Genomic DNA, 57,671 nt, shown 5'->3' with positions numbered 1-57,671 from the left:
AATATCTGTTTGACATACTGGTTGTTTTGTTCAGTTTTCAAAGAGCAAATTCATTTGTTGCGTTAAATTAGCAACTTTTTAATTATATCATACTCACCCCCTGAAAGTCAATAGCTTTTTTGGCTTTTCTTTTAAGAAGATGATATTTCGTTCGCCTTCAAAATGGCGACTTTCTTAATATAACACACTGACTCGTTTAAGTCAATAGATTATTTATTATATGGTGGAGCCTAGCGGGATCGAACCGCTGACCTCCTGCGTGCAAGGCAGGCGCTCTCCCAGCTGAGCTAAGGCCCCTTATTCAATGGTCGGGAAGACAGGATTCGAACCTGCGACCCCTTGGTCCCAAACCAAGTGCTCTACCAAGCTGAGCTACTTCCCGTATAATGGTGCGCCCGAGAGGAGTCGAACCCCTAACCTCTTGATCCGTAGTCAAGCGCTCTATCCAATTGAGCTACGGGCGCTTATGGTGCCGAGGGCCGGACTCGAACCGGCACGGTAGTAACCTACCGCAGGATTTTAAGTCCTGTGCGTCTGCCAATTCCGCCACCCCGGCAGGACTTGGAGCGGAAGACGGGATTCGAACCCGCGACCCCCACCTTGGCAAGGTGATGTTCTACCACTGAACTACTTCCGCTCGGTATTTAATTAATGGTGCGGGTGAAGGGACTTGAACCCCCACGTCCGAAGACACTAGATCCTAAATCTAGCGCGTCTGCCAATTCCGCCACACCCGCAAGTGATGAGCCATGGAGGATTCGAACCTCCGACCCTCTGATTAAAAGTCAGATGCTCTGCCAACTGAGCTAATGGCTCATGTTTGTTACTTATAAGATAATTCATGGTTAATAACTCGTACCTTAATACGCATTATTTGTGAAAAGTAAAAAATTTTTATTCGTTTTAAAAATGGTGCCGGCCAGAGGACTTGAACCCCCAACCTACTGATTACAAGTCAGTTGCTCTACCAGTTGAGCTAGGCCGGCAAATGGTGGAGGATGCAGGGCTCGAACCTGCGACCCCCTGCTTGTAAGGCAGGTGCTCTCCCAGCTGAGCTAATCCTCCAATGAGACAGGATGTAAAATGTATGCGCTATAAGAGATTCTTAAGTAATAATCTCTTTAGGTTGTGAATTACGCTGATAATCAATCAGAGATAGCGCGTCGCGATCCTAGTATGTTTTTTAACATATGTAAAGCCTGGCGGCGTCCTACTCTTGCAGGGGCAAAGCCCCAACTACCATCGGCGCTGGAGAGCTTAACTTCTGTGTTCGGCATGGGAACAGGTGTGACCTCTCCGCTATTACTACCAGACCTAACGGTGTTAGGTCGTTCTGTGTTGATCAATCAGAACTTCCTTCTTTAAAATGAAGACAAGATATATTATATGCATTTCTAATAGAAAATGCAAGGGTTTTTTTCATTTATACCCTAAAAACTAAATAAGAGTTTCATGAACGACCATCAAAAAAGAAATTAGTTAAGTCCTCGATCGATTAGTATTCGTCAGCTGCACGTGTCACCACGCTTCCACCTCGAACCTATCTACCTCATCGTCTCTGAGGGATCTTACTCACTCGAAGTGATGGGAAGTCTCATCTAGAGGGGGCTTCATGCTTAGATGCTTTCAGCACTTATCCTTGCCACACGTAGCTACCCAGCCATGCTCCTGGCGGAACAACTGGTACACCAGCGGTGTGTCCATCCCGGTCCTCTCGTACTAAGGACAGCTCCTCTCAAACTTCCAGCGCCCACGACGGATAGGGACCGAACTGTCTCACGACGTTCTGAACCCAGCTCGCGTACCGCTTTAATGGGCGAACAGCCCAACCCTTGGGACCGACTACAGCCCCAGGATGCGATGAGCCGACATCGAGGTGCCAAACCTCCCCGTCGATGTGAACTCTTGGGGGAGATAAGCCTGTTATCCCCGGGGTAGCTTTTATCCGTTGAGCGATGGCCCTTCCATGCGGTACCACCGGATCACTAAGCCCGACTTTCGTCCCTGCTCGACTTGTAGGTCTCGCAGTCAAGCTCCCTTCTGCCTTTACACGCTACGAATGATTTCCAACCATTCTGAGGGAACCTTTGGGCGCCTCCGTTACTCTTTGGGAGGCGACCGCCCCAGTCAAACTGCCTACCTGACACTGTCTCCGAACCGGATCACGGTTCTGGGTTAGAAGGTGCGTGCAGCCAGGGTGGTATCCCACGGGTGCCTCCTCGTAAGCTAGCGCTCACGATTCTAAGGCTCCCACCTATCCTGTACAAGCTGCACGAACATTCAATATCAGGCTACAGTAAAGCTCCACGGGGTCTTTCCGTCCTGTCGCGGGTAATGCGCATCTTCACGCATAGTATAATTTCACCGGGTCTCTCGTTGAGACAGTGCCCAAGTCGTTGCACCTTTCGTGCGGGTCGGAACTTACCCGACAAGGAATTTCGCTACCTTAGGACCGTTATAGTTACGGCCGCCGTTTACTGGGGCTTCGGTTCTACGCTTCGCTCGGAAGCTAACGTTTCCCCTTAACCTTCCAGCACCGGGCAGGTGTCAGCCCCTATACTTCGCCTTGCGGCTTCGCAGAGACCTGTGTTTTTGATAAACAGTCGCTTGGGCCTATTCACTGCGGCTCCTCCTGAAGAGGAGCACCCCTTCTCCCGAAGTTACGGGGTCATTTTGCCGAGTTCCTTAACGAGAGTTCTCCCGATCACCTTAGGATTCTCTCCTCGCCTACCTGTGTCGGTTTGCGGTACGGGCACCTATGACCTCACTAGAGGCTTTTCTTGGCAGTGTGAAATCAGGAACTTCGGTACTCTATTTCCCTCCCCATCACAGCTCGCAATTGTTGGACGGATTTGCCTATCCAACTCGCTCACTGCTTGGGCGCACCATTCCATCGGTGCGCTTTCCTTATCCTCCTGCGTCCCCCCGTCATTCAAACAGTCATGAGGTGGTACAGGAATATCTACCTGTTGGCCATCGCCTACGCCTTTCGGCCTCGGCTTAGGTCCCGACTAACCCTGAGAGGACGAGCCTTCCTCAGGAAACCTTAGGCTTTCGGTGAAAGAGATTCTCACTCTTTTTTCGCTACTCATACCGGCATTCTCACTTCCAAGCGCTCCACCAGTCCTCACGGTCTGACTTCACTGCACTTGGAACGCTCTCCTACCATTGTTCGAAGAACAATCCGCAGCTTCGGTGATACGTTTAGCCCCGGTACATTTTCGGCGCAGCGTCACTCGACCAGTGAGCTATTACGCACTCTTTAAATGATGGCTGCTTCTAAGCCAACATCCTGGTTGTCTGAGCAACGCCACATCCTTTTCCACTTAACGTATACTTAGGGACCTTAGCTGGCGGTCTGGGCTGTTTCCCTTTCGACTATGAACCTTATCACCCATAGTCTGACTCCCAGGGTTAAGTAGCTGGCATTCGGAGTTTGACTGAATTCGGTAACCCGGTGAGGGCCCCTCGTCCAATCAGTGCTCTACCTCCAGTACTCATTCCCCTGAGGCTAGCCCTAAAGCTATTTCGGAGAGAACCAGCTATCTCCGTGTTCGATTGGCATTTCACCCCTACCCACACCTCATCCCCGCATTTTTCAACATACGTGGGTTCGGGCCTCCAGTCAGTGTTACCTGACCTTCACCCTGGACATGGGTAGATCACACGGTTTCGGGTCTACGACCACATACTAATTCGCCCTATTCAGACTCGCTTTCGCTGCGGCTCCGTGTCTTCCACTTAACCTTGCATGGGATCGTAACTCGCCGGTCCATTCTACAAAAGGTACGCCGTTACCCATTAACGGGCTTCGACTACTTGTAAGCGCACGGTTTCAGGTTCTCTTTCACTCCCCTTCCGGGGTGCTTTTCACCTTTCCCTCACGGTACTGGTTCACTATCGGTCACGAGGGAGTATTTAGCCTTGGGAGATGGTCCTCCCGGATTCCGACGGAATTTCTCGTGTTCCGCCGTACTCAGGATACACTCCGGAGAAAACGCTCTTTCAATTACAGGGCTCTTACCTTCTATGGCTGATCGTTCCAGATCGATTCATCTAAAGCATTTCTTTGTAACTCCTAATGGAGTGTCCTACAACCCCGAAAAGCAAGCTTTTCGGTTTGGGCTCCTTTCCGTTTCGCTCGCCGCTACTTGGGAAATCGCATTTGCTTTCTATTCCTCCGGGTACTGAGATGTTTCAGTTCCCCGGGTCTGCCTCATCTACCCTATGTATTCAGATAGATGTCCTGTTCCATTACGAACAGTGGGTTCCCCCATTCGGAAATTCCCGGATCAACGTTTACTTACAACTCCCCGAGACATATCGGTGTTAGTCCCGTCCTTCTTCGGCTCCTCGTACCTAGGCATTCACCGTGCGCCCTTCTTCACTTAACTAAATTACTAGTTAATGGTTCCAAAGAACTTACATTTTTTGATGTCGTTATTACTCTTATTTAGTTTTCAAGGTACAAAAAGAGAGATTTACTCTCTCAAAACTGAACCAAACAACCATGTATGTCCTCGACCGGAGGTCTAAGACCTCCAGCGTTCCTTCTAAATATCCTTAGAAAGGAGGTGATCCAGCCGCACCTTCCGATACGGCTACCTTGTTACGACTTCACCCCAATCATTGGCCCCACCTTCGGCGGCTGGCTCACGTAAACGTGTTACCTCACCGACTTCGGGTGTTGCTAACTCTCGTGGTGTGACGGGCGGTGTGTACAAGGCCCGGGAACGTATTCACCGCGGCATGCTGATCCGCGATTACTAGCGATTCCGGCTTCATACAGGCGAGTTGCAGCCTGCAATCCGAACTGAGAATGGTTTTATGGGATTTGCTGAGCGTTACCGCTTCGCTGCCCTTTGTTCCATCCATTGTAGCACGTGTGTAGCCCAGGTCATAAGGGGCATGATGATTTGACGTCATCCCCACCTTCCTCCGGTTTGTCACCGGCAGTCAGATTAGAGTGCCCAACTTAATGCTGGCAACTAATCTCAAGGGTTGCGCTCGTTACGGGACTTAACCCAACATCTCACGACACGAGCTGACGACAACCATGCACCACCTGTCACTCTGTCCCCGAAGGGAACTCGGTATCTCTACCGATTGCAGAGGATGTCAAGACCTGGTAAGGTTCTTCGCGTTGCTTCGAATTAAACCACATGCTCCACCGCTTGTGCGGGCCCCCGTCAATTCTTTTGAGTTTCAGCCTTGCGGCCGTACTCCCCAGGCGGAGTGCTTAATGCGTTAACTTCAGCACTAAGGGGCGGAAACCCCCTAACACCTAGCACTCATCGTTTACGGCGTGGACTACCAGGGTATCTAATCCTGTTCGCTCCCCACGCTTTCGCTCCTCAGCGTCAGTTACAGACCAGAGAGTCGCCTTCGCCACTGGTGTTCCTCCACATCTCTACGCATTTCACCGCTACACGTGGAATTCCACTCTCCTCTTCTGTACTCAAGTCCTCCAGTTTCCAATGACCGCTCACGGTTGAGCCGCAAGATTTCACATCAGACTTAAAAGACCGCCTGCGAGCGCTTTACGCCCAATAATTCCGGACAACGCTTGCCCCCTACGTATTACCGCGGCTGCTGGCACGTAGTTAGCCGGGGCTTTCTGGTTAGGTACCGTCAAGGTACTGCCTTATTCAAACAGTACTTGTTCTTCCCTAACAACAGAGTTTTACGATCCGAAAACCTTCATCACTCACGCGGCGTTGCACCGTCAGACTTTCGTCCATTGCGGATGATTCCCTACTGCTGCCTCCCGTAGGAGTCTGGGCCGTGTCTCAGTCCCAGTGTGGCCGATCACCCTCTCAGGTCGGCTACGCATCGTCGCCTTGGTGAGCTCTTATCTCACCAACTAGCTAATGCGCCGCGGGCCCATCTGTAAGTGACAGCTCAGAAAGCCGCCTTTCAACTTCTCATCAGGAGATGAAAAGTGTTATCCGGTATTAGCTCGCGTTTCCAAGAGTTATCCCAGTCTTACAGGCAGGTTGCCCACGTGTTACTCACCCGTCCGCCGCTCGTTCCACAGGCGCACACCCCGAAGGGTGATTGCCTGCTTCCCGCGCTCGACTTGCATGTATTAGGCACGCCGCCAGCGTTCGTCCTGAGCCAAGATCAAACTCTCCATAAAAGTTTGAATATAATTGACACCAATCAATCATATAATGTCTTAGCTTAAAAATTGATTTAGGGTTTGAAATCTTCCATTCAGATTATAATAATCTGATCTTCGATGTCTTACCACTAATATCTGTTTGACATACTGGTTGTTTTGTTCAGTTTTCAAAGAGCAAATTCATTTGTTGCGTTAAATTAGCAACTTTTTAATTATATCATACTCATCCTCTAAAAGTCAATAGCTTTTTTGGCTTTTCTTTTAAGAAGATGATGTTTCGTTCGCCCTCAAAATGGCGACTTTCTTAATATAACACATTGACTCGTTTAAGTCAATAGATTATTTAAATCCATTTTGTCGTGTTTTTTGTCGTCTTTTGTTTAAGCAACGATAATAAATTTACCATGATTATTTACGAAAATCAAGAGTCTTTTAAAAAGAAATAAATGGTAATTTATATTTTACTATTTGTTAATCCAAGATTAAACGTTCATAAATACTGGACAACACTAGTTTAACGCCTGTTCGTATAGTTTACCCGAATCCTAAATAATAAACCCCTCATACTTTGGAATCCACGTCTTTTTAGTGACATGTCAAAGCCAACACTCACAACCAATGAGCATCTGCATGATAAAAGAAAGAGCCCATTAGAAAACTAATCCTTTTGCCGTGAAGGCAAAAGGATTAGTTGCACTTATGCAGATATGAAACTTTTTACTTCTTATCTGACAAACAAAGATCCCCTATCAACTTAAGATTCATTCCTTGTGAGCTCATTTTCAGGGTCTGCTTATTTTTCACGCATTAATGGAAATAGCAATACATCACGAATCGATTGTGCGTTTGTTAACAGCATAACAAGTCGGTCAATACCAATTCCCAGACCGCCTGTTGGAGGCATGCCATATTCCAGCGCTTCCAGGAAGTCATCATCCATTAGTTGCGCTTCATCATTTCCTGCTTCTCTTTCTTTCACTTGTGCTTCAAAACGTTTTCTTTGATCAATAGGGTCGTTTAATTCACTAAATGCATTTGCGTGTTCACGGCCGACAATAAATAATTCGAATCGATCCGTAAAACGCTCGTCCTCTGTATTTTTCTTTGCTAATGGAGAAATTTCCAAGGGATGCCCATAAATAAATGTAGGCTGAACTAATGTCTCTTCCACCTTTTGTTCAAAGAACTCATTAACAATATGCCCAAAAGTCATGGATTCTGTAATTTGGACGCCATGCTCTTTCGCAAGATCCCTAGCTTTTTCGTCACTCATGTTCTCCCAGAAGTCTACACCCGTTTGCTCTTTTATCGCATCAACGATATGAAGTTTCGTCCATTCCGGTTCCAGATCGATTTCAAGATCACCATACGTGATTTTCGTTGATCCCAACACTTCCTTCGCGATATGAGCGATGAGATTTTCCGTTAATGCCATGATATCGCGGTAATCTGCATAGGCCTCATATAATTCAATCATCGTAAACTCTGGATTATGTCTAGTTGAAACGCCTTCGTTGCGGAAGACACGTCCAATTTCATAAACCTTCTCCAGACCACCAATTATCAGACGTTTTAAGTGTAGTTCAATGGCGATACGCATATATAATGGCATGTCTAGCGCGTTATGATGTGTTAGGAAAGGACGTGCAGATGCGCCGCCCGGGATCGCGTGCATCATTGGAGTTTCCACCTCTAGGAAACCTTCCCCATTCAAGTATTTACGCATCGATTGGATGATTTTGCTTCGTAGTATAAAGGTTTCCTTGCTGTCCATATTTGTAATCAAATCCAAATAACGCTGGCGATAACGTTGCTCAACATCTTTTAAACCATGGTATTTTTCCGGTAATGGACGGAGTGATTTTGTTAACAGTTGGAACTGTGTTGCCTTAACAGATAGCTCCCCAACTTTTGTTTTGAACATCACTCCTGTAACACCAATAATATCTCCTATATCCGCTGTTTTAAAAATTTCATAAGCGTCCTCACCAATCGAATCCTGACGTACATAAATTTGTATTTGACCACTTATATCCTGCAAATGTGCGAATCCGGCCTTACCTTTTCCACGCTTTGTCATCATTCTTCCGGCGATGGTAACCTCATCTTCCTTTTCCTGCAATTCCTCTTTGGAAAATTCATTATACAACTCAATCAATTCTTCTGCTCTATGTGTTCTGGAAAATTTCTCGCCGAATGGGTTCAGTCCCTGTTCGAAATAAGCGTTTAATTTTTCCAGGCGAACTTGCATTTGTTCATTTATTTCCTCTGACACGATTCATCACTCCAGTCATTTATATATGTAAGTATATAGAAAAAAGCCTGTTTTTTCACGTTAAAGCAGGAGAAACTGCCAATGTATAACCACCGGCAGTCGCTTTGCGTATTAATAAGCCCTTCCTGCCACCTCTAACTCATTCGTATACGTGAATAAAATATCTACTAATTCCTCGCGGGCTTCGTCGGCATGGTTAGTTTGTTTTCTTACTTTCCCATTCCTTTTGAGTCCTTTTAGGTACCAAGCAGCATGTTTGCGCACTTCCATGATCGCTATTTTCACACCCTTTATGGGCCTCTTCATTATCCTTCCGCCGATTCATTTTGCATCCATTTTGTTACATCCCTTATATCAGATGCCGGAAGCTCCTTTAAAAAGTCCCGCACGCGCTTCCCCCATGTTGGTATGATTAACCCTGGTGCAATTTCATCTAATGGAATAAGTACGAATGCTCGCTCATGCATTCTTGGGTGTGGAATAATTAAACTTTCTATTTCACTATTCTCTTGATTATATATCAAAATGTCAAGATCTATTGTTCTGGGCCCAAACCGAATTTTGCGATCCCGGCCCAATTTTTGCTCCAGCTTCTGACAAAACCGCAATAAATCATAAGAGGTGCGTGATGTATCTATCTCAATAACCATATTTAAAAAATCCGACTGGTCTGTATAGCCTACTGGCGCAGTTTCATAGATTGATGACTTTTTGCGGATAAAAATGGAATCATCCTCTGAGAGTGTATCTATAGCTACTTTCAGGTATTCTTTTCTTGGCTCAATATTAGATCCTAAAGCGATAAATGCGTTATTCATACAGTTTTCTCCCGGAAGATTTCTACAGCTACGGATTGGTAATGTCCCGGGATAGGTGGGTCAGGCTTTGTAACCTTTACCGTGCAGGCTGTTAATAATTCAAAGGAAGTAAGTAAAGCCTCAGCAATAGTCTCTGCTACTGCTTCAATTAGATGCTTCGCCTCACCTTCTGCAATTTCCTTTATAAGCTCATAGACCTGTCCATAATGGATAGAGTCGTTCATATCATCTGTCTTGCCGGGTCTTTTTAAATCCATGAAAAGTTCCACATCTACGTTAAACCGTTGTCCAAGCTTATTTTCTTCCGGCAACAAACCATGGAAGCCATAAAATTGCATCGTATTTAACATAATTTTATCCAACTGTCTTCCCTCCTTCAGCGAGCATGGCATCCATCATTTTTGCCATTTCTGCATTTGCTTTTACATTGTGTACACGAATGATTTGAGCACCCTTTGTGATACCTAAACAAGTTGTTGCTCCAGTTCCGTTATCCCGTTCTTCTGCAGGAAGGTCCAATACCCCACCGATAAATCGTTTGCGTGAAGTTCCTAATAATAATGGGTAGCCTAAATTAGCGAATTGCTCCAGGTTGTTCATGACAACTAAATTATCTTCCGCTGTTTTGGCAAATCCTACACCCGGATCCAGCACAATATTTTCTCTAGTAACACCAGCTTTTAAAGCAATCGTAATACTTTCCGCTAAATCTTTTTTCATGTCATCAATCAGGAAAGTGTAATCCTTAGTTGTACGGTTATGCATTAGAATAATCGGAACTTGATAATCCGCAGCTACATGAGCAATTTCGGGATCCATTTTCGCGCCCCACACGTCATTAATGATTTCAGCACCTGCTTCAACCGCCTGGCGAGCTGTTTCTGCTTTGTATGTGTCGATGGAAATCGGTATATTAATTTTTTCCTTGACTGCTTGAATCATCGGTACAACGCGCCGCGCCTCTTCTTCTTCTGATACAGGCTCATGATCCGGACGTGTGGATTCCCCGCCAATATCAATTATATCAGCACCGAGTTTTTCCATCTCCATAGCCTGTTTAACCGCATTTTCAATCGTCGTATAACTACCGCCATCTGAAAAAGAGTCCGGGGTGACATTTAGAATCCCCATTATATGTGTACGATCGGATAAATCAAATGATTTTGTCGTTGTTTTTAAGATCATAATCCTATTTTTACCTTCTTCCACTAATTTTATTTAGCAGTTAAGAAAGTATCACCACTTTTTTAACTGCATAAGTGCTGGCTAATGCATCCGCTATTAATGGCTTGCGCTCCAAGTATAAGGGTTTCTAAGAAAGCAAAGTACTTATTTCTAAGAATACGTTTAGCGGATGTCAAGTTTTCTAGTTTAATCTTATCATAACAAAAAAGGACTAGCATCAAATTATTTTCGATGCTAATCCCTCACGTCCTTAGACTATTTATTCTTCATCAAATTGATACAGAGGAGTAGATAAATAGCGTTCCCCGTTATCAGGTATAACTGCAAGTACTTTCTTGCCTTTGCCTAATTGTTTTGCAACCTTTTGGGCTGCGGCAACTGCGGCTCCAGCTGAGACTCCTCCCAGTATTCCATTGGTTGTTGCAACTTTGCGTGATGTTTCAAATGATTCTTCATTTGATATTTGGATCACTTCTTCATAGATGTCTGTATTCAATATTTTTGGAACAAATCCTGCGCCAAGCCCCTGGATTTTATGTGGACCTGGGGATCCACCAGATAAAACCGGGGAGTCTTCAGGCTCTACCGCATAGAGTTTAATCCCATCAAAATTATCCTTCAACACTTTACCTGCACCGGTAATTGTTCCACCTGTTCCAATTCCGGAAACAAATGCGTCCAGCCCATCACTCATTTGTTCAACAATTTCTTTCCCTGTGGTTCGTGCATGGACTTCCGTGTTTGCTTCATTATTAAATTGCTGTGGCATGAAATAACCATTTTCTTCTTTTAGTTCTTCTGCTTTTTTAATCGCACCTTTCATCGCTTCAGCTCCCGGGGTCAATACTAACTCAGCCCCATAAGCACGGAGTAGATTACGACGTTCCTTACTCATTGTATCAGGCATTACTAAAATCGTCTTATAGCCTTTTGCTGCTCCGACCATTGCAAGGCCAATGCCCGTATTACCGCTTGTTGGCTCAATAATGGTGTCACCATCTTTTAAAGAACCATTTTTTTCTGCTGCTTCGATCATGGACATGGCAATACGATCTTTCACCGAACTGCCCGGATTCATAAATTCCAATTTCAAATAAATATCTGCACTATCTTCATCTGTCATGCGATTTAATTTAACAATCGGTGTTTCCCCAATTAAACCAGCAATATCATTAGCTACTCTCATGGAAATGCCTCCTAATCCCTAGTTATTTCGTATGATTAATTACAATTTACGCTTTTCACGTTATATTGTCAACTAATACACCTGTTAAACCCTATGTCAGCTTACTCCCCATATATCCATTCTATGTCTAACTCTTCCCATAATGGATCCGCCTGGAGTGATTGATCCATTTCATTCAATGCCAACTCACTTTCAACATATGGCTTTATTTCATCATAGGTGAAATCGATGGATTGAAGTTTTCGATGAAGATAAATAATAGCTACTCCCGTATCTGCTTCAAACGGTTCGCTATAGGAATATTCCTCCATATCTGCAGCTACCTCTTCGTACCCATTCGGGAAAAATTGACTATTTGTACGAATAAACCCAAGGTACCCACCATCACTTGCTGACTCTTCATCTATTGAATATTCCTGTGCAAGCAAATCGAAGGAAGCCCCCTCTTCTAACTCCCCTATTACTTTTTCTGCCGTCTCAAAATTTTGCACTACAATATGGGAAAGCTGCATAGAAGACGCGAAATCATATTCGTTCCCATATTGATTATAATAGCTTTCAACTTCTTCCTCAGGAATGGATGTATCCTCCGTCAAAAGTTGTTGCAATTGATAGCGATAACGTATATCTTCTCTCCATTCTTCCTCTTTTTCCTCAAATTCTTGTTCGCCCGTAACTCCTTGCATCGATGTTAATAAAGCAACTTCGCGTTCTATAACCTTCTCATGAACATCTATTTTTTTCGCTTCAGCTAATTGATTTACAACAGCCTGATCGATCATCGCCTCGAGTTGATTTTCTCCGTAAGAATTCCTGAGAGAATCCATCCATTCCTCGTAGCTAATCGCTTCTCCATCGATGGATGCTACAGACCCGTCATTGTTTATCTCTATTTCTTCATCATTATTCCTTACAATGGATTGCTCATTATCCCAAAACAATAATGTTGCAATATTTGTAATCAGAAGAACTACAATAAGTGCTAGGAGTAATTTTCTCGACATAGCTATCCTCCAAGTTGTTTGTTTACTGTTTTATCAATGTTTGAAGTTCCTCTTCGGTAAAATGATAGACTTCATTGCAGAAATGACAGCTTACTTCTGCCCCATGGTCCTCTTCAATCATGGCCTCGATTTCCTTATTTCCTAATCCAATCATGGCTTGTTCAAATCGCTCTCTGGAGCATCTACAACGGAATTTAACCGGGAGGCGTTCAAGTATCTTTACCTCTTCCTCAGGAAACAAGTGCTCCAGGAGCCCCTCTGGTGTATTCCCTTCTTGAATGAGTGTTGATAGTGTAGGGAAGGCCTGAACCCTCGCTTCTAATTGTTCAATGATCTCCTCAGTGGCTCCTGGCATCACCTGAATAATAAACCCACCAGAAGCAAGTACCGAGTGATCAGGATTAACCAATACACCTGCACCTACAGCAGAAGGTGTCTGCTCCGAATGTGCAAAGTAATATGTAAAGTCTTCTCCAATTTCCCCGGAAATAATCGGAACTTCCCCGGTAAAATAATCCTTCAATCCAAGGTCTTTTACGACACTGACAGTTCCTTGTGTACCTACAGCACGTGCGACATCCAATTTTCCAAACGCATTTAAGTCAAAGTCAACATGCGGATTTGATATATATCCACGAACCTCTGCCTTCGCATTACCATCAGCAATGATACCACCGACCGGGCCATCACCTTGTACCTTTACGGTAATGGAGTCTTCTCCTTTGAGCATGGCGCCCATCATCGCTGTTATGGTAATCGTACGGCCTAAAGCAGCAGAAGCGGTCGCCCAAGTATCCTGTCTCCTGCACACTTCTTTAACCGCGTCTGTAGAAATTACGCCATAAGCACGTACCATACCGTTATATGTAGTTGCTTTTACTAAATAATCTTCCATAATGCCAAGCTCCTTCTATAGATTGTTCATGAATTTTTATGTCTATTTGTTCATCTGATAAATGAGATTCAATCCCTTTAACGTCAAGTACGTATCAACATGATCGATGCATTCGGTTGAATCTCCTATCAAAGCTGCTAGTCCACCTGTAGCAATTACTTTCGGATTGATATTCATCTGTTGTTTGATACGTGTGACGATCCCGTCTACTTGTGCCACATATCCATAATAAACACCGGATTGCATAGCCTCTACTGTCGATGTTCCAACAACATTACTTGGTGCCTGTATTTCAATTTTAGGAAGCTTGGATGCTTTACTGTATAATGCCTCCATTGAGATATTAATTCCCGGAGAGATAATCCCACCAAAGTACTCTTCTTGCTTATTTATGTAACAAAACGTTGTAGCAGTGCCAAAATCAATAATAATAAGTGGCGCTCCATATTCTTTAATGCCCCCGACCGCATTAACGATCCGATCTGCCCCTATCTCATGTGGATTCGGGTAACTCATTTTCAAAGCAGATATAGCGGTCTCTCTCCCTACAATGACAGGTTTTAATCGAAAATAGATGTGACACATTTCTTCCAGTGCATACATAATTGGAGGAACTACGGATGATATGATGACACCATCTATATCTAAGAATGTTAGTCCCTTATAGTCAAAAAGTGATTTTATTAATACGCCAAATTCATCCCCGGTTTTATGACGGTCGGTTTTAATCCGCCATTCATGCTTTAGTTCATCTTGTTCAAATACGCCAATCACTGTATTCGTATTTCCTACATCAAGTACAAATAGCATTATACCCCATACCTTCCTATCCCAAAAGCTAGCGTTTTCTACTCATTAATATACCACACTTTATTACAAGAAAAAAAGCAGCCACCTAAGTGACTGCTCCTATACGCTTATTCTTTTTTATCCGTATCACCTGAAGAAGGCTTGTTATCTTTAAATATTTCTTCTTTTTCCTGTTCCGTTAGAGGTCCTCTTTTTTCCGTATCTTCTTTATCTTCAGTTGACTTAGCCTCTTCTTCTTTTGATTGGATGTTTACTTTTACATCTTCTTCTGATTCGTCTTCTTCCTCAGGCTCTGGAAGTACACCTTCATGGAAGAGTGCGTGAATTTGCTTAGCGTCCAATGTTTCTACTTCAAGAAGCGTTTGTGCTATAAGCTCTAACTTATCTTTATGTTCTGTCAAGATTGATTTTGCACGTTCGTAACAGTAGTTGATAAAGTTTTGCATTTCTTCGTCAATGTCTTGGGCGATAGAATCACTATAGTTCTGCTCGTTTCCAATATCACGACCTAAGAAAACATCACCACCACCGCCACTTGTAAATTGAAGTGGGCCAATCTTATCACTCATACCGAATTCGGTAATCATTTTACGAACAATACCTGTAGCTCGTTGGAAGTCATTGGATGCACCGGTACTAACTTCGCCGAACATGATTTCCTCAGCAACACGACCACCCAGTAGACCAATAACTTTATCAAATAGCTCTGGTTTTGTCATAAAGTAACGCTCTTCTTTTGGCAGTTGTACAGCGTAACCCCCGGCTTGACCGCGTGGTATGATCGTAACCTTATGCACAGCATCTGCATCGTCAAGTACCATTCCGATAACAGTGTGCCCACTTTCATGGTGTGCCACAATGTCTTTTTCTTTTTTCGAAATAACTTTTCCTCTCTTAGCAGGACCTACGAGAACACGATCAATAGCTTCATCAACATCAATCATATTAATCTGATTGCGATCACTTCTGGCAGCAACCAGTGCTGCTTCATTTAGTAAATTCTCTAAATCGGCACCTGTGAAACCTGGTGTCCGCATTGCGACCGTTTTTAGGTCTACCGTATCTGCCAAAGGCTTATCCCTTGCATGAACTTTTAATACATCTTGACGTCCTTTAACATCCGGGCGGTCAACCGTTATTTGACGGTCAAAACGTCCAGGTCTTAGTAATGCCGGGTCAAGGATATCTGCACGGTTTGTTGCGGCAATCAAGATAATTCCTTCATTAGCACCAAATCCGTCCATTTCAACAAGTAGCTGGTTTAATGTTTGTTCACGTTCATCGTGTCCACCACCAAGACCTGCACCACGTTGCCGACCAACAGCATCAATTTCATCTATAAATATGATACATGGTGAATTCTTTTTCGCATTCTCAAATAAGTCACGTACACGGGAAGCACCAACACCTACGAACATCTCCACAAAGTCTGAACCACTTATCGAGAAGAATGGTGTGCCAGCTTCACCTGCAACCGCACGGGCAAGTAATGTTTTACCTGTTCCCGGAGGTCCTACCAATAGTACCCCTTTTGGAATACGTGCACCTACTTGTGCGAATTTGCGTGGATCCTTCAGAAAGTCAACAATTTCAACAAGTTCTTGTTTTTCTTCATCGGCTCCGGCAACATCACTAAAGCGAACTTTTTTCTTTTCTTCTGTATACATTTTGGCTTTACTTTTACCAAAGTTCATCATGCGGCCTCCGCCGCCACCGCCGCCACCTTGGGCCCGGCTAAGAATAAAGAAGAAAATTAGTCCGATAATCAGAAACGGAAGCATCATTGTTAGAAAACTAACAAATGCACTAGGCTGTTCCTCTTCTACTACATTAAGCGCACTTTGCTCATTTGCCGTGGTTGTAATGCTTTCGATTAAAAGTGTATTATCAGGAACTTGCGCAACAAATGATTGCTCATCATCTACTAAAGTTCCGGTAAAACGCATAATCCCATTTGCTGGCTGCATCGTCATTTCTTCGATTTCGCCATTTTCTAAAGCTGTCTCAAATTCTTGTACATTAAATTGTACTTCTTCTTCGTTGTCTCCTTGAAATACGGATATAACTGCTACAACGACAAGAAACATAAGTATCCAAAAAAACGCGTTCCCAAAAATCCGTTTCATTTCCTACCTCCTCCCAAACGGGAAAAACTATATTTCATCCTATCATATGAAAAAGTTTCAATACAACTAATTTCACTTAGAAATGATGGTTATTTCACATCGCTCCATGCCTTATGTAATATTGCATAAAACAATCGTACAATATGTATTCTATACTAATAAAATCACCTTAATCAACTTAATTGTCCTCATACTTACCCTTTACTATAAATTCCTGGCTTTAATATACCAATGTATGGCAAGTTACGATACCTTTCATCATAATCCAAGCCATAGCCTACAACGAACTCATTCGGAACTTCGAACCCAACAAGATCTGCTTTAATGGCTGCCGTTCTCCCGGCCGGTTTATCAAGCAATGTAACAATTTTAATTGAATTTGCTTTACGGTACTTAAATAAATCAACAAGATATTTTAGGGTCAGTCCACTGTCGATAATATCCTCGATAATTAATAAATCACGTCCCTCTACCTTCGCGTCCAAATCTTTCACTATTTTCACTTCACCTGAAGAACGTGTACCACTTCCATAGCTTGATACATCCATAAAATCCATTTCCAAATATGTCTCCATTCGGCGAAGTACGTCAGACATAAATGGCATTGCCCCTTTTAATACACCAACAGCCAATGGAAATTTCCCGTCATATTCCGTTGTAAGCTGGCGCCCTAGTTCCCTGCATTTATCCGCAATTTCCTCTTCTGATATTAATACCTGTTTAATATCATTATGCATCCTAGTTCCTCCTACATGTCACCTTTTTCATAGATTATCTGAATATATGAGGTGTTACTTTTCTGAGAATCAGGTTGTCCTTTTTTTAATCCAATTAACCATAGGATTTCTCCATTATTATCGGTTAAAATCGGCCATTTCGCACGATCTTTTTTCGGCACTTTGGCATCGATAAATATATCTTTAAGCTTCTTACTGCCCTCAAGTCCCTTCCAATGCATTCTATCCCCGGCCAAGCGTGTTCTAATATGTAATGGTAGAGCAATTTCCTCTTTATTACAAAAATAGGAATGCTTATCTTGTCCGTAATACGTATTATTATAAAATGCAGTAACTGTGGAACCATCCGGAAAATCAACTCTTCCTGGTACTTCCAGCGTTTTATGAAAAGAAGGTGGGGCTTCTTCTGGTAAAAAGTTAAAAATTAGCTTCCCATACACTTTTTCCAATTTCAAATGGGCAGGAAAGTCAATTTGAACATTGCCTTTATCACTTTGTAATAACGCGAAAAATTGCTCCTCATGAACGTAAGATAAATCCTTCGGTAATCTATTATACAGATAGTTTAATATTAGATGAAATATTCGCCTTTGTAAAGCAGAGTGTTGTGCTTGAAACACATCGATTTCAAATGCCGCAAGCGTGCCTTCTTCGTCTAATTCTACAATCTCATTGAAGACCTTACCTGCCTGCGCTCGTAAATACTGCTCATCCTCACCTAGCGTTTCACTCAAATGCTGTACTGTAGTATGTATATTACTATTTTTCTCTTTTAGTAGTGGAATAGTTTTTTTCCTGAAAAAATTTCTCGTATAGATGGTCTCATTATTTGTTGGATCTATTCTTGGAATGATCTCACTCGCTTCTAGGTAAGTATTAATTTCCTTTTTTGTCACTCCCAGCAATGGTCGAATAATGCATCCTGTAACAAAATCCCTTTTCACTGGGATGCCCGAAAAATCACTTGAATTAGCGGAACGAACGAGCCCCATTAACATGGTTTCAACTTGATCATCACCATGGTGACCCAGTGCTAAATAATCTGCCTCGTATTTTTCCATTTGCTCTGCAAAAAATCCATAGCGCATCTGGCGTGCTGCGATTTGCGTTCCAACCTGCTTTTCCTGCTTGTAAGATGGGACATCTAAGGACGTTCCAATAAACGTTACATTCCACCTGTCACACATCTTACTTACATAGCCTAAATCGGCCTCAGATTCCGTGTCTCTGAGTTGATGATCGATGGAAATGGCGATCAAACGCAGTTCCCATTCCTTACGTATCGAACAAAGAAAGTGAAGTAGAGCCATCGAATCCGGCCCACCGGAGACACCAACCAATACCGTTGCGCCCTTCGTCAGTAATTGATGTTTTTTCATAAAAGCTGTAACACTAGATTTCATTTTAGCTTCCATCTCCAAGACTAATTTAAGAGGATGTTCAAAAAGCCCGGTAAAAATGACACATCGAACTTAACCGACGCGGTCCTTTTTATCCTCCTTTTGAAAACGCACTTTAAGTTTATCCTATCATACCCTTTTTCACGGCAAAAGTAGAGAAAAAAGGTAATAGGCAAATGCGATGACCGAAATCCCCCCTGCTTCGATGAGAAAGGGTGCTTTACTAGCCTTATCTTTGGATCGGCTCCTTTTTTGCACACTGTATAAGCTACTCGTTATCTCACGCTTCATCTCAGCACTGGACTGGTATTTTCCCAGCAATGCCTTTTTAAGTGAATCATGGTATGGAGCCAGCGCCTTTGCATCGTTTAGCTTTTTGAATAATGTTTTCTCAGGTTGTGGGCCTCTTTCAAATCGATTCGGATAATACAAATTTAAAAATACCATAACAAACGCAAACAAATCATAGCTTGCCTCCGCTCTCCTTGTACCCATACCCCAATAGCCTCTGTCGTAAAACTCGGTGTATTCCTTGATTGCCCGTCCGATTTGGGTGGTGCCTCCGACATCAACCCATCTCACTTTTGGCGGTGAGTGAACAACAAGAAGGTTGTCTAGTTTTAAATCACCAAAAACCCACCCCGACTGGTGCAGCTTTTCCAAATCTTCCAGTAGCTGAAGCATAAACACGCCGGTCCACTCATTACCCTGTTTTTTGAGAAAAGAAGAAAGGCTTTTCCCCTGTAAATATTCCATAACATAGAAGGAATAGGTAAGGCCATTTGGTGCAACCCAATCATCCACATCCAACAGCGAAGGTCCAAGACGACGGGCTTGGACCTTCTTTAACGCCTTTAATACATTGACTTCGACTGTCAGCGATGTACCTTTATCACTAATTTTTAACGCAGCAGGTTGTCCGCCAAAATCACATAAGTATACCGATCCAATCGCACCAGCCCCAAGTTTACGTTTAATCGTGTAACGCCTTTTATGCCATTTTCCGACTAGTGTCGTTCCGGGTCTTAATTCAATACCCTGCCTCTTCCATTCCTGGTTCGTCTTCATCTTTAAAGCTCCTTAATAAGCTCTTCTTACCAAATTGATACATTGCTTCACGTATCGCTGGTCCTGTTGGCGTAATACCTCCACTCGTCAGCTTCGGAAATACGGTTGTCACTGCATCAAGCTCCGGTGACCAATCAAACACTTTTTGAATACTTTTTCGTTTGCCTGGAAAGCTGAAAATACAGAAACGGTTTCGCCCAATACGAGCATTTAAGCTTATCGAAAGGTCAATTAATGCCTCTTTCACTGTAGGGAGCTTGTCATGCATACTTGCACTTGTGTCGATTAAGACAAGTACTTCCAAATCACTGGTCTCTCCCATATCCTCGACTACTTCCATAATCTCACCGCGTTTTTCAGGTTCCATATCTTCAAGTGTTTGCTCCGAGCCTAAAATTTGCTTTAACTCTTTATTGACAAAGCCTTGAAGCGTTTGCGTCATTGCCTGCTTTGTCACCATCTGAACCGTTTGCGATAAAGCCTGTTTATAAACTAACTGACTCACACCACCACCGGACAACGCAATATCCTCTATCTCTTGCAGCCCCTCAGGCTGCTCCGTCTGATCATCATCCAAAATTCCGATTACATTCACCGTAACACCTTGCTGATTTGCCAGCGCTGCCGTTGCCGAAGGATCTTCCCCTTGATTCGAGCAGCCGTCCGTTATCAATAAAATCTGTTTCAACGTACCTTTCTTCACAGTTATACCTCCCAACTATTCCAGTAACATCATAGACACAAAAGGAAGGAAGTATACGTTGGAATACTCGGCATACGCCTTTTAGGAGGTCCGAAGTCAGATTGGTGGAAATCGGCAAAATTGCCTATTTCATTATGTTGAATTACCCAATCACTGTGCCTTGCTCTGATACACCGGTACCGCGGCCCATTCGGGTGTATTCTTCGTCACTTTTGCAACAAGCACCGTCATATCATCCCCAATTTCTCCGGATCTGGTCCGAATCACCTCTTCCAGTAATAGATCAGCTATTTCCTGGGGATCCTCTGTCTTCATCTCGCGTATTTTCCGCTTCACCCATAGATCTGTATTCTCCACATGTTTTGGCCCATCGAAAATACCGTCACTCATCATAATAAGCAGATCTTCAGAAAGTAATTGCTCACTCACGATATCGACATCAAATTCCTGGATAATGCCCATTGGGAGATTGCTCGCCTCGACTTTCAGCATTTTGTCTCCGCGTTTTACAAAGCTTGGTGTCGAACCAATTTTCAAGAATCGCACGTAAGCATTATGCAAATCAATTACCGCGAGATCCAATGTCGCGAACATTTCATCCGTTGTTCGTAGTGCCAGTATCGAATTGATCGACTTAATTGCCACTTTTTCAGGGATTCCTGTTTGCAGTATTTGCTGCAAGAGGCGTAGTGTCTCTACACTTTCTTCTTTCGCACGTTGCCCGTTACCCATCCCATCACTGATGGCCATCGCGTATTTTCCCGCACCAAGTTCAATTGTTGTATAACTGTCACCTGAAATAAGCCCACCACCTTTTGCTGCGTTCGCCGCGCCGGTTTCAATGACGAACTCTTTGGCGGAACCAAATGCGAGGTAACAATAACCATTTGGAAATGGTGAAATGTCTTCCTGCTTCACGACAATCATTTCTTGTAAAATATCAGACAACACCGGGGCAATTAATTTCGGCCCTTCCCCATGATAATTATAAAACGATACCGTCATTTCAATATCGATATTACCTTTTTCCAAGTTATAGATATCTAGCTTTTCCAAATCAATTCCCATGTGCTTTAATCCATGAATAATTTGCATTTCTTGTTCCTCGTGATGTTGCCTTTCCTTTAAAATTTCTTTCGCAAAATCCTCCATGACATCGGATACACCTTGCAGCTGATCTGCAACTAGCTGTTTACTTTCCGTCACTTGATCCTTTAGCTTTCGATTTGCTTCAAAAAAGGAAACCTCCTCTTTCATCGCTTCCACTACTTTTTTCGGTTTCACACAGTAATTTTCAAATTCACGAGCCACTTTACGATTAGGTTCGTTCCCATCTGAAATGTCATCCTTCATTTCTTCCATTAAATTGTATGTTTTATCAAATTGCCTCTGCCAGCAACGATCTTTCAGGAAACAATTCTGACATGTTTTCTCTGTAACCTGACTTAAAAAATAATCCGTTTCCCATTTTGTTTCATGTTCATCCTGTACCTGTATATCAGAAGGTGCAAAGCTTTTGGACAGGGCGCCAAACACATCCGAAAATTGTTCCACTCTTCTTGCCGTAACATTACGTACTTTTTGCAGGTATTGTTCTTGTTCCGTGGTGTATGCCTCCGTACCAGGAATGTAGCGCGATAGACTTCTAAACCAGCTTGCAGGGGTCAAAATAAAGAAAATGATCGCAATTAGTGATTCCATAAGGGAAGGGGCTAATGTAGCCGCACTTCCATAAATTCCTATCAAAAATGTTCCCACTAATAAACCAACAGCAACCCCGGGCTTTTTCCCTTCTTTCAACAAGCCCCCTAATAATCCGGAAAAGGCAAGAAGGCTCATCTGGTATAAATTCGCAACATTAGCCAAGGATAAAATCAATCCCGCTACAACCCCTACCGTTGAACCAATGGCAGCACCACCAACGAAGGAAAGTATTAGTACAAAATAACGTGAGAATACCTGTTCCACCGAAGCACCATAAACTTCCCAACCTATGGTACCTGTCAAAATCGAGGCAATTAGAATAATCATACAGACGATTTCTTCATTTTTTAATGTAGGTTTATATCTTTTTGGTGATAATAAAGGAATACTTTGCATAAAGATTAATACTAGGACCGTTCCCAGCATACCCTCAACAGCTAGCAACATCCACTCATAGGATGAAAGCTGACCATTAATCGAATAGAGAAAAACCCTAGGCACCGCTGTAGATATAAAAACAAATAGCGGAACAACGAGCTGCTGGTTTTTTACATTTTTAAACAAGCCTGCCAGGAAAATAAATAAAATCATGGCTAAAGCTATAAAAATACTATGTGTTATAGAATAACTCAACGCACCGGCAAACACAGCAAGCATCGATTTTGCCGCTTTCTCCTTATGTACAAACCACATCGTTGCCAGAAATGCCACCGCAAAAGGAGAAACGACAGATAGGATGACAGCCCGTCCCAGTAAAAAGCCTACAATAAAGTAGAGCCACCCCTTATCGAGTAAAATTGTGCTGACTTTTGCATAAACCTTCTTGGAAAACCTGTCCCATTTTCGGTTATCCTTTTCGTTTCCAAGCGTTTTGGGTTTTACTCTTGGAATTGAATCCATCATACGAAACCACTCCCCCGTCTTTGTGTTATTAAAACACAGGCCGTATTCTTTTTTTGTCAAAACAACAGAGCGTATTCCAAAAATCGTTCGACGACTTTCTGAATAAGAAGCAGTTTTCAACACGAACGAATGTGTGATAAATTTTCCTGATCCTTATAGACATCGGATTATGTTGGATAAAGCGATATGCGTTTTACTGACAAGTTTGCCGAAATGGGTAAAGTTGTGCGGAAAAAAAGTGTGTTTTAAAATAACAAACTATCCCATTGCAATATATAATTTATAGGCGTATAATAGTTCTTGTGCGAATTGTTCGTGCATGAACATTATGACTCTCGAAGGAGATACTATGGATAATTACGAAAAAATCAGTGACATTATTTATTCCTTTCGCGAGGTAAATAAATTCTTTTACAGACAGATGTGGCAACACGCAAATGAGTTAGGTGTCACCATTGTTCAGCTGCAAATCATGAAAATAATCGATGAAGAGGCCAATATGAGCCTACAAGATCTCACCAACAAGATGAATGTCAACAAAAGCACCGTCAGCAGCACAGTAGAACGTTTGGTAAAAGCAGGGTATATCAAAAGGCAACAATCTGAAAAAGACAGAAGAGCGATTGTCCTTAACTTGACGGAGATAGGAAAAGAAAAGCAACTAGAGGGGCATCATTTATTTTATGAGCGGCTCAAGCACCTAAATGAGATCAGTGATAAGGATGTAGAAACCTTGCTTGATCTGCATAAATTAATCAAAGAAAAGATTCAACTAACTGGAGATGAGAAGAATTGAAATGGAAAGATCGAACAGCTTTTGTAGATGCAAATGAAGTACCAAAAGGACCGATTATTTCGGTCATGGTCATGGGAGCTTTTGTTGCTATTTTAAACCAGACGCTCCTGAACATCGCTCTGCCGGTTATGATTGTTGATATGGGGATGTCAGCCAATGCCGCGCAATCATTAACAACCATTTTTATGCTGGTAAACGGGATTTTAATTCCTATTACCGCTTTTTTAATGGAGAAATTTACAACAAGACACCTTTTCTTGACTGCCATGTCCCTATTTGCACTTGGAACCCTGATTTGCGGGATATCCTTTTCGTTCCCGTCTCTTCTTGCAGGACGGATCGTGCAGGCGGCAGGTGCCGGAATTATGATGCCGTTATTAATGAATGTTATCTTAAGTCTATTTCCTATTGAAAAACGTGGATCTGCGATGGGAATGATTGGTCTTGCAATGATGTTCGCCCCGGCAATCGGGCCTACACTTTCCGGACTTGTCGTGCAATCATTTTCCTGGCGTGTATTATTTTTCATCGTATTGCCAATCGCAATTATTGATATCATCCTTGCATACTTCTTATTACGGAATGTAACGAAAATATCGAACCCGAAAGTAGATTATAAATCTATTATTTTATCAACCTTTGCATTTGGCGGATTATTATATGGATTCAGCAGTGCAGGGGAAATGGGTTGGGGAAGTCCTCAAGTATTCATTCCGCTTGGCATTGGCATGATCGTTATGGTCTTCTTTGTCATGCGACAACTTCGGCTGGAGACGCCAATGCTAGAGTTCCGTGTATTTAAGTATAATATGTTTTCACTGACGACCGTGATTAGTGTTGTTGTTACGATGGCCATGTTTGCAGCCATGATTCTCATTCCCATTTATTTGCAGAATATCCGTGGATTTTCTCCATTGGAATCTGGCTTACTCCTACTACCTGGAGCAATCATAGCTGCCATCATGTCGCCAATTACCGGTGCGCTTTTTGACCGAATTGGCGCGAAGCCATTAGCATTAGTCGGACTTGGACTTACGGCAGTGACCACTTTATTATTTGCTAATCTTACAGATGAGACAGGATACTACTTTATGATGTTCGCTTATACGATGCGAATGGTCGGTATATCCATGATCATGATGCCGATTATGACCGCGGGGCTGAACCAGCTGCCAAGGCGCCTATATTCGCACGGTACAGCGATGGCGAATACGCTCAGACAAATGTCTGGCTCCATCGGTACTGCATTTCTGGTAACTGTTATGAGTAGCCAAACAGCCAAACATGTTACTGATTTAATGCCATCAGGAACACCAACCGAATCGCAGTTAGTAAACATTGAAAACCTAGCAACGATTCAAGGAATTAACGATTCATTCATGGTTGCTACCGTCTTTGCGATGATAGGATTTATTTTATCCTTCTTTATCAAAAAAACAAAACCGGTTGAAGAAGATGAAGAATATTACCGAGAAGTTGCTAGTAAAAAAGAACGGAACATGCATGTGACTCGTAAAGTTGGTTATGAAAATAGGTAGGATGTAAAGTACTGCTCGTTAAAGGCGAGCAGTGCTTAAAATTTTTTTATTGACACAAGCTCTACTCTGTTGTATCATAAATTCTGTTGGCTTTTTGGCGGCGTAGCTCAGCTGGCGAGAGCGTACGGTTCATACCCGTAAGGTCGGGGGTTCGATCCCCTCCGCCGCTATTTTAAAAAATTATATTTTTAACTTACTAGCGTAGAAATCCTTTATATTGGGTTTCTATTTTTTTATATACCATAATTATATCAGAAAGGAAGGATGGGAAGGCAGTATTCATTTTCAGAGGACCAGGAAACTTGTTATATAGAATACGTCAAACATTCTAGCCAGCACAGATTATAATAGATACAAAGCATGGATTTTTAGTCGTCGAAAAGAAAACCCGCAACTTCCCTAAATACCAAAAAAGCAGGTACCAGCATTATGCTAAGTACCTGCTTTTTATTTTATAGAGCATCATATATAGACAGCAACTGCTATCCTCTTTTAGCACCTCGACCCCCGCGTTTGGATTCCGTGTGCTTCTTCAAAGAGGCTAAACGGTCTTCAGAATCTTTGAGGAAGCGGTTCATTTTTGACTCAAAATTTTCCGCTTGCGCTCGGTTATTTTGTGGGCGTTTTGGCTTATCTTTGGCTTTTTTAATCGATAGACCAATTTTTCCATCCTTCTCGACATTAATTACTTTTACTGTAACTTCTTCACCGACGCTAAGGTGTTCATTAATGTCTTTAACATAGCTGTCTGCAACCTCACTAATATGGACAAGTCCGGTTTTACCTTCCTCAAGCTCAACAAACGCCCCAAAGTTAGTGATACCTGTTACCTTTCCCTGCAGCTTGCTGCCTACTTCGATTGACATAAAAGAAATGCTCCTCCTTAAAAGATTAAATATATAGTTCTTCTATATTATAGTCATGCAAGTGAAAGTGTGTCAATAAGAGGGCTCTTCCTCAGGCAGATTAAAGATTAATTCCCCTTCTTTTGAGAAGAAATAGTTCGTTCGAGCTACATCCAATACATACTCCTCATCCTGCAACAATTCGATCTCTTCTTTATAATTTTTTTCCTGGTCCTGTAAGGAAGTCAGTTCCTCTTCCAGTTGCTCATACTCTTCAACTTTCTCCGCATGAAGGGCGCGCTGCTGGATATGATATACTGTCATACTCCCAATAGCAATCGCTGCTATAATGGAAAATAACACAAGACGACGAATTAAACGCTGCTTTTTTCGTTTCTGCCTTTCCATATGTGCATCGTATTGCTGCATGTACTGTGAGTCTAATCTTGTTACCGTTTTTTCCCTTTTAGACAACTCCTGCTACCTCCTCTTAAACGTTATATACTTCCGGCATTTTATATATATATTCTTCATTATACTATAAATTCCTGCTGTTTTGTATAAAAAGTTTTGTATTTTTTCTGGCAGCAATCCGTATAGCTTCAGAAAAATCCACTTTATTGGAGTATAGACAAGCTTAAAGAGGAAAAGAAGAATTGAACCAATCAGGCCTGCTATCCATAAAACAATACTTACAACCAGCTTCACGATCCACATAATAGGTGTAATGATAAGTGCTTGTACCACATTAGCGCAAAATCGGTGAATAGCTGCTGCTACACGGATAATTCCCTCTAAGAGTCGTTTATATATTCCAGCAGCAAATACCTTATACATAGCAAAACCGAGTAGACAGGCCGCAAATATATAGACCCTTATTTCACCACCATTTACCCGAAAGAGAACATAAAATAAAATCAAGGTCTGGGTGAGCCAAAAGGAAACTTCTATGACATAAGAAAAAATTACCTTTTCTTTCCAATATGGGGTAAAGCGCCGAAACGTCTCTTGTATGATACCCAAATAAAAGCCGCCTAAAACCATGGCGATCATTGTCGCGAATTGCACGGTTAGTGTCATCTGAATAGCTTGCTAAAGAATCCTTTAGCTTTCTCCTGTTGCTGCTCATCCACATAGGAAAGCTCATAGATTTTACCTTTAATCGAAACGACGCCGTCCCCAACATCAAGATTTTGCAGCTGCAGGTTTTGCCCGCGGATAATTAAATATCCCATCACCGTTTCCAGTAAAAATTCTTCATTATCAAAGCTATCTACTTCCTTAACACCAGTAATTTCCAGGTTTTTACGGTTATTCAATTTTACATAATGATCTTTTTGCACACGTGTCACGTTTTCATTTTTATCATAGTAGTTATTCATTTAAAAAGCCCTCCTTATCATTATTACTTTATGATAGGAGGGACAAGTATAGAACTATTCATTTTGCTCTTCTTTGATTACTTTATATAGCGTCTCTGCTTCATCTTTTTTCACATTTTCTCTTAAGTTATTAACCTGAAGTGTCACAAGCTTTTGTCCGAATTTGATCACAAGCTCATCGCCTGCCTCTACCGTTGATGAGGATTTGGCTTTGTTGCCGTTAATCGTAATCCGCCCTTGATCGGCAACTTCCTTCGCCATGGTCCGTCGCTTAATTAATCGGGATATTTTTAAAAATTTATCTAATCGCATGATTGATTTCACTCTCCTTCTTTTGCCTGATCCCACAATGCGTCCATTTCTTCTAGTGTAGTGCTCTCCATATCTTTTCTTTGCGTACTTAATTGTTCTTCGATATAGGAAAAACGGGAGATAAACTTCTGATTAGTTTGATTTAACGCAATTTCCGGGTTTATTTTATAATACCTTGTTAGATTCGCAAGTACAAATAGTACATCCCCGAATTCTTTCTCAATTTCCGTGTTGTCCTCTGCATTGATGGCATCCCGGGCTTCTGTTACTTCCTCATCCAGCTTATTCCAAATATCACTCACGTCATCCCACCCGAAACCGACTTTGGCTGCTTTTTTCTGGAGTTTAAACGCTTTTGATAAGGATGGAAGATGCTTCGGAACACCATCGAGCATAGATTTGCGCTGTTGCCCTTTTTCCTCTTTCTTCAATTCGTCCCAATTCTTATAAACATCATCGACCGATTCAACCGTAGTATCTGCAAATACATGTGGATGACGGTGGATCATCTTATCCGTAATGGAACCTATCACATCATCAATATTGAAATAGCCATCATCTTCCCCTATTTGGCTATGAAGCATGACCTGCAAGAGAATATCCCCGAGCTCTTCGATGATGTTTTCCTCATCTTGATTATCAATTGCATCGATTAATTCATACACTTCTTCAATCGCATACTGGCGTAAAGATTCATGTGTCTGCACCTTATCCCACGGGCAGCCATTTGGACTTCGCAATGTTGCAATAGTCTCTCGTAATCTTGTGAACGTGTGATTCAGTAGCGCAGCAGGAGCTGGCGGTACATAGACACTTGTTAAATTACTAACTTCCATAGAGCGATCAAGATCTTCTAAAGGAACTGTCCGGATCATCTCATGCGTACTTCCGGCCGCTTCCACTACTGTAATCTCATAATCTGCCGGCAAATCTTCCAGCAGCGCAAGTTTCACTTCTGATGCTATAAACGGATCATACACCTGACAAAATACAGTGTGTTGCCGATAATTAAGCTGACTGCGTTCAAAGGACGTACCATCTATAAATTGGAACCCATCGATTGGATCGATTTTCAGAACTGTAAATAAATCATCCAAATAGCTCTGTCCACCAGCAATTTCTACTTCGACCTCTTTTTGCTCAAGTAACAACTGTACCGTTTTCTCAGCAAGCATCGGGTGACCAGGGAGGGTGTAAATAATAGGTGTGTCCTTCGCTTTTTCGATTAAGGTATCCACTATTATGTGATAAACATTTGCAAACTGCTCTTCTGTCTCATAAACATGATCAAAGGCCTCGAAGCTGACGCCCTCTTGCTTTAATGAACGAATAACCGGGTGATCGATGGTTCGTGTATAGACAACACCTTGCGTATGCTTCAATTTTTTATAAATGCCTAGAGACAGCTGATCCATATCACTAGCACCTAATCCAATTATTTCAATTTTACTCATTTGTCTTCCTCCCTTTGTGGATACGAATGAAAACATGTGCAAATGGCAGCATGGCTAATTCCCTTGCTGTAAAAGCTCGCCATCTTAACAGGCAATAGATAAAGATAATTCCACCCGTTATCGCGATAAACACGATATAAAGCAGTAACCCAATGCGTGTTGATACAGCAACCTGGGAAAAGATAGCCTCTACGACAATAAGATAAATAACCATTGCCAGTGTAGCTTTTACCAGCGCACCTATATTAATTTGCCTGAAAAAATGCAGGCCCGGCAATTTCCTTTTCAATTCAAAAAGTACAAGCCCACATAACACAAGTAAGCTGAACACAGTTGCGACAGCACTACCTGTTATTCCAAACCATGGAACCAACAACTGATTGCTAATCCATTTGATAAAGAATGCGATTGCTATAAAACCAGCTGTTCGTTTCAGATATCCCACGCTTTGCAGAATAGCTGACGCCGTAATCGCCAACGAGCAAAGCAGTATGGACACGACAAGTATTTGTAAATCAACCGTTCCTTGATCATTTTGAAACAATAATACATTCGCTTCAGAGAAGATAGCAATTAATCCTATTGTGGCACCAGTGGCTAAATAAAAACTGAACAACATGGCACCACGTATGTAATGATAAAACGTATCCGGGGCTTTTTCCAACTTTTGCTTCGAAAGGCTTGGCACAAGTGCAAGCGCAAAAGATGATCCCAAGACCGTCCCAAGCTGGATTAAAGGCTGTCCGCGATCAAACACGCCTTTTGCCTCCATGGCTTCTATCTGTGTGAAACCGTAATTCATTAAACTGGGGATCAGCGTAAATGTATCGGCGAATTGGATCACCAGTAGCACCATATGATTTAAAGCAGCAACCATCCCCAATGTTAAAATCGTCCGCACATAATAATTCCACGGGACTTTAGATGTTTCCCGCATAACAGGCCTTTCTTTGATAAAAAACAAAGCCAGAATCAGAATAGCCGTCGCAGAACCTAGTATCGATGCAAGCGCAGCAGCATGTCCAATTTCATAAAAATGTTGCCCCTGAACGGCAACAACAACCGAGGCTGTAATAATGATCAAAACTCGAATAAACTGTTCTCCGATTTGCGAATAGGCTGTTGGCTTCATATGATAATTCCCTTGAAAAACCCCTCTTAATAAAGCAGAGAAAGGAATCAATAAAAAGGCAAACGCCGCAAACCGGTACGTATTCGCCAAATTTTCGTCCCCTACCCATTCAGCAAGTAAAGGCGCATTAAAAAATAAAAAAAGAAATAATGCCCCATTGATTCCAAATAGAATGATAAAAATGGGGATATAAAAGCTTGTGAACGAAAGAAGTTTCCCCTCCGCTTTTAGGTCTACCGCCATTTTTGATATCGCTGACGGAAAGCCATATAATGCAAAAACCATTGCGATCCCAAGAATAGGATACACCTGCTGGTAAATATAAAAACCGATATCTCCTGTCATATTTTGTAGGGGAATCCGGTAGCCGGCACTTAGGATTTTACTGATCAACCCGGCTATTGTCAGCAACAAAGCCCCCTTAACTAACTTATTCGTTTCATTCCGGTCCATGGCAAACGCCCTTTTTTCTTCGTGTAAATGTAGATTTTATTATAGCATAGATGAGGCGGAATCTCATTCGACGATAAAAGCGCTTGTAGGTGGTTTTTATCAGCGTTTCACACAGGATGTAGTTTCGTTTCAAAAAATTGCAGCCCGTTAATATATTCTTCCACCCCACTTTCGATCATTATAACAAACCGTGTATCTTTTATATTTAAAATCGTAAAATTAATCAGTGGTATATAGAGATTTATGTTATAGTAAATACAAATATTGCGAATGATTAAACTTATAAATTCTTACCTATTTCTGGAGGGAGTAGAATGAAAAGATTCATTATATTCATCGTAAGCTTCGTAGTTATATTTTTCTTTATTCAACTAGCATCAGGTGTGGTTCTCACCACTTTCTACACTCCTGACTTATCAGAGGCTTGGAATATGAGTGGTAACTTGCCCCAAGAGGTTGCTTTGGGTAAAAGCTCTTATTTTCCAACCCTTTTAATTGCTGTTGTAGCGGCAGCATTGGCTTATCTAATTCCTAAAATGCTGAAGAGATTTTCAAAATAATATTCATGCTAGTGAACTATTAAAAAAAATAATTAAGGAGGTTCAAACATGTGGTTTTTCATGGCGATTGCGCCTCTTGTAATAGTGGGTGGGATTACAGTATTTGTAATTGGAAGGCTTAAACATAAATATAACCAGGGTAACTTAGGTAAGAAAAAGTCAAAAGGCGCTCAAGATTTATTAGATAGTTTAATACCAATAGGAATGATTTTTGGGGGTGCTATCGGCGTCATTCTGGGCATGTTTTCCCCAATCTCTCTACTATCTACAGTTAGTTTAGGAGCTGGAATCGGTTATTTATTTGGATATTTTGCTTATGAAATTTATAGTATGAAGGAAACAACCATTCATAAATAGTTATGTTCCTGAAACGAACGCTAACTAGGAATAAGAGTCAGCGAGAATGCTGAAACAGTTGAAATTTATTTGTACTTAGTCATTTGTAAATGATAATACTGTATTCTAATATACGGATGGATGCAAAGTAAATTGACAGAAGATGAACTTATTTATGGGCTTTAGCTGCTGACTGGACATAAGAATTCAACAAAGTAAGCTCCAGGGTTAATTTAACATAAGAGTGGGTTCTAGCTCATGAGGTAAGTTAGTAGAAATCGAGTAGCAGGGGGTTAGTCTACTCGATTATCCTGATCGCTCTCCTTGGCATCATTTTCTTCATTCTTTGTTTCACCAGAAGCGTCCTGTACAGATCCTTTTACTTTATCCTTTTTGCCGCTCCCCTGCATTTTCTTATTATCTGTTAGATTACCTACTTGATCTTTTATTTCACCTTTTATTTTACTCACTTTACCTTTTACTTTGTCTGAATTTCCATTACTCAATTTTGTCTTCCTCCCTTCTATAAAAAAATTCCCTGTTATAAATCCCTTTAAACATTCTTGTTTTGTGAATTATCCGGTGTTTCGGGAAAATGTGTAATAACGTTCACTGATGGGTATACAAAACAATAAAGGAGTTGAAACAAATGCGACAATATGATGTGAAAATATCCCTTAAGAATGGCCACGTTATTGAGACGACCTTACAAGGAGAAAGTGATCGGGAAATAAAAAATCAAATCATGGGGGAAGATGGACTTTTCAACGAAAACGGTGCTTTCTTTTTTAAGGAGCATGTTATTTCAGTAGAAGCCGTGAAAAGCAACAACGCTTAAATAACAAGAGTAAGGAGGTTGATACATATTAGTCATGTAATATATATCAACCTTTATTTTTATGGCTTTGAGTATAAAAAGCTATATTTAAAAGTGGCCTTTCTATTCGTTGTTTGTACGATATAATCAGCCGAGGAAGCATAAACTAAAAAACTGCCCCCAAAAAGTCTACACTTTCTAGAGACAGCCTTTATCCATTTAAGTATTACTCCATCTGCCTAGCCAAAAAGCTTGCGGCTGTTTCGACTGCTTTTTGCTCGACATTGCTTAATTTCTCTTCTTTGGAAAATATCATAACACAGCCAATTGGATCTCCGTTTGCGATGATTGGGCTAATACAATAGGAATTAAGTTCCTGTTCGTTTCCATCTATGACCTCTACATTGCTTGTTTCTGTTTCAAAAACCTGTGAGCGGTCTTCAATTGTTTTTGTCATTTCAGATCCAATATTTTTATTTAAATAGTCCTTTTTTGATTCCCCAGCAATAGCGATTACTTCGTCCCGGTCACAGATTAGGACTGGGGATTGCAGGGAATCAAATAATGCTTCTGCATATTCCTTTGCGAAGTGGCCTAATTCGTTAATTGGTGAATACTTTTTTAGAATAACTTCGCCTTCTCTATCCACGAATATTTCCAGTGGATCCCCTTCACGGATGCGCAGTGTTCTTCTAATTTCCTTTGGAATAACTACCCTGCCTAAATCATCAATACGTCGTACAATACCTGTTGCTTTCATATCTAAGTAGCCTCACTTTCTTATGATGATTATTATTTGTACATATCCTTTTTCAATTACAAAAATCACCAGTTGTGGTTTTAGTATGAATCATCACAGGAAGACTATACATTAGATACCAATTTTTTATTGTTCTCTATCCACTGCTTGCAACTTATCAACCAGATTTTCTACGGTCCCGTAGCGCCCGTGGCGGGAATCACCCGTATATTTAAAGATTATTTTCAATTTACTATTCTCTGTCCCTAATTGCACACCTCGTCCAAAGCTACTGGCAAGCTCGAATAATTTTGCTCCGTCGATTTGCTGACTTCGATTTTCATCCACAAGCAGCTCGATTTTTTTATTCTTTTCACTAATGGATTCGACACGTTCTCGTTTGGCATACATTTTCAAGGAAGCTACGGCAAATAAATGCTCCACTTCCGGCGGGAAATCGCCGAACCGATCGATTAATTCATCCTTTAGATCATCAATATCCTCCGAAGATTCAATGGCTTGAAATTGTTTATAGATTTCAATTTTCTGTTTCTCGTCTTTAATATAGGATTCCGGGATATAAGCATCCACATCCAATGTGAGCTCAGGTTCAAAGGGTTGTATGTCTTCCACCTCTTTCCCGGCTTTACGAGCTTCGATGGCATCTTTGAGCATTTGTGAATACAAATCAAACCCGACAGAGTCGATAAATCCATGCTGCTGGGCTCCCAGTAAGTTCCCGGTTCCACGAATGGACAGATCACGCATCGCAATTTTAAAGCCGGAACCTAACTCCGTAAATTCCTTAATGGCTTGCAGACGCTTTTCAGATACCTCTGTGAGTACTTTATCTTTTTGATAGGTAAAGTACGCATATGCGACGCGATTGGAACGCCCCACACGGCCACGCAGCTGATAAAGCTGACTCAGCCCCATATAATCTGCATTATTCACGATTAGTGTATTCACATTTGGAATATCGACACCTGTTTCGATAATGGTTGTGCTAACCAATATATCAGATTCACCTTCTAAAAACCCAAACATAGCGTTTTCCAGTTCAGCCTCATTCATCTGTCCATGTGCGACCGCTACTCTGGCATCCGGAACGAGCATATTGACATCCCTAGCAACCTTATCAATACTTTCCACCCGATTGTGCAGGAAGAATACTTGGCCGCCGCGTGCCAATTCCCGCTCAATCGATTCACGGATGAAAATAGGGTTGTATTCCATCACATAGGTCTGAATCGGAAAACGATTTTCAGGTGGTGTCTCAATGACAGATAAGTCACGTACCCCGAGCATGGACATGTGCAAGGTTCTTGGAATTGGGGTTGCTGTTAAGGTGAGCACATCCACATTGGTCTTCAATTGTTTAATTTTTTCCTTATGCTTCACACCAAAGCGCTGTTCTTCGTCAACAATAAGCAGTCCTAAATCACGATACTGCACGTCTTTGGATAATAAGCGATGGGTACCAATAACGATATCAACATTTCCTGATTTTAACCCTTTTAATGTTTCCGTCTGTTGTTTCTTCGTTCGAAAGCGTGTTAAGAGGGCGATGTTGACCGCATGATCCTGGAAGCGCTCTTGAATCGTTTCAAAATGCTGTTGGCCTAAGATAGTTGTCGGTACTAAAAGAGCGACTTGCTTTCCATCCGCTATAGCTTTAAACGCAGCACGTATCGCCACCTCTGTTTTCCCGTAACCAACATCCCCACAAAGCAGTCGATCCATCGGGCGTTCTCTTTCCATATCTTGCTTAATTTCTTCAATACAGCGAATCTGGTCATCGGTTTCCTGATACGGAAACGAAGCTTCGAATTCACGCTGCATCTCGCTGTCTTCGGAAAAGGCATACCCCTGTTTTTCTTGTCTTTCGGCGTATAGCTTAATTAAATCATCCGCAATGTCTTCAACAGATGACTGTACTTTTCGCTTCACCTTCGCCCATTCTGATCCACCTAATTTGTACAACTTCGGTTCTTTACCCTCGGAAGCTACAAATTTCTGAACGAGATCAATTTGATCGATCGGAACGAAAAGCTTATCATCGCCGGAATACTTGATCAGCATATAATCTTTATGTGAATCCTTAACTTCCAGCGTTTCAATCCCTAAATATTTACCTACACCATGGTTTGCATGTACAACGTAGTCCCCCACTTTTAGTTCCTGATAATTCTGAATCCGTTCAGCATTAGATACTTTCTGCTGCCTTCTCGGCTTCTTAGTTCGTTTTTTGAACAGTTCATTTTCCGTTATCAGTGCCAGTTTATGCATCGGGAATTCTATACCACTGCTGATATTACCGATAGCTATCGTAGGAATCCCTACAGGCAGTTGCGGGGTTTCTGTGACTGCTGCTTCAATATCATAATCCATGAAAATAGAATTGATTTTATCCGCGCGTTTTTTATTTGGGGCTAAAATGACAACAGAGTAATCCCCTTTTTCCCACCGCTTTAACTCGTTTTTAAACAAATTCATTTGGCCATGGAATTCCTGCATGACCCGAGAAGAAAGGTTGATAATATTTTGCGGTTGTGTATTTGGAATATGCCGCAAGAATACAGACATATACAGCCGTTGGTGACTGATATTGTCCCATACCGATTGCCAATCAAAGGAAAATGTACTATTTCTTACCATTTTATTTGATTCGAGTAGACTGCTGTACCACTCGGCTTCTTCCGTATCCAGGTTCGTAGCTGTTTCCTGTATTCTGTTCATTTCATCGAAAATAATCAACCCATTGGAAGGGAGGTAGTCTAACAAACTAGCAGGATTTTCATAGAGGAATCCAATATATTTATACATTTCTTGAAAATGCTCCACATTCTTCAGGCGTGCGATATCCTGTTCCATGTTTTCGGATAATGTTTCTTTTGCTTCTACATCTGTCATTTTACCTAAACTGTCTGCCAATGCATTCTCGAGTCTCCCTGCGCTTGAAAGAATATCTTCGTCTGTCAGTAGTAGTTCTGTCGCCGGCCCGACAATGACTTCCTGCTGTTTGTCCAATGAGCGCTGTGTTTCCGCATCAAAATACCGTATAGAATCTATTTCATCATCAAACAATTCTATACGTATCGGGTATTCCTCTGTTATCGGATAAATATCAATGATTCCGCCACGAACACTAAATTCGCCGGGTGTTGTAACCATTCCCTGACGCGCGTATCCCATATCTACTAATGATGACAGGTACGCCTCAATATCAATCGCCTCTCCAAGCGCAAATCTTAATTGGTATGTGCTCCAGTAGCTTGGTGGTGGTAATATCCGTTTTAATGCAGCTACAGGCGCGATTAAAATACCTGATTCCCTTTTCGACCAGGCTGTTAATGAATCGATCCGTTGACTCCTGAGTTCCGGACTGGCAATGGCAATTTCAGAAGCGATCAGTTCATTCACAGGGTATAAATGGACATCATCTTCCCCGGCAAATTCAGCTAAATCGTCGTATAGCTGTTGCGCCTGTACTAATTGATGTGTTACCAGCAAAATTGGCTTATCTGCAGATTCATTAATCAGTGAAACAAGCAGACTTCTTGCAGATCCAGATAAGCCCGCAACAAGCTGTTCGCTCATACCACTGGTAACCCCACCTAAAATTGATTGTATATCTTCTTTTGATTGTAAATAATTATGAATACCTTTCATTGTTAAACCCCCACGCAGTACTTACGTAAGCGCAAAAATGCCTTGGCTTCTTAACCAAAGCTTTTGTTGCTTATTTTATTGTATGAAAAAATCAAGTTCATGATAGTGTGGATGATGTCCCAGCGTCTCTTCACAGTTTTCACAAATTGCTTGAATGTGAACATCTCCATTATCCGTATAATGTATCATTTCTTTTTTGTCCTTCGTTGATAATTGGTCAAACCCTAAGAGGGATGTGTCAACCATTTTTTCTTCTAACTTTCCGATCTCATTACCGCAATGCCTGCATTTATAAACAATAGCCATGGGAAAAACCTCCTCGAATAAACACACGTTACAATTGTTCAAAAAATCACCAAATTATTAACGACGAATTTTTGAAAACACACCTTAAAAGTTTATCCGAAAAGTAATATTTTATACATCTTGCCCTTCACACTATGTGGACTTTAGGCATTATATTCATTCATTACTTCAAGAAAAGGTTTTTCCAGCCAGCTTTCACAGGCATCTGCTGCATTCTTAATGCTTTTGTTTACATCTTCCTGTTGTTCTTTTGAAAAAGATCCCAGGACATAGTCAATGACAGGAACTTGCGTTGTTGGTCTGCCGATTCCGATGCGAAGACGTTTAAATTCTTTCGTTCCTAAGTGATCAATGGTTGATCTGATCCCATTATGACCGCCATGTCCGCCTTTTTGCCTTAACCGGATTTTGCCTGGAGGTAGATCAAGATCATCATAGATAACAAGGACATCTTCTACATCCATATGATAATAATCCATTAAGGGCCTGATCGATTGCCCTGACAGATTCATATATGTCTGTGGCTCAAGGAGAATAACCTTTTCACCTTGAATAGGCTCGATGGCGTATTTACCATTAAACTTCTTCTTATTTAACTTCCAATGATGCCGCTTTAGTAATTCCTCTATGACCATAAATCCAACATTATGACGAGTATCTTTAAATTTTTTCCCTGGATTACCTAACCCAACAATACACTTCATATTACTTCTTCCTTTTTTAAAACAATATAACAATCCCTCCTAAGTTCTAAAGGAGGGCTTGTATTGTTAATTGTTATGAATTAAAGCCTTATTTCTCTTCGTCGTCCTTACCATCTACTAATTCAGGCTCTGCGTTTTCATCTGGTGATTCTTCTACGTCATCCAATGTGTCTGGTGTTAGTATTGTAGCAATTGTTGTGTCTTCATCTTCAAGAAACTCATAATTTGCCGCTTTTGGTAGGTCAGCAATGGTTATACTGTCACCAACTTCCAGTGATTCGATGTTTACGGAAATTTCCTCAGGAATGTCTCTTGGTTTTGCACGAACCTGCAGTTCATATAACGGCTGTTGTAATACTCCACCATCTTTTGATCCTTGAGCTTCACCTTCTAGACGTAAGGCTACTTCAACATCCATTTCTTCTGCCATGTTTACAATATAGAAATCTGCATGCAATACATCGTCTTTAAGTGGATCCATTTGATATTCATGCAACATGACATCAACTGCATTATCATTTTCAATATCTAGGGAGATAATAGCGTTTCTTCCTTCATCGCGAACGGTTTTAACGAGTTCAATGCTATTAACAAAAATGGACTTAGAGTCTTTTTCCTTACCATAAACAACAGCAGGTACTCTGCCGCTATTCCTAATTTCTTTCGTTGCAGATTTTGTTAGGTCGTCCCTTTTCGTTGCTTGTAATTTTACTGCCATCTTGATCATCCTCCAACTATTTTTAAGCGTTATATATTTTTTCAGCTTGTTATAAAAACGTTATATTTATATTTCCCGTTATACAGAATATCTAAACTTTAATCAAACAGGATACTCACAGATTGCAATTCATGGACACGTATAATTGCTTCTCCGATAAGTGGTGCAACAGACAATTCGGTGATTTTTTCACTGCGTTTTTCTTCCGGTATTGGTATCGAATTTGTAACAATTAATTCTTTTAGTTGTGAGTTATCAATTCGATCAATTGCCGGGGGAGACAATACTGGATGTGTAGAACACGCATATACCTCTTTAGCACCGTTTTCGACTAAAGCATTCGCTGCTAATGTCATGGTTCCAGCTGTATCTATGATATCATCAATTAAGATTGCTGTCTTGCCTTCGATATTACCCACAATATTCATAACCTCAGCAACATTCGGACGCGGGCGACGTTTATCGATTATACCTATTGGTGCCTTTAGCCGATCTGCCATCTTCCTTGCTCGTGTCACCCCGCCATGATCCGGGGACACAACGATAATATCGTCAAGGTTTTTCTCCTTAAAGTATTCTGCAAGGATGGGAACACCCTGGAGATGGTCGATTGGTACATCGAAAAAGCCTTGTATTTGTGGTGCATGTAAATCAAGTGTTATAACACGATCTGTCCCAGCAGTTTCAAGTAAGTCTGCTACTAGCTTAGCGGTGATTGGTTCACGTGCCCTTGCCTTTCTATCTTGCCTTGCATAACCATAATATGGCATAACAATATTAATAGACCTTGCTGATGCTCGTTTTAATGCATCGATCATAATCAGCAGTTCCATCATGTGCTGATTAACCGGAGCGCTTGTTGATTGTACGACATAGACGTCATGCCCACGAACACTTTCTTCGATATTAATCTGAATTTCACCATCACTGAAATGCTTGACTGTGCATTCTCCAAGTGATGTTCCAATATGATCCGCTATTTCCTCTGCTAACTGGCGGTTTGAATTCAATGTGAATACTTTTAAAGATGGATCCTTATAGCTAGACGCCATGAGATAAACCCTCCGTTAATCGTTTTGTCTATTTTTAAGTCTTGTAGCATAGCCTTCTTTATTTGTCTGTCTTGCTCGGGCAACGGACAGTGACTCTGCAGGGACATCCTTCGTAATCGTTGATCCTGCAGCAACATAGGAATCGGCTCCGATGGTTACAGGTGCAATTAGGTTGGAATTGCAACCAATAAATGAATCATCTTCAATGGTGGTTAAATATTTATTTTTTCCATCATAGTTCACTGTTATTGTACCACATCCGACATTCACATTGCTTCCAACTTGTGCATCACCCATATAACTTAAATGGGAAACCTTGCTAGCAGTCCCTATTGTCGTCTTTTTAATTTCAACGAAGTTACCGACTTTCGCTTCATCGCCGATTGCAGATTCCGGTCGAATATGCGCATACGGTCCTATTTTAACACGTTTGCCGATTTTACTATTCGTTGCAACACTCTGCTTAACAACGGAACACGAACCAATATAACAGTTGTCGATCTCACTATGTGGGCCAATCTCAGCATCTGAGTCAATGGTAGTGGCACCTGTTATAATCGTCCCAGGGTGGATCACGGCGTCCTGTTTGATCTCAACATCCGGATGGATATATGTATGATCTGGATCAATGATCGCTACACCATTACGCAAATGCTTCTCATTAATTCGCCTTTTCATTATTTTTTCAGCCTGGGCCAATGCCATGCGGTCATTAATTCCTAATGTTTCCTCAAAATCTGGTGTTATAAAAGCAGATACCTTCTCTTTTTTATCACGCAAAACTTCGATCACGTCAGGTAGATAATATTCACCTTGGACATTATCATTGGATATTTCCTTCAAAGCTGCAAAAAGAGCCTGATTATCAAAACAATATGTACCTGTATTAATCTCCTCTACAAGTCGTTCGTTCGCGTCCGCATCTTTATGTTCCACAATACGCTCTACCTCATCCGCTTCATTTCGAATGACTCTCCCGTATCCTGCTGGCTCCTTGGTTTTTGTTGTTAAAATGGTAGCGCTTGCGCCTTCTTTCTCATGATGATCAAAGAGAGCCTGATATGTTTCACTGGTAATCAGTGGTGTATCTCCACAGACCACCATTGTTGTGCCTTTTTCATCTTTTAGTAATTCTTCTGCCTGCATCACAGCATGTCCTGTCCCAAGTTGCTCTTCCTGAGTCACGAACGCACTGTCGTTTCCTATATGTTCGATTACTTTATCCGCACCACGTGAGACAATTGTAACCGTTTTATCGAGTTGTACCGCTTTTATCTGATCAATTACATGCTGCACCATCGGGCGTCCCAGCACCGGATGAAGAACCTTATAAAGCTTCGACTTCATTCTGGTTCCTTGCCCTGCTGCAAGAATGACAGCATACCGTTTCGTCATAAAGAAACCTCCATATTTCTTTTTTCTCCATTATGAATATATCGCAAAAAGCTCATAATTTCAATAGAAACTAGCTTGGTGGGCACTTTTTATGGGGAAGGTTGTTTTCTACAAGATTGGGACTGCACCCAAGGTTCGTCCCACCGAAAACATTTGTTGCTTTTGACAAAAGATATAGACTGCGACATAATACCGCTACGGAAATACACTACGCGCACCTTAGGGCGGCTGATGAGCCCCCTCGTGCTATCGCACTTCGGGGTCTCACCGATGCCTTTCCTCCCGCAGGAGTCTCCGTGTATTTCCTCCGCTGGTATGAACATTAGAACATACTTGATTCAATTACATAATGGCCATGCACTTTTATGATGGTTAAATTGGAGCGGAGGACCGTTGACTCCTGCTCAGAAAAGCACGTGTCTGAAGATCCCGCAGGAAGTGGTTTTCTTCCGAGTTATCAGGAGGATGAAGCCGTGCCCGCGGAAAGCAACAGGCACTTACGTCGCACTTTATATCAACTGCAACGATTTAAAAGCAACAATATTTACGAAAAGATTCATGGGGAAAAAAGAAGCCTAATCTGACTATGGATTAGACCTCTTATTATTCATGCCTATCAGGAGGCTCCAGCTTCTTCATATTCCTCTTTAACCTTCCCTACATGGCGATATTCTTCTAATACAGCATCTTGAATTTTTGCGCGTGTCCCTGAATTGATCGGGTGTGCAATATCCCTGAATTCACCATCAGGGGTACGCTTGGATGGCATTGCGACAAACAATCCATTATTTCCGTCAATAACACGGATATCATGGACAACAAACTCCCCGTCCAACGTAATCGATGCAATTGCTCGCATTCTTCCTTCTGTGTTAACGCGGCGTAATCTTACGTCAGTTACTTCCATGATGCTTCACCACCTTTTCCCATTTGAACTTATCTAACTAGTTCAACAAAAGAAAATAAAATCCTGCCTAAACAAGGAAAAAATTAAATATTTTTTATAATAGGACGGTTTTTGTGAAAAAATAGGAAAACGCTTTTTAATATGTTTGCACAAATATTCCGTCCCCTTCCAGCCATTCTGCTAGAAAAACTTTTTTGTAATCTCTAATTCCTTGTGAAGCAACCTGGTCTCTCAGCCATGATTCATCTGACCCTAAATCATCGAGCTCATCCCATAATACTACCCCATCACGAATTAACGTTACAGGAACATGCACAGCCTTGCTAGGTAAATTGAAATCTTCCTGTGCTGTTTTTTGATACATGGACTTTTTTAAAATGCTAATCGAACCATTTACCTCTAAATAACAAAAAGCTACCTCGCGAATGGAAAAAGTTTCACTTTGCCGAAGCAAGCTTTGCAATTGATTAATATTCATCCGGTTTTTCTTTAACGCTTCCCTGTCAACAATTCCATTTTTAATTAGTGCGGTCGGTTTCCCTTCCGAAATACCGCGGATGGTTAGAAATTTTTGGCTAAGGTATTCAACAATGAACAGCATTATGCTCCATAATACGATGGAATATATAACATAGAAAACACCGACTTTTTCATCATATAAAGCGTTGCCCAATAGTTCACTCAATACAATCGCTGCTATAAAAGTAAAGGGGGTAAATTGGTTAATGATCTTCTTCCCAACAAATTTGATGATGAGAAAAAGCAGAAAAAACCCGGTAATAAGTTCAAATGTCAGATGCATAAGATTCATAGCAATAACTCCAATCCTGATACTCCTTTTCATTTATTGCCAAATAAATGCATTGTAATACAATTCATGGGCACTGGAGGGAGCAGAAAGAAGTCCAGAGAGTCAGATATTCTTTTCCGTCACTTTTAAAGGCGATTTACCATGTATAACTCCTTACGTCAACGTACCCCCACTGAGAACCTTACGATCCCCATTTCAGTGGGGGCTTGGGTTAGCTACTCAGGTCTCCTCGCTAAATCCCTTAGACGGTTTGACGCTCTGAATAGCAAGCACCTCTTAAGCACTCCCCAAACACTGTTTTTGGTTGGTACTGACGACAAACGATCGTTTTCCCACTTGCACCACCCTTTTCGAAAAAGAGCAGTTCATCCTTTAGGAAGAAGCCACCACTCAGATTGCTCTGGCGTGTGCTACAAGCCCCGACAAGTCGAGTACACATGGATGGTTGACGCACCCACTAAGCTATGCGCTAAGCAACAGCTTTACGTTTTTGTACTTCCATTTTGATTGGCGTTTTGATTTTAAGATCTGCGTCTAACTCAACAATTTCTGATTTACGCAATATGTTCAAGGCCCCGTTAATATCAGCATGGATACATTGTCCTGTTTCACTTCGATATAGACCACGATTGATACGTTTACCACGGAATGTGTAGCTTGATTGATCATTTTTCGACCAAACAGGAATTGTATCTTTGTCTAGGAAACTAGCTTTCGATGTATAGCTTTCTTCTTGCTTCACAAAACGAATACCCGCTTTCAAACATCTGTTTTCGATTGCAGTAATCAGCTTATGGAATGGAATCTGAACAAATTTCTGATTGTTCTTTTTCCCTATAGGGGGCGCTTGCTTCCAACCAGCGTTGTAGCCAACAACAATCGTATCAATGTTGAATGCGCTTACCTTTTTGAATAGCAATCCTACAGCCTGTGAGATATAACCATTGATCTGATTTTCTCGTTTGTTCCAAAGTGTCGCGATACGGTTCGTTACAATACGTTTGGAAATACCGTTTTCAATGTTTTTCTGTTGCAGATTGCTTATCGTTTTGTTGAAATATTGGTTGATGGACTTTAGCCTTTTGCCATCAATCAGGAACGTATCACCATGGTTTGTTGCACAACTCATCATTATGTCTACGCCTAAATCGCAACTCAAAGCGTTAATAGTTGTCGTTGGTTGTTTCTTCATCTGAGGAACTTGCATTTCATAAATGTAATGCACCTCAAAGAACCGACCTTTTTGCTTCGGTACGATTTCAATATATGAAATTTTCTTGTTCAACAAATTTTTAGGCATACGAATTTTAATAGAACCGAAACGTTTTCGAATTGCCACATTCATCGGAATAGCCCAGTATCCGTCTTGATCAACCTTTGGAACTTGGTAGATCTCAATGATACGTTTCTCCGTAGAGTAAGAATATTTCGGAAATTTGGGACGACCAGTGAATTTCTCCGGGTTTTCCTTCCACTTTTTCAGCGCTTCAAAAAAGCTCTTCACTTCCGCATACAACGTTCTGCGAATGGCTTGAACGGAGTTTGATTGAACGCCCCAATAGTTAACATCAGCACGCATTGCAGCGTCAACTTCTTTTATGGTCGCCATCTTATCATTGTTCAAATAGTTTTGTTTAACCGCATACAAGCCAACATTACGCAAAGCCTTTGAACTATGCGACATACGTTGAAGCAGACGAAATTCTTTAGCCATAAGAGTACTACGTCCAATATTTTGTTTCTGAGTGAAACGTTGAATGTTTTCGGTTTTCTTTTGTTTACGCAATACTTTAACGGATTTCTTTCTAGCCATTGTGTTCACCGCCTTTCTCAACGAGTCAAATAGGATTATTTCATTCCTTGAGACTCCATGTATGTACGGATTGTTTTGATAGGCGTAACACCTGTTGTCTAATTTCTTTATCATAATAATACACTTCTTATCTATGACTATTATATCATTGGACAAAGGGTTATGCGAATTTTTGTTCGCCAAAAAGTAAGAAAATACAAGAAACGTGTTCAGCCTATTGGCTGACGGCAATTCATCTTCACCTGAATTGTTGGGCTGGCGCCCGAAACCAGATGGAGTCTTCTTGCCGAAAAGGATAAAACGAAAGATACCACAGTGAACAACACCGTGGTATCTTTCGTTTTTGCTTCCTTATTTGCCAATAAAATTTCCTGGATGGACTTCAATATATTTCCTTTTCATGTCAACATTGGTTATTTTGACTAACGATGTATATTCCTCGACAACACGATCCTCTTCATCATCATCCGCCTCAGCCAGTACACCAATTGCTTTCACATTTGCTTCGAACTCTTCTAGTAAATTGATCATCCCTGTAATTGTGCCACCGGCTTTCATGAAATCATCAATAATACAAACATTAGAGCCTTCCTGCAAGCTTCGTTTAGGAAGTACCATGGTTTGTATCTTACGAGATGATCCGGAGACATAATTAATACTTACAGACGATCCTTCCGTGACTTTAGGATCTCTGCGCACAATGACAACAGGGACATCAAGAAAGGATGCTACAGCATATGCTAAGGGTATCCCTTTGGTAGCAACTGTAACAATGACATCAATATCCTGACGTGCGAATGCGGATGCAAATACACGACCGATTTCTCTCGTTTGGCCCGGATCACCCAGTATATCGCTCATGTATAGATAACCGCCAGGAAGTATTCGTGATGGATCCTCCAGTTTACGGCGAAGTTCTTGAATGAATTGGATACTTTTGTCACGTGAAAATTCAGGGATATACTGAACACCACCAGACGCGCCGGACGTTCTTTCCAGAAACCCGAGCTCTTCACGTTGGAAAACATCATCGATAATATCCAGATCTTCACTAAGCGATGACTTGGATGATTCATATACTTCAGCAAAATAAGGAAGCTGCCTATGTTCTCTTGGATTTTCCAGAAAAAAGTTAGTCATTGAAACTAAACGATTGCTTCTTTTCATTTCCACACCTCAAAACCGAATATTACCATTAAATATACCATTTTTATACGTGTTTTGGCAATGCTTATCCTAATAGACGCACTAAATATACTTCCTCACAAAAACCACGCATGCCATTATAAATCCGCTGCGCTTTACTCTGATGCTCAACCAAGCTGTATACTGTTGGGCCACTTCCACTCATAAGCACTCCTGAGGCTCCTGCCTGTTCCATTCGATCTTTAATACGCTGTACTTCAGGATATACCGTTAATGTAATACCTTCTAATGCGTTCCCGATATGGGCACACATCTTATGAAAATTCTTTTGTCTAAGTGCATCCATAACAGCATTAGTGTTGGGGTGTGTAAGTTCTTCTACATTCACACGCTGAAAAATCGTTCGTGTTGAAACACCAATATCCGGTTTTGCCAGTACCACCCAACAAGATGGAGGAGCCGATAGAGGCTCGATTATTTCTCCTCGGCCTTTTGCGATTGCCGTATTTCCATATACACAGAAAGGTACATCAGAGCCAATTTTAGCCCCAATCGCCGCTAACTCATTTAGAGGGATGTCCAACTTCCACAGCCGATTCATTCCACGCAACACAGCTGCAGCATCCGTACTGCCACCACCGAGACCAGCTGATACGGGAATGCTTTTTTCTATATGGATATGCACACCTGTTTTTATTCCGTACTTCTTTTTAAAGGCATCTGCAGCTTTATACGCCAAATTGCGCTCATCACTTGGTACAAACCTACTCTCAAGCGAAATCTCGATTCGATCCCGGTTGATGGAGTGCAATGTAATGCGATCGCTTAAGTCAATCGTGGTCATTATCATTTCCACATCATGATAACCATCATTCCGCCTACTTAGCACATCGAGCGATAAGTTAATTTTTGCCGGCGCTTTTTCAAAAAGAACCATCACCGTCACCTACTTTGAAAATATAACCAAATTGTAACACATTAGAAAAATGGAGGCGACTCCTGGGTAAGACTGAGTTTTTAATGGGATAGCCAACGAAAAAAAGACAAACCCATTTAGGGAGGTCACTGAAGAACTGTCTAATTTTATAAATTAGACTGATTCCACATTCAAAAAAGCAGCTGTTCCGGATTTATTTTTTCCGGAACAGCTGCTTTTTTGAAGCGAGGGGGTGTATTCAGTCCTCATTTTATTCGATCAGCTTCAGGATTCTTTTTAAGTTGACGGTGAAGATTGCCATCGCACCTTGTAAATACATGCCATCAAGACCCGAAGATGAGGAAACCTCATATCCGTGTCTATGTTTCAATTCGCTATTCTTTGCTTCAATCTTATAACGTTCTTTTGCTTTTTCCTTAAATTTCTCACTCTCTTGAAATTCCCTTTGTTTCTGATGCTCTTCTGATTTAATACTTACCGAATAGGTTTTTGATTTAGCACCAGGTTTATAGCATCCTTCTTGGAGAGGACAACGTTTACATTTCTCTACGTCAAAATAGTACGTTTGTGTTTGATTTTTGTTCTGTCCCTTTTTTCCAACACGCGCTTTTCTTGTAGCCATATACCCTGCTGGACAAACATACATCCCCGCATCTTTATTGAATTCAAACGCATCATCTTTATCACGACTACCGTGCGATACATTTGGATTTAACTTGGCAACCAAGTCCAGCTCGTTTTTTATCGCATATCTGATATTATCCTTATCTGAATAAGCTGCATCCCCAATAATCGTATCGATGGACATTCCCGTTTCCTCACTCTTTTCGATCAAGGTTTGAAGTTGCTTCCCATCGTTTTTCTCGCCAGTTGTCACTGTAGCTGCCGTAATAATACGCTCTTCACTCATGGCCAGGTGCGTTTTATATCCGAAAAAACTGGAATCCGCGGATTTGTGTCCTACACGTGCATCTGGGTCTTCAGAGTGCTGAAGAAAATTGACATCATCATCCATTGTTTCTTTGAGAAGGTTCAACGGTTCTTTCACTTTGGGATATTCTTGAAGCACCGGTTCCGCCTCAATGACATCGACTAGTTCTTGTGTGTAGGCAAGTTCATCCTCAATCGTATCGGATTGGGGTTTCTTGGGGAATTTTTCTTTCATGGACTCATCAATCGAGTAGATTTCTTTGCGTACCTTTTTCGAACGATTGCGAAGTATTTCCTGTGGTGTCAGTTGATTGTATTTTGACTTCGTATGTGTTGCATCTACAATGATTGCTTTTGATTGAATGATATCTTTTTCCACAGCGATTTCAACTGTTTTGCCAATTAAGAGGTCAAGGAGGTTTTCGTCTCCCAAACGTTTACGGCGAAAATGCGTCAATAGGCTTGAATCAATAACCTCTTCTTCAGGAGCCATCTCCAGGAAATACTTAAAGGACATGTCCACGCGTGCGCGTTCTACTAAGTCAGTATCAGAAAGATTATAAATGGTTTTTAAAAGAAGATATTTAAACATACGAATCGGATGAACGGCATTCCGGCCGTTATCATGGCAATACTTGTCTTTTAACTCATCATAGATAAAGGTAAAGTCAACAAGTTCGTTGATTTCTCTTAGTAAATCATCCTTTGGAATAATGGCATCATATAATCCTGCATAGTTACTCAGATTCATCGACAGTTGACGTTCAATCATCCAATCCCTCATTTTTTATGTATTACTATTATTGTACAATAAATCAGCCCATCTTTCTTCAAAAATCGGAAGAAAGATGGGCTAATATTTAATACAATTGGACTTTTTCAGTGACCTCCCATTTAGGGTCTGTCTTTTTCCTGCATGTTTTGCTCGGCCATTTCAATTGCTCGTTTCACCATGTTGCCGGCATCTTTCGCCTTGATGCCTCCCCAGCCTTCTTGCTTTACCGTGTCGTAAAATCCTAACTCCTTGGCAATTTCTTCTTTCATCTGGTCTGACATAATTCCTTGACGTCTAGCCATGAAAGAACAACCCCTTTCATTGTTATTCTACGACATCTATAGCTTGTGTAGCTACGGCATTTAAAACCCCGTTATTTGTATACAAAATAGGAAAATTTTTTATGTTAGTGTGACGTATGTTTTCTCGATTGATTGCTAAATCTATATATCGTTGGTTGATAAAACAAGAGCAGTAAACAATTGCTTGTCTACTGCTCCATTATGATATCGCCGTTCTATCATCAGGAAAGCTTAATTCTACAGTTTCTGTTAAAACGTCTGCATAGCTGTATGAAACACGTTCGAATGCATTTTCGTCTTGATCCAGCTCAACAACAAAAACAGAAGGATACATTTCGGCTAATATGCCTGACCGTTCAATTGTTTTCCTTCTTCCGCCATTGGCTTTTAATTTCAAACGTTTTCCAACTTGACATTCAAGACCTTGCTTTATTTCGATTAATGTTTTAGCCACTACACTCCACCTCACTGGAAATAATTATACCATAAGCTTGTTTAATAGTCAAATAAAACTTTACATTATAACAGTATAGCAATTTTACTGTCAACACTAAAATTCACGATTTCTATATTATTATTTGTAAATGTTAACAATTTATGTATTGACTTGTACTTTTTCTGCAAAAATCTAATCTTGTCCTCGTTAGTTTCCAAGGACAAGATATGCATATTATTCTGTTAATTCCTCCGATTTTTCTTCTATATACGGTAATCCTGTGCGTAGTAGCCCCCGTGTTTCAACACCACCCATTCCCTTATCACCTGTTAATGTATTTCTCAGTGCATCCCAGACACTGACTTTTTCCATAAATGGTGTATACGCAATTTTGGCAGCAATAAAAACAGGATCAAGCGCATGGATATTGATGCGCAGTGGAGAACTTGCATAGTTGGCTCCTGCACGTATCATGGATTCAAAATGGGATTGACATGCCCCTGCGAATATAACAAGCTGATCCAGATGAGGATTCGCACGCCTTGCCTCTCTTACCGTTTCAGCAAAGTACTTGGAATTTCGATAAGCACGAAGGTCACCTTTTATACCTTTATTTTTGGAAAAAGAATCATGTCCAGTTATCACAATAATGTTCGGTTGAATGCGCTCAACCAAAGCGCCTATCTCAAGCGGCATGTCTTTTTCATGTAAATGCACACCATGTACCTGCAAACCCATCCGTTGATATAATTCAATACATTTTCGCAGGTAATTTTGATCCCCATCCAAATGAAGTACCTTCGCGGGTAATTGAAAATAACTTGCATGATTATGGTAGCCATCCGTTGATTGGTATTCCCGTTTTTCTCGCATCAATTGGTAATCTTGCCTGAATAAGCGATAAGAAAACTCCTCTTGTTCCTTTCCTTTTTGCCGTCTCTTCTCCAGTTCTCTGGCTTGCACTTGCAGGAGGTCTTCCGCTTTGGCATCAGCCTGCAAGCGAATGTCCTCCCCGTATAAATTAACGATATCTTTTTTAACTGATGCAACCCGAAAAAGCAGGTCATTATTATATGATTTGCGTGTTACTAATTCCCCGGTTGTAACTCCCATATACTCACCTCACAGCCTTCCATGAAAGCATTCCTCCTATAGACTATGAGGGTAAGAGTCTAACTGTGCAATGCTCTTTTTGACTCACATCTGTGCCTTCACAGACAAATGGGTAAAGCAACTGCCTTACCCATTTACGTCCCCCGCGTTATAAAACACGTTAGCCAAAGCAGCAAACTCCTCTATATCCAGAGACTCCCCACGTCTGGCGCCATCTATATTAACCATCTCAAGTAGTTCCGTAATCGTTTCTTTATCATACGTTTCTTTAAAATAACGTATTAAGTTATTTCGCAATGTCTTCCTTCGCTGGCCAAAACAGGCTTGGACAAGATTAAAGAAATATTCTTCATCCGTCACTTGAACAGAGGGCTCGTCCCGAATAGTCAACCTAAGAACACTAGAGTCCACATTGGGCTGCGGCATAAACACGCTCTTAGGCACATTCATAATCACTTCTGCCTGTGTATAATACTGCACAGCTACCGTTAAAGATCCATAGCTTTTCGTATTCGGGTTTGCTGCCATTCGATCGGCAACTTCTTTTTGGATCATGACGGTAAGCGTCGATACCGGTAACCTCTCACGCAGTAATTTCATCAAAATTGGGGTTGTAATGTAATAAGGGAGATTGGCGACGATGTGAATTGGCTGCTCCGGCCCAAAATGACCGCTAATCACTTCCTGTACATTCGCTTCTAGGATATCCTGATGAATAATTTGAACATTATCGTAATCCTGAAGCGTATCTTGTAAAATCGGCAGCAAACGCTGATCGATTTCAAACGCCACTACCCTATCCGCATGAATCGCCAATTGCTCGGTTAATGCACCGATTCCAGGGCCAACCTCAATAACTCCAGTTCCTTTATCTATCCCCGCATGTTTAATAATATTTTCGAGAATATTTGCATCCACCAAAAAATTTTGCCCCAAGCTTTTTTTGAATGAAAATGTATACTTATTTAAAATCTCTTTGGTTCGGGTGGGGGTAGCTATATGCTTTTTAGGCATCGTGATTTTCCTCCTGTTGCAGCTGTCTGACAGCATGCTCGAATTGCGCTTTTGAAATTTGAAATACGGTTAACCGTTTTAATAGCTGTTTGCCATTAGTATGCCCGATTTGAAGCAGTTCACCAAGTCGATTTCGATACGTGCTTGCTTTTGGCCCACCGATCAGTCCGTGTTTTATCAAGTCTTCTTTTTTGATGTCACTCGATTCCACTTCGGTTAGTTCATATACATCTTCAAGAGCCCTTTGAATTGCTTCCCTCGATGCATGTTCAATGCCAAGACTTTTATTATCCGGGTGCTTCGCTCTTGCTGTGTTTGGTGTCAAAAAAGCATGCTTACATCCTGGCACTTCCTGATCAATTATATGGCGTATCCGTTCACCAGGGTAATCCGGATCAGTGAAAATGATAATTCCCCTTTTTTGTTTCGCGTGTTTTATTTGTCCTAAAATTTCTTGATTAATCGCTGATCCATTCGTTTCAATTGTATCTGCATCTACGGATTGCTGGATTTTTGTTGTATCATCTCTTCCTTCAACAACAATTACTTCTTTTATTTTCAATATATATCCTCTTTCCTAGAAAATTGTCTTTTGTTAAAGGGATTCTTTGAAAGCGTCTCTTGCTTTCTTACTTTTTTTCTTCCTAAAAAATAATGCTCCTACCATAATAGCATGGCACGAGCATTTATCCTACATTTTAACAATTAATCAAGAATCTTCACTTCAACTGTTTTCCTTCCCCAGTCATAGGCGGCGTCTTGCGATGGAACATGGACATCAACCCGATTACCGGTAATATGTCCTCCCGTATCACTCGCAACAGCTTCCCCGTAGCCTTCTACCCATACTTTAGTGCCTAATGGGATAACACCAGGATCCACAGCGATCACTTTTTTATTCGGGTTTGCATTCAAATTAACCCCTGTGGTCGTATATCCTGAACAGCCGCTGCAGCTTGCCGTATATGCACTTGCGCTCATCTGAATTGATTTTCCACCTGAATTACTATTCGATGCGGGTTCGTTTTCCGGCTCTGGTTCTGGCTCTGGTTCAGAACTGGTATTTGATAACGTAACAATATTTGCTTCTCCTTGCACTGGCTCAGGTTCCAGATCAGGCGTCTGTTCTTTTGTACCCACTGCTAATACACGATTCTCGCTTTCTTCTATTACTTCTTCACTAACTAACTCACGGTCGATTTCCTCACCATTTTCCATTACTACTTCATAAATCTTTTTAACTTTGCCTTCCTCGCCTTGGGTAACAACTCGTTCTTCCCCTTTAGCAAGCGAGCTATCTTCCTTTGTTTCTGTGTCAAAAGCGATTGACTCTGTTAATTCCTCTTTTTCCTTTTCCACGCGCACAATGTTAACAGCCGTGTCTTCCGTTACATCTTCCCCTAGTCCTGGTTTGATTTCATCATCACTATCCGCATCATAGTCAACATCTGCATCTGTTAGTAAGTCTTCAATTGTACCACCTGTCGTCCAAGCTTTTTTCTCTTCTCCGCCATCATTGATTGTTACCTGAAATGCCTGATTCACTTCTATATGTAGTCCATCTTTGATTGCTTCTGTATTGTCATGTGAAATATCATCACGGGCTGCAAATGAAAGATTATGTTCTGCTAAAAATTCTTCAATTGTATCTGCAGTCGTATAATATTCCTGCTCATCACCATCAACTGTTACGATGATTTGTTTTGCAGTATCGTACGTGATTTCCATCCCGTTTTCGAGCTTTGCATCCCTGTTATGCGATAATGCGTCATGCTCCCCAACAGTAATCCCAGCTTCCTGAAGCAGTTCCTCAACTGTATTGGTGTGCGTTTTCACCGTTTGTTTTTCATCATTTTCTACAATTACTACTTCTGCTTTCGTGCCCTCAAATAGTAAATATCCTGAAAATACAATAAGTGCTAAAACACCAATACTTGAAACAACCAGCTTCATTTTCGACGCCGGCATTAGCTTTTGAAATATTCGCATGCTTCTGCCTCCCTTATATCGTATTCGATTATATAAACAGTTATATGTAAAGTCAAAGCTATTTGGATTACGATTTGTTTACAATCAAGTTACAATCGATCAGCCGCAAATAGACGAAAGGTTAAACTGTTGGCATAGGAGGATTTTACACCTTTTTTAAAATAAAAATAAGACTGGCCGTCGACAGCCAGTCTCCAGTTTATGCCATTATTTTTACATAAAAATTTCAGATCAAGATCGCTCAATTTCAAACAGCGAAAATGCATTTTTTGTCGTAATGTCACTAATTTCCTCGAATGTCATTTCCCTTAATTCTGCAATTTTTTCTGCTACCAGTTTCACATATGCGGGTTCGTTCCGCTTACCCCGATTCGGATGTGGTGCTAGGAATGGCGCGTCCGTTTCCACAAGCAATCGATCCAGCGGGACTTGGACGGCAACTTCCTTTGGCATTGTTGCATTTTTAAAGGTTACCGGGCCACCAAGTGAAATATAGAAATTCATATCCAGACATGCCTGTACGTAGTCCACCGAATCATTGTAGCAATGCATGATACCGCCTACTTCCTTGGCATTTTCTTCTTGTAGGATTTCGATGATATCTGTGGTTGCCTCCCGGTTATGAATCGTAATCGGCATGTTCACTTTTTTGGCAAGACGGATTTGCTTGCGGAACACTTCTTTTTGTATGTCTTTCGGCGATTTGTCCCAATGATAATCTAATCCCATTTCACCGATTGCAACTACTTTCGGATGCGCGGACAGTTCTTCAATCCAATCCAGATCCTCATCTGTCATATCCACCGCATCAACCGGGTGCCAACCGACAGCCGCATAAATCGTCTCATTAGTCTCAGCGATTTCTATGGCTAAGGGAATCGTTTCCCTGTCAAAACCAACGACTACCATATAGCTGACACCTACGTCAAATGCACGCTGAATCGTCGCATCGCGGTCTTCGAAAAATTGCCTCGCATTTAAATGTACATGTGTATCAAAAAGCATTTCATCACTTCCTTATAAGAGGAAAAGGCCGACCCTTGAGGTGACCTTTTCTTAGAGATTCTTTTCCGTCAGTATTACTGCTGTTAAATCTTCGCAGTTGATATAAAAGACGATGTAATGTGCAATACTCGCCGCCGTCCAGGATCGTTCCAGGCAGTCGCTTTCCGCAGGAGTCGACTGCCCTCCACTCACTCGGACTGGTAAGGTGGTTCGATTATTACAATATCGGCAATAACCGGAATTCCAGCGGAGGAAATACACGGAGACTCCTGCGGGAGCTAAAGGCTACGGTGAGGCCCCGCGCGCCAGCACGAGGAGGCTCATCAGCAGCCCTAAGGTGCGCGAAGTGTATTTCCGGAGCGGTGGATTAACAAGTATATCAAGATATGTCGTCTTTTATATCTTTTGTGTCAAAAGCAACTTACTAAAAACCTTACTTCACAACAGAGCCATTCGCAAGCGTTTGCTCAACAGAGGCTAGTGCGAGTTTCCCGGACTCATCTTCGCCGCTGAGAACCATTCCTTCAGATAGTTTGCCGCGTAGTTTTACAGGTTTTAAATTGGTTACACAGATGACCTTTTTACCAACTAAGTCTTCAGGTTTGTAATGTTCTGCGATCCCAGAAATGACTTGGCGCTTCTCTGTTCCGATATCAAGCTGCAATTGCAGCAACTTGTCAGCCTTTTTCATTTTTTCGGCTTGAATGACTTCCGCTACACGCATATCCAGCTTCATGAAATCATCAAAGGCAATTTGTTCTTTTTGCTCAGGTACCTCTTTCTTAGCAGGTTCCTCTGACGTGTTTTGCATCATTGCTTTAATGGTTTCAACTTCCTTTTCCACATCCAGTCGCGGGAAAATAGGGTCACCTTTTTGGACGCGGGTTCCTACTTTAATTTGCCCGTCTGCATACACACTATCCCATTCTTTTAGCGAATCATCAGTAACATTCAATTGCCTGAATATCTCTGCAGGTGCTTCTGTTAAAAATGGCTGAAGCATAACAGAAGCTTTGCGCAAGGATTCAGCAAGATGGGCCATCACGTTTCCGAGACGCTCTTTTTGACCTTTATCTTTTGCTAGAACCCAAGGATGCGTTTCATCAATATATTTATTTGTACGGCTGATGAATTGCCAGAGCGATGATAGCGCAACAGAGAATTGCATGTTTTCAAGCGCGTCTTCCACTTTTTCAATCGTTTCTTTGGAAAATTGCTCTAACTCCTCGTCCACCGCTGCCTCGGAAGGGCGATATGCAGGTATTTCCCCATCAAAATATTTTTCAATCATGGCTACCGTTCGATTTAACAAATTCCCAAGGTCATTTGCCAAGTCATAATTGGTACGCTCAACGAATCCTTCCGGGGTAAATACTCCATCTGATCCGAATGGAACTTCTCGGAGTAAGTAGTAGCGCAACGCATCTAGACCATAACGATCTGTGAGCTTAACCGGGTCAACGACATTTCCTTTTGATTTAGACATTTTACCGTCCTTCATCAGAATCCATCCATGTGCGAATACCTTTTTCGGTAATGGCAAATCAAGTGCCATGAGCATAATTGGCCAATAAATCGTATGGAAACGAACAATTTCCTTACTCATTAAATGCACGTCGGCCGGCCAATATTTTTCGAATTTCTTCGGATTGTCGGTACCATACCCAAGTGCTGTAATATAATTACTTAGCGCATCGATCCACACATAAATAACGTGCTTCGGATCCCCTGGGACTTTAATTCCCCAGTCAAACGTTGTACGAGATACAGCCAAGTCCTCCAGACCAGGCTTTATAAAATTATTCAGCATTTCGTTTTTGCGGCTTTCCGGTTGAATAAAACCAGGGTTATCGTCATAAAACTGAACAAGTCTGTCTACATATTTACTCATTCTAAAGAAATAGGATTCTTCTTTTACCTTTTCAACAGGCTTCCCGCAATCCGGGCAATGTCCGTCCTCCAACTGACGCTCTGTAAAAAAGGCCTCATCTGATGTACAATACCAGCCTTCGTATTCATCAAGATAAATATCGCCTTGCTTCACGAGCTGATCAAAGATCTTTTGAACTACCTTTTTATGGCGTTCCTCGGTTGTACGTATAAAATCATCATTTGATATTTTAAGTTTTTCCCACAGATCCTGAATACCACTGACAATCCCGTCTACATAAACTTGCGGCTCCATGTCGTTTTCTTCAGCTTTCCGTTGAATTTTCTGGCCATGTTCATCGGTCCCGGTCAAGTACATGACATCATAGCCACGCATACGTTTATATCTCGCAATCGCGTCACCTGCAACGGTTGAATATGCATGTCCAATATGCAAATTTCCACTCGGATAATAAATCGGTGTTGTTATGTAGAATGTTTTCTCATTTTTGGGCATTCGTGTTACCTCCTTAACTCGGCTACCAATTAATATTTAAAACTATTTCCATTGTAGCGATTTAATCGCCATTTGCCAAATCCTGCGCAAAATTTCCTATAAAAAGGAATTGACACAAAAAGGAATTATTGGTATCCTGTTGACAATGTCGAAATATGAGGATTTTTTTAACAATTACATTTAATGGAAGCGGATGCATGCGGTATTTTTACCGATCAGCATTTTTTCCAACCTTCAGAGGGGAGAAAAAGCATGAAATCTACTGGAATTGTACGAAAAGTCGATGAACTTGGACGTGTTGTCATACCAATTGAACTACGCCGCACACTTGACATTCACGAGAAAGATGCAATGGAGATTTATGTCGATAATGAAAATATTGTTTTCAAAAAATACAAACCAAGTATGACATGCCAAATTACCGGCCAAACGTCTGATGATAACTTATCATTTGCAAATGGAAACCTTGTACTCAGCCCAGAAGGAGCAGAGGAGTTAATTGAGGAAATTCAGTCGCGGTTGAGTAGGTGATATAATAGAGAGGGGGCTGACGTGTGATTGTAGTCATGTGTCAGCTTTTTTTGCACGCAGACACATTTCATCAACATTCTCTGGGACAATTGAAGATGCAGGATGCAGTGTGACGGGAACTGCTTCGGGGGTAAAAGGTGCATTTTTTGCTAAATATATGGAAAACAACAGTTTTGAACAACCTTTAAATCTAACAGTAGAATAAGGTTAAGAAATTCAGGAAGGATGGCCGAATTATGGTGCAGATCTCGAAAGTTCATGTTAAAGATTTCGATGTTTGAAGTATTGGTTGATTGACTTTAGCTTTTTGCCTCCATCAGGAACGTATCACCGGGTAAAAAATATATTAATCTTTAACATTTCCTTTCCCATAATTACTATCCACTGTGGACAAACTAAGAGAACTCACGTGCCAGTAATAATCTTT

At 41.4% G+C, this 57,671-nt stretch carries 51 protein-coding genes, 10 tRNA genes and 3 rRNA genes; 8 read left to right on the top strand and 56 right to left on the bottom strand.

The features are described from left to right. Positions 1-221: 221 nt before the first annotated feature. From KFZ58_RS00640 to spoIIE, 27 genes are all read right to left on the bottom strand, one after another. A tRNA-Ala gene (locus tag KFZ58_RS00640) sits at positions 222-297 on the bottom strand. 8 nt (positions 298-305) lie between these two features. Further along, positions 306-382, bottom strand: a tRNA-Pro gene (locus tag KFZ58_RS00635). A 5-nt stretch (positions 383-387) separates the two neighbouring features. Continuing rightward, positions 388-464 (bottom strand) — tRNA-Arg (locus KFZ58_RS00630). Between the two features lie 3 nt (positions 465-467). Next, positions 468-556, bottom strand: a tRNA-Leu gene (locus KFZ58_RS00625). 6 nt (positions 557-562) lie between these two features. Beyond that, a tRNA-Gly gene (locus tag KFZ58_RS00620) sits at positions 563-637 on the bottom strand. A 15-nt stretch (positions 638-652) separates the two neighbouring features. After that, positions 653-737 (bottom strand) — tRNA-Leu (locus KFZ58_RS00615). Positions 738-743: 6 nt separating this feature from the next. Next, positions 744-816 (bottom strand) — tRNA-Lys (locus tag KFZ58_RS00610). A gap of 94 nt (positions 817-910) precedes the next feature. Continuing rightward, positions 911-986: transfer RNA gene (locus KFZ58_RS00605), tRNA-Thr, on the bottom strand. Positions 987-989: 3 nt separating this feature from the next. Continuing rightward, positions 990-1,065, bottom strand: a tRNA-Val gene (locus tag KFZ58_RS00600). Positions 1,066-1,197: 132 nt separating this feature from the next. Next, a 5S ribosomal RNA gene (gene rrf / locus KFZ58_RS00595) occupies positions 1,198-1,313 on the bottom strand. Positions 1,314-1,475: 162 nt separating this feature from the next. Then, a 23S ribosomal RNA gene (locus KFZ58_RS00590) occupies positions 1,476-4,394 on the bottom strand. Between the two features lie 173 nt (positions 4,395-4,567). Continuing rightward, a 16S ribosomal RNA gene (locus tag KFZ58_RS00585) occupies positions 4,568-6,139 on the bottom strand. Together the 16S, 23S and 5S rRNA genes with 9 tRNA genes alongside form the textbook arrangement of a ribosomal RNA operon. A gap of 778 nt (positions 6,140-6,917) precedes the next feature. Then, positions 6,918-8,375, bottom strand: coding sequence for a lysine--tRNA ligase (gene lysS / locus KFZ58_RS00580; protein ID WP_235794625.1), 1,458 nt, complete (start codon positions 8,373-8,375; stop codon positions 6,918-6,920). 135 nt (positions 8,376-8,510) lie between these two features. Next, the gene (locus KFZ58_RS00575; RefSeq protein ID WP_235792969.1) at positions 8,511-8,684 is read right to left on the bottom strand and encodes a hypothetical protein; all 174 of its coding nucleotides are present in this window, start codon (positions 8,682-8,684) and stop codon (positions 8,511-8,513) included. A 20-nt stretch (positions 8,685-8,704) separates the two neighbouring features. Beyond that, positions 8,705-9,217, bottom strand: a complete 513-nt coding sequence (gene folK / locus KFZ58_RS00570) for a 2-amino-4-hydroxy-6-hydroxymethyldihydropteridine diphosphokinase (RefSeq protein ID WP_235792968.1) — start codon at positions 9,215-9,217, stop codon at positions 8,705-8,707. Next, complete coding sequence (gene folB, locus KFZ58_RS00565; protein WP_235792967.1) at positions 9,214-9,579, bottom strand: dihydroneopterin aldolase; 366 nt, start codon at positions 9,577-9,579, stop codon at positions 9,214-9,216. Before folB ends, folK begins: the two co-directional genes overlap by 4 nt. After that, positions 9,572-10,402: a dihydropteroate synthase gene (gene folP / locus KFZ58_RS00560; protein ID WP_235792966.1), complete on the bottom strand. Its 831-nt coding sequence runs from the start codon at positions 10,400-10,402 to the stop codon at positions 9,572-9,574. The genes folB and folP overlap by 8 nt, the downstream gene beginning before the upstream one ends. Positions 10,403-10,661: 259 nt before the next feature. Next, positions 10,662-11,588 carry a cysteine synthase A gene (gene cysK, locus KFZ58_RS00555; protein WP_235792965.1) on the bottom strand — a complete coding sequence of 309 codons (927 nt, stop codon included), beginning with the start codon at positions 11,586-11,588 and terminating at the stop codon, positions 10,662-10,664. Positions 11,589-11,689: 101 nt separating this feature from the next. Then, positions 11,690-12,592: a peptidylprolyl isomerase gene (locus KFZ58_RS00550; RefSeq protein ID WP_235792964.1), complete on the bottom strand. Its 903-nt coding sequence runs from the start codon at positions 12,590-12,592 to the stop codon at positions 11,690-11,692. A gap of 22 nt (positions 12,593-12,614) precedes the next feature. After that, the gene (hslO, locus tag KFZ58_RS00545; protein ID WP_235792963.1) at positions 12,615-13,487 is read right to left on the bottom strand and encodes an Hsp33 family molecular chaperone HslO; all 873 of its coding nucleotides are present in this window, start codon (positions 13,485-13,487) and stop codon (positions 12,615-12,617) included. A gap of 42 nt (positions 13,488-13,529) precedes the next feature. Then, entirely contained in the window at positions 13,530-14,297 is a 768-nt protein-coding gene (locus tag KFZ58_RS00540; RefSeq protein ID WP_235792962.1) for a type III pantothenate kinase, read from the bottom strand. Between the two features lie 107 nt (positions 14,298-14,404). Next, a complete protein-coding gene (gene ftsH / locus KFZ58_RS00535; protein WP_235792961.1) occupies positions 14,405-16,423 on the bottom strand; it encodes an ATP-dependent zinc metalloprotease FtsH in 2,019 nt (672 codons plus the stop codon). A gap of 194 nt (positions 16,424-16,617) precedes the next feature. Then, positions 16,618-17,160, bottom strand: a complete 543-nt coding sequence (gene hpt, locus KFZ58_RS00530; RefSeq protein ID WP_235792960.1) for a hypoxanthine phosphoribosyltransferase — start codon at positions 17,158-17,160, stop codon at positions 16,618-16,620. A gap of 11 nt (positions 17,161-17,171) precedes the next feature. Then, positions 17,172-18,575, bottom strand: a complete 1,404-nt coding sequence (gene tilS / locus KFZ58_RS00525) for a tRNA lysidine(34) synthetase TilS (protein ID WP_235792959.1) — start codon at positions 18,573-18,575, stop codon at positions 17,172-17,174. A 126-nt stretch (positions 18,576-18,701) separates the two neighbouring features. Beyond that, positions 18,702-19,628, bottom strand: a complete 927-nt coding sequence (prkT, locus tag KFZ58_RS00520; protein ID WP_235792958.1) for a serine/threonine protein kinase PrkT — start codon at positions 19,626-19,628, stop codon at positions 18,702-18,704. Further along, positions 19,591-20,331, bottom strand: coding sequence for a VWA domain-containing protein (locus KFZ58_RS00515; protein WP_235792957.1), 741 nt, complete (start codon positions 20,329-20,331; stop codon positions 19,591-19,593). The genes prkT and KFZ58_RS00515 overlap by 38 nt, the downstream gene beginning before the upstream one ends. Before the next feature lie 150 nt (positions 20,332-20,481). Beyond that, positions 20,482-22,938: a stage II sporulation protein E gene (gene spoIIE / locus KFZ58_RS00510; RefSeq protein ID WP_235792956.1), complete on the bottom strand. Its 2,457-nt coding sequence runs from the start codon at positions 22,936-22,938 to the stop codon at positions 20,482-20,484. A gap of 349 nt (positions 22,939-23,287) precedes the next feature. On the opposite strand from spoIIE, the gene KFZ58_RS00505 reads away from it, so the two are divergent. The 3 genes from KFZ58_RS00505 to KFZ58_RS00495 all read left to right on the top strand — a co-directional run bounded on the left by KFZ58_RS00505 (position 23,288) and on the right by KFZ58_RS00495 (position 25,442). Next, positions 23,288-23,734, top strand: coding sequence for a MarR family winged helix-turn-helix transcriptional regulator (locus tag KFZ58_RS00505; RefSeq protein WP_235792955.1), 447 nt, complete (start codon positions 23,288-23,290; stop codon positions 23,732-23,734). 65 nt (positions 23,735-23,799) lie between these two features. Then, the gene (locus KFZ58_RS00500) at positions 23,800-25,272 is read left to right on the top strand and encodes a DHA2 family efflux MFS transporter permease subunit (protein ID WP_235794624.1); all 1,473 of its coding nucleotides are present in this window, start codon (positions 23,800-23,802) and stop codon (positions 25,270-25,272) included. A 96-nt stretch (positions 25,273-25,368) separates the two neighbouring features. Further along, positions 25,369-25,442: transfer RNA gene (locus KFZ58_RS00495), tRNA-Met, on the top strand. Positions 25,443-25,754: 312 nt separating this feature from the next. Here the strand turns inward: KFZ58_RS00495 and KFZ58_RS00490 are convergent. The 7 genes from KFZ58_RS00490 to KFZ58_RS00460 form a co-directional block, all read right to left on the bottom strand. Further along, positions 25,755-26,138: a S1 domain-containing RNA-binding protein gene (locus KFZ58_RS00490; RefSeq protein ID WP_235792954.1), complete on the bottom strand. Its 384-nt coding sequence runs from the start codon at positions 26,136-26,138 to the stop codon at positions 25,755-25,757. A 72-nt stretch (positions 26,139-26,210) separates the two neighbouring features. Continuing rightward, the gene (locus tag KFZ58_RS00485) at positions 26,211-26,591 is read right to left on the bottom strand and encodes an FtsB family cell division protein (protein WP_235792953.1); all 381 of its coding nucleotides are present in this window, start codon (positions 26,589-26,591) and stop codon (positions 26,211-26,213) included. Between the two features lie 6 nt (positions 26,592-26,597). Then, complete coding sequence (yabQ, locus tag KFZ58_RS00480) at positions 26,598-27,197, bottom strand: spore cortex biosynthesis protein YabQ (protein WP_235792952.1); 600 nt, start codon at positions 27,195-27,197, stop codon at positions 26,598-26,600. Next, entirely contained in the window at positions 27,194-27,499 is a 306-nt protein-coding gene (gene yabP, locus KFZ58_RS00475; protein ID WP_235792951.1) for a sporulation protein YabP, read from the bottom strand. The genes yabQ and yabP overlap by 4 nt, the downstream gene beginning before the upstream one ends. Positions 27,500-27,553: 54 nt before the next feature. Beyond that, positions 27,554-27,811 carry an RNA-binding S4 domain-containing protein gene (locus KFZ58_RS00470; protein ID WP_235792950.1) on the bottom strand — a complete coding sequence of 86 codons (258 nt, stop codon included), beginning with the start codon at positions 27,809-27,811 and terminating at the stop codon, positions 27,554-27,556. 8 nt (positions 27,812-27,819) lie between these two features. After that, positions 27,820-29,265, bottom strand: a complete 1,446-nt coding sequence (gene yabN / locus KFZ58_RS00465) for a bifunctional methyltransferase/pyrophosphohydrolase YabN (protein WP_235792949.1) — start codon at positions 29,263-29,265, stop codon at positions 27,820-27,822. After that, complete coding sequence (locus tag KFZ58_RS00460) at positions 29,258-30,850, bottom strand: putative polysaccharide biosynthesis protein (protein ID WP_235792948.1); 1,593 nt, start codon at positions 30,848-30,850, stop codon at positions 29,258-29,260. Before KFZ58_RS00460 ends, yabN begins: the two co-directional genes overlap by 8 nt. Before the next feature lie 314 nt (positions 30,851-31,164). Here KFZ58_RS00460 and KFZ58_RS00455 point away from each other — a divergent pair, with 314 nt between their 5' ends. Both KFZ58_RS00455 and KFZ58_RS00450 read left to right on the top strand, forming a co-directional pair. Beyond that, the gene (locus tag KFZ58_RS00455) at positions 31,165-31,410 is read left to right on the top strand and encodes a hypothetical protein (protein ID WP_235792947.1); all 246 of its coding nucleotides are present in this window, start codon (positions 31,165-31,167) and stop codon (positions 31,408-31,410) included. A gap of 48 nt (positions 31,411-31,458) precedes the next feature. After that, positions 31,459-31,767, top strand: coding sequence for a hypothetical protein (locus KFZ58_RS00450; RefSeq protein ID WP_235792946.1), 309 nt, complete (start codon positions 31,459-31,461; stop codon positions 31,765-31,767). Between the two features lie 272 nt (positions 31,768-32,039). On the opposite strand, the gene KFZ58_RS00445 is transcribed toward KFZ58_RS00450, so the two are convergent. Continuing rightward, positions 32,040-32,252 carry a CsbD family protein gene (locus KFZ58_RS00445; RefSeq protein WP_235792945.1) on the bottom strand — a complete coding sequence of 71 codons (213 nt, stop codon included), beginning with the start codon at positions 32,250-32,252 and terminating at the stop codon, positions 32,040-32,042. 143 nt (positions 32,253-32,395) lie between these two features. Here KFZ58_RS00445 and KFZ58_RS00440 point away from each other — a divergent pair, with 143 nt between their 5' ends. After that, the gene (locus tag KFZ58_RS00440) at positions 32,396-32,584 is read left to right on the top strand and encodes a hypothetical protein (protein WP_235792944.1); all 189 of its coding nucleotides are present in this window, start codon (positions 32,396-32,398) and stop codon (positions 32,582-32,584) included. Positions 32,585-32,789: 205 nt separating this feature from the next. On the opposite strand, the gene spoVT is transcribed toward KFZ58_RS00440, so the two are convergent. From spoVT to metG, 21 genes are all read right to left on the bottom strand, one after another. Then, positions 32,790-33,323, bottom strand: coding sequence for a stage V sporulation protein T (gene spoVT / locus KFZ58_RS00435; RefSeq protein ID WP_235792943.1), 534 nt, complete (start codon positions 33,321-33,323; stop codon positions 32,790-32,792). A gap of 126 nt (positions 33,324-33,449) precedes the next feature. Beyond that, entirely contained in the window at positions 33,450-36,974 is a 3,525-nt protein-coding gene (mfd, locus tag KFZ58_RS00430; RefSeq protein WP_235792942.1) for a transcription-repair coupling factor, read from the bottom strand. A 75-nt stretch (positions 36,975-37,049) separates the two neighbouring features. After that, positions 37,050-37,280 (bottom strand): anti-sigma-F factor Fin, encoded by a 231-nt coding sequence (gene fin, locus KFZ58_RS00425; protein WP_235792941.1) that lies wholly within the window; start codon positions 37,278-37,280, stop codon positions 37,050-37,052. Positions 37,281-37,423: 143 nt separating this feature from the next. Beyond that, a complete protein-coding gene (gene pth, locus KFZ58_RS00420; RefSeq protein ID WP_235792940.1) occupies positions 37,424-37,984 on the bottom strand; it encodes an aminoacyl-tRNA hydrolase in 561 nt (186 codons plus the stop codon). A gap of 88 nt (positions 37,985-38,072) precedes the next feature. Further along, positions 38,073-38,702: a 50S ribosomal protein L25/general stress protein Ctc gene (locus KFZ58_RS00415; protein ID WP_235792939.1), complete on the bottom strand. Its 630-nt coding sequence runs from the start codon at positions 38,700-38,702 to the stop codon at positions 38,073-38,075. A gap of 98 nt (positions 38,703-38,800) precedes the next feature. Then, positions 38,801-39,754, bottom strand: coding sequence for a ribose-phosphate diphosphokinase (locus tag KFZ58_RS00410; RefSeq protein ID WP_235792938.1), 954 nt, complete (start codon positions 39,752-39,754; stop codon positions 38,801-38,803). A 15-nt stretch (positions 39,755-39,769) separates the two neighbouring features. Further along, a complete protein-coding gene (gene glmU, locus KFZ58_RS00405; protein WP_235792937.1) occupies positions 39,770-41,149 on the bottom strand; it encodes a bifunctional UDP-N-acetylglucosamine diphosphorylase/glucosamine-1-phosphate N-acetyltransferase GlmU in 1,380 nt (459 codons plus the stop codon). 616 nt (positions 41,150-41,765) lie between these two features. Further along, entirely contained in the window at positions 41,766-42,056 is a 291-nt protein-coding gene (gene spoVG / locus KFZ58_RS00400) for a septation regulator SpoVG (RefSeq protein ID WP_235792936.1), read from the bottom strand. A 136-nt stretch (positions 42,057-42,192) separates the two neighbouring features. Then, entirely contained in the window at positions 42,193-42,867 is a 675-nt protein-coding gene (locus KFZ58_RS00395; protein ID WP_235792935.1) for a DUF421 domain-containing protein, read from the bottom strand. A gap of 469 nt (positions 42,868-43,336) precedes the next feature. Continuing rightward, positions 43,337-44,680, bottom strand: coding sequence for an RNA-guided endonuclease TnpB family protein (locus KFZ58_RS00390; RefSeq protein ID WP_235792934.1), 1,344 nt, complete (start codon positions 44,678-44,680; stop codon positions 43,337-43,339). Between the two features lie 351 nt (positions 44,681-45,031). After that, positions 45,032-45,847: a pur operon repressor gene (gene purR / locus KFZ58_RS00385; protein WP_235792933.1), complete on the bottom strand. Its 816-nt coding sequence runs from the start codon at positions 45,845-45,847 to the stop codon at positions 45,032-45,034. Between the two features lie 64 nt (positions 45,848-45,911). Beyond that, complete coding sequence (gene ispE / locus KFZ58_RS00380) at positions 45,912-46,763, bottom strand: 4-(cytidine 5'-diphospho)-2-C-methyl-D-erythritol kinase (protein ID WP_235792932.1); 852 nt, start codon at positions 46,761-46,763, stop codon at positions 45,912-45,914. A gap of 250 nt (positions 46,764-47,013) precedes the next feature. Beyond that, positions 47,014-48,465 carry an IS1182 family transposase gene (locus tag KFZ58_RS00375; RefSeq protein ID WP_235792931.1) on the bottom strand — a complete coding sequence of 484 codons (1,452 nt, stop codon included), beginning with the start codon at positions 48,463-48,465 and terminating at the stop codon, positions 47,014-47,016. Between the two features lie 122 nt (positions 48,466-48,587). After that, positions 48,588-48,770: a small, acid-soluble spore protein, alpha/beta type gene (locus KFZ58_RS00370; protein WP_235792930.1), complete on the bottom strand. Its 183-nt coding sequence runs from the start codon at positions 48,768-48,770 to the stop codon at positions 48,588-48,590. 199 nt (positions 48,771-48,969) lie between these two features. After that, the gene (veg, locus tag KFZ58_RS00365) at positions 48,970-49,224 is read right to left on the bottom strand and encodes a biofilm formation stimulator Veg (RefSeq protein ID WP_235792929.1); all 255 of its coding nucleotides are present in this window, start codon (positions 49,222-49,224) and stop codon (positions 48,970-48,972) included. A gap of 216 nt (positions 49,225-49,440) precedes the next feature. After that, positions 49,441-50,319 carry a sporulation peptidase YabG gene (yabG, locus tag KFZ58_RS00360; protein WP_235792928.1) on the bottom strand — a complete coding sequence of 293 codons (879 nt, stop codon included), beginning with the start codon at positions 50,317-50,319 and terminating at the stop codon, positions 49,441-49,443. 126 nt (positions 50,320-50,445) lie between these two features. After that, positions 50,446-51,333: a 16S rRNA (adenine(1518)-N(6)/adenine(1519)-N(6))-dimethyltransferase RsmA gene (gene rsmA / locus KFZ58_RS00355; protein ID WP_235792927.1), complete on the bottom strand. Its 888-nt coding sequence runs from the start codon at positions 51,331-51,333 to the stop codon at positions 50,446-50,448. After that, positions 51,326-51,895: a ribonuclease M5 gene (rnmV, locus tag KFZ58_RS00350; RefSeq protein WP_235792926.1), complete on the bottom strand. Its 570-nt coding sequence runs from the start codon at positions 51,893-51,895 to the stop codon at positions 51,326-51,328. Before rnmV ends, rsmA begins: the two co-directional genes overlap by 8 nt. Positions 51,896-52,038: 143 nt before the next feature. Then, a complete protein-coding gene (locus KFZ58_RS00345; protein ID WP_235792925.1) occupies positions 52,039-53,322 on the bottom strand; it encodes a resuscitation-promoting factor in 1,284 nt (427 codons plus the stop codon). Between the two features lie 231 nt (positions 53,323-53,553). Then, the gene (locus KFZ58_RS00340; protein ID WP_235792924.1) at positions 53,554-54,327 is read right to left on the bottom strand and encodes a TatD family hydrolase; all 774 of its coding nucleotides are present in this window, start codon (positions 54,325-54,327) and stop codon (positions 53,554-53,556) included. Between the two features lie 433 nt (positions 54,328-54,760). Next, positions 54,761-56,713, bottom strand: a complete 1,953-nt coding sequence (gene metG / locus KFZ58_RS00335) for a methionine--tRNA ligase (protein WP_235792923.1) — start codon at positions 56,711-56,713, stop codon at positions 54,761-54,763. Between the two features lie 252 nt (positions 56,714-56,965). Between metG and abrB the strand changes: the two genes are divergently transcribed. Further along, positions 56,966-57,244 carry a transition state genes transcriptional regulator AbrB gene (gene abrB / locus KFZ58_RS00330; RefSeq protein ID WP_235794623.1) on the top strand — a complete coding sequence of 93 codons (279 nt, stop codon included), beginning with the start codon at positions 56,966-56,968 and terminating at the stop codon, positions 57,242-57,244. A 37-nt stretch (positions 57,245-57,281) separates the two neighbouring features. Continuing rightward, complete coding sequence (locus KFZ58_RS00325) at positions 57,282-57,449, top strand: hypothetical protein (RefSeq protein WP_235792922.1); 168 nt, start codon at positions 57,282-57,284, stop codon at positions 57,447-57,449. Positions 57,450-57,671: the final 222 nt, after the last annotated feature.

The sequence above is a fragment of the Virgibacillus sp. NKC19-16 genome (genome assembly GCF_021560035.1).
GTDB classification, from domain to species: domain Bacteria; phylum Bacillota; class Bacilli; order Bacillales; family Amphibacillaceae; genus Virgibacillus_L; species Virgibacillus_L salidurans.
The sequence above is the reverse complement of the archived record's forward strand: the minus strand, read 5'-3'. Positions and strand labels throughout refer to the sequence as shown.

What these genes read in the sequence shown, in the direction of transcription:
- ftsH (WP_235792961.1), bottom strand. Translation starts at nt 16,423, where the DNA reads ATGAAACGGATTTTTGGGAACGCGTTTTTTTGGATACTTATGTTTCTT.
- KFZ58_RS00410 (WP_235792938.1), bottom strand. Translation starts at nt 39,754, where the DNA reads ATGGCGTCTAGCTATAAGGATCCATCTTTAAAAGTATTCACATTGAAT.
- metG (WP_235792923.1), bottom strand. Translation starts at nt 56,713, where the DNA reads ATGCCCAAAAATGAGAAAACATTCTACATAACAACACCGATTTATTAT.
- hslO (WP_235792963.1), bottom strand. Translation starts at nt 13,487, where the DNA reads ATGGAAGATTATTTAGTAAAAGCAACTACATATAACGGTATGGTACGT.
- mfd (WP_235792942.1), bottom strand. Translation starts at nt 36,974, where the DNA reads ATGAAAGGTATTCATAATTATTTACAATCAAAAGAAGATATACAATCA.
- KFZ58_RS00505 (WP_235792955.1), top strand. Translation starts at nt 23,288, where the DNA reads ATGGATAATTACGAAAAAATCAGTGACATTATTTATTCCTTTCGCGAG.
- pth (WP_235792940.1), bottom strand. Translation starts at nt 37,984, where the DNA reads ATGAAGTGTATTGTTGGGTTAGGTAATCCAGGGAAAAAATTTAAAGAT.
- KFZ58_RS00395 (WP_235792935.1), bottom strand. Translation starts at nt 42,867, where the DNA reads ATGAATCTTATGCATCTGACATTTGAACTTATTACCGGGTTTTTTCTG.
- KFZ58_RS00390 (WP_235792934.1), bottom strand. Translation starts at nt 44,680, where the DNA reads ATGGCTAGAAAGAAATCCGTTAAAGTATTGCGTAAACAAAAGAAAACC.
- tilS (WP_235792959.1), bottom strand. Translation starts at nt 18,575, where the DNA reads ATGGAAGCTAAAATGAAATCTAGTGTTACAGCTTTTATGAAAAAACAT.
- abrB (WP_235794623.1), top strand. Translation starts at nt 56,966, where the DNA reads ATGAAATCTACTGGAATTGTACGAAAAGTCGATGAACTTGGACGTGTT.
- KFZ58_RS00340 (WP_235792924.1), bottom strand. Translation starts at nt 54,327, where the DNA reads ATGCTTTTTGATACACATGTACATTTAAATGCGAGGCAATTTTTCGAA.
- glmU (WP_235792937.1), bottom strand. Translation starts at nt 41,149, where the DNA reads ATGACGAAACGGTATGCTGTCATTCTTGCAGCAGGGCAAGGAACCAGA.
- KFZ58_RS00370 (WP_235792930.1), bottom strand. Translation starts at nt 48,770, where the DNA reads ATGGCTAGACGTCAAGGAATTATGTCAGACCAGATGAAAGAAGAAATT.
- yabN (WP_235792949.1), bottom strand. Translation starts at nt 29,265, where the DNA reads ATGAGTAAAATTGAAATAATTGGATTAGGTGCTAGTGATATGGATCAG.
- yabQ (WP_235792952.1), bottom strand. Translation starts at nt 27,197, where the DNA reads ATGACACTAACCGTGCAATTCGCGACAATGATCGCCATGGTTTTAGGC.
- KFZ58_RS00550 (WP_235792964.1), bottom strand. Translation starts at nt 12,592, where the DNA reads ATGTCGAGAAAATTACTCCTAGCACTTATTGTAGTTCTTCTGATTACA.
- KFZ58_RS00345 (WP_235792925.1), bottom strand. Translation starts at nt 53,322, where the DNA reads ATGCGAATATTTCAAAAGCTAATGCCGGCGTCGAAAATGAAGCTGGTT.
- spoVT (WP_235792943.1), bottom strand. Translation starts at nt 33,323, where the DNA reads ATGAAAGCAACAGGTATTGTACGACGTATTGATGATTTAGGCAGGGTA.
- folP (WP_235792966.1), bottom strand. Translation starts at nt 10,402, where the DNA reads ATGATCTTAAAAACAACGACAAAATCATTTGATTTATCCGATCGTACA.
- KFZ58_RS00540 (WP_235792962.1), bottom strand. Translation starts at nt 14,297, where the DNA reads ATGCTATTTGTACTTGATGTAGGAAATACGAATACAGTGATTGGCGTA.
- yabG (WP_235792928.1), bottom strand. Translation starts at nt 50,319, where the DNA reads ATGGGAGTTACAACCGGGGAATTAGTAACACGCAAATCATATAATAAT.
- lysS (WP_235794625.1), bottom strand. Translation starts at nt 8,375, where the DNA reads ATGCAAGTTCGCCTGGAAAAATTAAACGCTTATTTCGAACAGGGACTG.
- cysK (WP_235792965.1), bottom strand. Translation starts at nt 11,588, where the DNA reads ATGAGAGTAGCTAATGATATTGCTGGTTTAATTGGGGAAACACCGATT.
- yabP (WP_235792951.1), bottom strand. Translation starts at nt 27,499, where the DNA reads ATGAATAACTACTATGATAAAAATGAAAACGTGACACGTGTGCAAAAA.
- KFZ58_RS00415 (WP_235792939.1), bottom strand. Translation starts at nt 38,702, where the DNA reads ATGGCAGTAAAATTACAAGCAACGAAAAGGGACGACCTAACAAAATCT.
- fin (WP_235792941.1), bottom strand. Translation starts at nt 37,280, where the DNA reads ATGGCTATTGTTTATAAATGCAGGCATTGCGGTAATGAGATCGGAAAG.
- KFZ58_RS00470 (WP_235792950.1), bottom strand. Translation starts at nt 27,811, where the DNA reads ATGCGATTAGATAAATTTTTAAAAATATCCCGATTAATTAAGCGACGG.
- spoVG (WP_235792936.1), bottom strand. Translation starts at nt 42,056, where the DNA reads ATGGAAGTAACTGACGTAAGATTACGCCGCGTTAACACAGAAGGAAGA.
- KFZ58_RS00490 (WP_235792954.1), bottom strand. Translation starts at nt 26,138, where the DNA reads ATGTCAATCGAAGTAGGCAGCAAGCTGCAGGGAAAGGTAACAGGTATC.
- KFZ58_RS00460 (WP_235792948.1), bottom strand. Translation starts at nt 30,850, where the DNA reads ATGGACCGGAATGAAACGAATAAGTTAGTTAAGGGGGCTTTGTTGCTG.
- hpt (WP_235792960.1), bottom strand. Translation starts at nt 17,160, where the DNA reads ATGCATAATGATATTAAACAGGTATTAATATCAGAAGAGGAAATTGCG.
- prkT (WP_235792958.1), bottom strand. Translation starts at nt 19,628, where the DNA reads ATGAAGACGAACCAGGAATGGAAGAGGCAGGGTATTGAATTAAGACCC.
- KFZ58_RS00450 (WP_235792946.1), top strand. Translation starts at nt 31,459, where the DNA reads ATGTGGTTTTTCATGGCGATTGCGCCTCTTGTAATAGTGGGTGGGATT.
- folK (WP_235792968.1), bottom strand. Translation starts at nt 9,217, where the DNA reads ATGAATAACGCATTTATCGCTTTAGGATCTAATATTGAGCCAAGAAAA.
- rsmA (WP_235792927.1), bottom strand. Translation starts at nt 51,333, where the DNA reads ATGCCTAAAAAGCATATAGCTACCCCCACCCGAACCAAAGAGATTTTA.
- KFZ58_RS00455 (WP_235792947.1), top strand. Translation starts at nt 31,165, where the DNA reads ATGAAAAGATTCATTATATTCATCGTAAGCTTCGTAGTTATATTTTTC.
- KFZ58_RS00375 (WP_235792931.1), bottom strand. Translation starts at nt 48,465, where the DNA reads ATGATTGAACGTCAACTGTCGATGAATCTGAGTAACTATGCAGGATTA.
- purR (WP_235792933.1), bottom strand. Translation starts at nt 45,847, where the DNA reads ATGAAAAGAAGCAATCGTTTAGTTTCAATGACTAACTTTTTTCTGGAA.
- KFZ58_RS00440 (WP_235792944.1), top strand. Translation starts at nt 32,396, where the DNA reads ATGCGACAATATGATGTGAAAATATCCCTTAAGAATGGCCACGTTATT.
- spoIIE (WP_235792956.1), bottom strand. Translation starts at nt 22,938, where the DNA reads ATGATGGATTCAATTCCAAGAGTAAAACCCAAAACGCTTGGAAACGAA.
- ispE (WP_235792932.1), bottom strand. Translation starts at nt 46,763, where the DNA reads ATGGTTCTTTTTGAAAAAGCGCCGGCAAAAATTAACTTATCGCTCGAT.
- KFZ58_RS00500 (WP_235794624.1), top strand. Translation starts at nt 23,800, where the DNA reads ATGGTCATGGGAGCTTTTGTTGCTATTTTAAACCAGACGCTCCTGAAC.